This window comes from Lysinibacillus sp. NPDC094403, assembly GCF_050278745.1.
GTDB lineage: Bacteria > Bacillota > Bacilli > Bacillales_A > Planococcaceae > Lysinibacillus.
Genome location: NZ_JBNNTL010000001.1, coordinates 318,895 through 376,565 on the forward strand (window position 1 = coordinate 318,895; position 57,671 = coordinate 376,565).

Here is a 57,671-nt window from a genome sequence, read left to right on the forward strand (position 1 = left end):
TCAAAAAATTTCTATTTCCCCAATTATGCAAAAGATGATCATTGCTACAGTGCAAGGCGTATCTTATTTAGTAACCTATGATGCAAACACATCGAGATTTATTTATTGGACGAATCTTCTTCATGTTCATGGGCATACTTTTATAGGTAAAGTACAAGAATTAACTATTCACAAACAACATTTTCCCTTTTATGTGCCTATGTCAATTAAGAAAGAGGAATTTCATCTTTATTGGCAGCTTTATAAAAAGCAATGTAAGCAATTCGTATACCAACGATTATTCCGTAGTAAAAATGGGGTGCAAGATTCATTTTTACGAAGTAGTTATGAGTTAAGTTTTGCTTTAACTAATATGCCTGATTACGTAGGTGTACCGGTAAAAGATGCGGAAGCGATTCCGATGTTTTCTATTGAGTGGCAAACGATTTTGCTTTATTTTTGTCGACGTTTACAATTATTACCTCATGAACTAGACGAGAGAACGATTCGATCGTTTTTAATCCAACAAAATATAGAAGTTACAAATCAAGCAGTACAAGCCGTCAAAAATTACGGAATGGTACTGGCGAAAAGTGATCAAAAGAATGGTTGTTTTACGGATATTTGTGAGCAATTGTACGCACATTTATTTGCAATTGCCGCAATATACTGAGAAAATATGAGAGTATAGGAAAAACTCACATATAAAGGGGGCTGGCACATGGCTAGTAATAAAGTTTTAGTAAGAAATGAAGTTCCAGAAGAGTTAACTTGGCGCTTGGAGGATATATTTGCAACTGACGCCCTATGGGAAGAGGAGTATAAAGAAGTTGCAGAAATTGCAAAAAAGGCATCTAGTTATGTAGGTACTTTAAAAAATGGTGCAGATGCATTATTAGCTGTTCTAACTTATCATGATGATATTTATGAACGTACAATGAAGCTTTACACGTATGCTCATATGCGTAATGACCAAGATACGACAAATAGCTTCTACCAGGATATGAATAGTCGTATTCAAACATTAGCGACTAGTATCTCAGCTGCCCTATCATTTTTAACACCTGAGATTTTATCATTGAGTGAAGAAACGATAGAACGTTACTTAGCAGAAAACAAGGACTTACAATTGTATACGCAATCTTTAAAAGAAATAACGATGGCACGTCCGCACGTTTTACCAGCAGAACAAGAAGCATTACTTGCACAAATGTCTGAGGTAACAGGTACTGCTTCAAATACATTTAGTATGTTAAACAACGCCGATATGGTCTTCCCTAAAGTGAAGAATGAAGACGGGGAAGAAGTACAGCTAACACATGGTAACTATATTAAGTTTTTAGAAAGTAAAGATCGTACAGTTCGTGAAAATGCCTTTAAAGCAGTATACGAAACTTACGGAAACTTTAAAAATACGTTTTCGGCTACACTAACTGGCAATGTTAAAAAGCATAATGTCAGCGCACGTATCCGTAATTATGATTCTGCACGCCACGCAGCAATGTCTAACAACTTCATTCCAGAAAGTGTTTATGATCAATTAGTAGAAACAATCCATAAGCATTTACCAGCTATGCAGCGCTATATTTCATTACGTAAGAAGCTTTTAGGTGTGGACGAACTGCATATGTGGGATTTATTTGCCCCACTCGTTAAGGAAGTCGATATGAAAGTCACTTACGACGAAGCGAAGGATATTTTAGTAAAGGCTCTAGCGCCACTAGGTGAAGAATATCAAGGCATTGTTCAAGGTGGTCTTGATAACCGCTGGGTGGATGTCTTAGAAAACAAAGGGAAACGCAGTGGTGCGTACTCTTCAGGCGCTTATGGAACAAGTCCTTACATTTTAATGAACTGGCAAGACAATGTTAATAATTTGTTTACACTAGCTCATGAATTTGGCCATAGTGTACACAGTTATTATTCACGTAAAACTCAGCCGTTTGTTTATGGCGATTATTCTATTTTTGTGGCTGAAGTAGCTTCGACATGTAATGAAGAACTGTTAAATGATTATTTACTAAAAACAATTGAAGATCCACAACAGAAAATTTATTTATTAAATCATTGGTTAGATGGCTTCAGAAGTACTGTGTTCAGACAAACAATGTTTGCTGAATTTGAACACCTAATCCACCAAATGGATAAAAACGGTGAATCTTTAACAGCAGAGCGTTTAACAGAGGTTTACTATAATTTAAATAAACAATACTTCGGCGAGGATATTGTTGTAGATGAGGAAATTGGCTTAGAATGGGCTCGCATTCCACACTTCTACTATAATTACTATGTGTATCAATATGCTACAGGTAAATCAGCTGCAACAGCATTAAGTAAACAGATTTTAGAAGAGGGTACACCAGCTGTAGAACGTTATATTAATAACTTTTTAAAAGCAGGTTGTTCTGATTTCCCAATTGAGGTATTAAAGGCAGCAGGCGTTGATATGAACGTTGCAAAACCGATTGATGATGCATGTAAAGTATTTGAAGAACGTTTAAATGAGTTAGAAAAACTATTGTTGAATAATTAATTCGGAAGGCTGTAGGATTATTACTACAGCCTTTTTTCTATGATTAGTTGAACGAATGAAAATTAAGAATAATGATTTTTTTTGATTTCTAAATGTTTAAAAGTGCATATCTTGGAAAAATACTGTTTGTAATCGCTTTCTATTTGACAAATTTGTGAATCTACTATTGGAAATATTGCTATATTTACTATTCCGTGATAAAGTGAGTCATGTGAAATAAATCACAAAACAAACATACACCCCTTTGTTTGAACGTGAACATTTCTCCCATCCCCTTTGTGAAAAAGAGGCGTCACTATCTGTCGAGGATAGTGGCGCTTCTTTTATTTTGTTATAAATCTCGATCAAACCAGCGAAGTATTCCGATAAAACTCTAAATTGTTCCGATAAATCAATGGAAGGTTCCGACAAATTACTAAAATGTTCCGATAAATCACTAGAACATTCCGATAAAAATATCTAGAGCCTAATCGCTGATAAAATTTCGAGAACCGCCAATTTATACGAATAAAATGAATGCAACCAGTTGCATTCATTTTATTTTTTCTTTATAATGCAATCAAATGATTACATTTTGATGAAAAGAGGCTATAACGTGAAGAGTAAACCAAGTTATATTATGCCTGTGATTGCTGCGGCTTTAGGTTTTTTTATGGCTTTATTGGACACCACAATTGTGAATGTTTCTTTGCCAAAAATTACAGCATATTATGAAACTACAATTGATCAAATTTCTTGGGTTATTGATAGCTACAACATTGCATTTGGCGTTGTTTTGCTAACGGCGGTCAGATTTGCAGATCAATTTGGTAGGAAGAAAATATTTCAAATAGGGCTTATTTTGTTTGTATTTGCGTCAGTTCTATGTGGAATATCGCAATCTATTGAGTTATTAATATTATTTCGAGCGATACAAGGTTTGGCGGCAGCAATGATTGTTCCAGTATGTATTCCTTTAGTACTTGTTCATACTCCGCCTGAAAAGGTTGGTATTGTAACGGCACTATTTGGAATTATGGCTGGGATATCGACAGCATTGGGTCCGACAATTGGCGGAGTAATCTCAGAGAATTTTTCATGGCAGTGGATATTTTATATTAATTTGCCGATTGGAATTTTAGCGGTGAGTTTAATTCATTCCTTTGTAAATGAATCGTATGATCCTACTGCCTCTAAAAAGATAGACTGGATGGGTATGATAACAATTAGTATTTCATTGTTTGCACTCATATACGGGCTTTTACAAGTGAAGGAAGTTGGGTGGTCATCACCACTTGTTCTTAGTTGTTTAATTGGCAGTGTCATTGGCTTACTATTGTTTGTAAAGATTGAATCAAAAAATAAAGATCCAATGCTTCCAGTTCAGTTGTTTAAAAACTATCAATTTACATGTGGGAATATCGCACTGTTATGTTTAGGAATCGGTATGATGTGCGTCTACTTTTTAATGGCATTTTATTTAACAATAGTAAACGGAATTTCTCAGATACAGGCGGGCTTAATTCTTAGCTCATCATCTATAGCGACAATGCTCATTACACCTCTTGCAGCTAAAGCAAATAAATGGGGGACATTGTGGTTTGGTGTCATTGGTTATGTACTATTTAGTATAGGAACCTACTTGTTAGGTTTTACTTCACCAGATCAATCGGTTTGGGCTATTGTCGGAGTTTTAATGATTGTCGGTTTAGGATCGGGTTTAATCTTTAGCCCATTATCAATAGCACTCATTTTGCAGGTTCCCGAAGAAAAGGCTGGGATTGCATCAGGGTTATTTCAAGTAAGTCGTGTAATTGGGGCTGCAGTTGGCGTGGCAATTTTAGTAGTGATGCTACAGCATATGATGCAGAACCAAATGAAGATGGCAAAGGGTGAAATGATAGAGAAGGTTGAAATAAGTAAGCTTAGTAACAATACTAAGGAAAGGCTAGAACTTCAATTAGAAAATAATAAAGATAAAAATGAGTTATCTAATAAATCTTCATTACAGGATGTTTTAAATAAATTAACTGACGAAGAGGAAAAACTATTAAAATCTTCACCAGATAGTGCACATGCTGAAATTAAGAAGAGATTTGCCATTGAAAGAAAGGAAATAATAAATCTATATCCAGCTTTAGAAAAAATAATAAAGGATCATATTTCCTTAGCGTTTAAAGCAGTTTTTAAATTTGGAGCAATTGTCATGTTAATTGGTGCCGTTTTTGCTTATCTAAATGGCATAAATGCAAGAAGAATGAAGAAATATATAAGAGAACGAAACTTTGAGATTGCTATAAAACGTTAATTGAATGCAACTGATTGCTATCACTTTCTGATTCCGATATAATATTGAGCAAATTATGTTCGGAGGAGGGATGAGGGCATAATGGCAAAGTTGAAGACAAGAGAAAAAATTCTTAATGCTGCATTGACGCTTTTTGGTGAAAAGGGGTTTGCTGGAACTTCGACACGTGAAATTGCTGAACGTGCCGGTGTGAATCACATTACACTTTTTAGACACTTTGGAAATAAAGAGAATTTGTTTCGTGAGAGTGTTATTTCACATAAAACAGACAGAGATTATTTTCCTAAAATAGAAGAGGCGTTTACTGGTGATATAGAGCATGATCTTAAAATCCTGGCGCAAGCTTATTTTGAAGAAAATATTCCTGTGAAGGAAACTATTTGGGTACTTATGCGTGAGATTCAACAAGATAAAGAATTTGAAAAAATGTTTTTTGAATATCCAAATAAGTTATTTCACCATTTAGAGAATTATTTAATTAAATTACATGAGCAAGGGAAAATCCCAAAAGGGAACTTTAAATATACAGCGAATTTTTTCTATTCTTTGCTGTCGTCAATTTTAGTTTTCCAATTGACATTACCATATATAAATGAGCATATTAATCCGGATATTGATGAAATGATAGATGAGATTGTGCATTTATTTACATTAAGTTTGTATAATCCGAAAGAAAGTTAATAATGAGGCTATTAAAAGACAAATAAAAGCAAGTGAAGAAAACTTCACTTGCTTTTATTCTTGAAAGCTTAGAATAATAGTATAATTGCATTATTTTATACGCCATAGTGTAACGTTATCTGTCTGAATTCGTTCAATCTTTTGTTGCAGCATACGTTTCTTTAATTCACGTTCAGCTGTTTGTTCTGTTAATGAATAGATAAAAGCTACTTCATTTGTTGAAAGTGTATGGAATCTTGTAAATAGCTCTTCCATTGTTGGTAATGGTTGACGCACAAGCTGTTCATCCAACATCTCTTGTAAAATATGTTCATAAACTTCATAGGAATAGTTACCACTAACTTTAAGACCCTCATCTTCAATACATTCATTGAAAAATACAACGCTAGGTACTTCATCAACTTCCATTTCACGTTTAATATATAAATCGCATTGGAAGGCACGTGCTGCTTCCTTAGAACCGAAGTCTGCAGAAAATTCATTCATATCTAATTGAACATCTTCTGCAATTTTTAACAATGTAGCATAAGAATTGACGTCTTGACGGTTTAGTAATACATATTCTTGTAGTTTCGACAAATAGCGTGCTCCTGCACGTCTGCCCTGTAACTCGGCTGCTTTTATAGCGATAGATGGTAAAACAGGATGATTAATGTCGAGTTCAATACCTGATACACATCCCTTTACACGCTTACTTAAACAATTCAAAGAGGCAAGCTCTGTGCTTAGTACAAGACGCCATGTAAAGTAATGGTTGTACTCTAGCTGTAACCTACGAAGAATGGCTTGCATACTAAAAGCTTCAGGACAAAGTGGATCTACGAAAATATACAATTCAATAGGCTTATTGGCAGTAAAAATCTCGGGAGTTGGCTCTTGCAGCATTTGAATATTATTCACGTAACAATTCCCCCTCATCGTCATTTGGTGTATTAATCATGTGATGAGCTGTTAATACTAAACGTTGATAATAAGTTTCGCGGAATTTCCCTTCCAACCCAACTTCATCCATCGCTTCGGACATGCATTCAAGCCAAGCTTGAGCACGATCAGGTGTAATCGGAAAATTCATATGGCGTGCACGCATCATTGGATGTCCATGCTCCTCAGTAAAAAGATTTGGTCCACCTAAATACTGTGTTTGAAATTGAATTTGCTTGCGAGCTGTCTCTGTCAAATCTTTCGGAAAGATTGGAATAAGATCAGGATGCTGAGCAACTCTTTTATAGAACGCATGGATTAGCTCTGAAAGCTTTTCAGCTCCCAGCTCCTCATAAGGAACAGTGTATTTTCGACTCATATGTTAAATGCCCCTTTAATTCTTTATATCGTAAAGTATATGTTTATACTTGGCTATCTTTAAAATGTGAATTTCTTGTGACTACCTTCATTCTATCAACGTCTTTTCGTTAACACAAACAAAGCGCTCTTTTGAAATGTTTTTCGCAGAAAAGCACAAATTTCACCACGAGGGTGAAATTTGCCGAAATAGACGGTATTAACAGTGATTTTGCGATTAAACAGTGTAGTAATTCATCACTTTTTGGACATAATTCTGTGTTTCTTTGAAAGGAGGAACACCACCATATTTTGTAACGCGTGAAGCTCCAGCGTTATAAGCAGCTAACGCTAATGTAGGATCATTATCAAATTTATCTAGTAATTGGCGTAAATATTTGGCCCCTGCCATAATATTTTGCTCAGGATCAAAGGCGTTTGTAACCCCTAAATATTGCGCAGTTTTTGGCATTAATTGCATTAATCCTTGTGCTCCAGCATGACTAACCACATTTGAATTAAAATTAGACTCTTGCTTAATCACTGCCGCGATGAGTTTTTCAGGCACATTATATGTAGCTGCAGCCTTTTGAATAATCGAAGCGTATTGATTTGCACCTGCTAATGAATTGGCATATGCTGTTGAACCTATTACATTATCCGCAACATAGGAGTCGAGTTTTGTACTAGATTGTGTGTTTGCTATTGCTGCCTGTACAGCAGAAGGTATGAAGACGGAATTAGAACCATTATAAAGTAATGCTTGATAAGCATTATTTTGCATGTTTTCAGATAACCCATTTAAATTACTAAGCTGGTTCATGTATGACGAAGCGCTTGATACACCTCCAAGCAAACTAGATAATTTTGCCTTATTAGTAGTAGTTAAGTCGCCTAGCAATTCGCTTATCATGTTTGAAAACATAGAATTACTGTCTGTAAGATTGTTTGACGATGAATTTTCTGAAGATCCTAGTGTTTGTAATGCTTGAATGTCAAGTAAAGTTCTGAGTGATTGGATATCCAAGGAATTGTCATCCTTTCTTGTTATACTATTTAAATGATTTCAGCAACATCCGCTGGTATAGAGGAACTCAGTCTAAGAATGCATGTCCTGTGGCAAGGACTGAGTGATCAACATCACGTTGGCCTAATGCCTCCGGACGCAATTATGCCGAGGCATAATTGATCTATTAGATGGTGTTATTCTTTTGTAATGCTTTCATAAAACGTGCGATTTTTTTATCTGTAGCCCGTTTTTCGATACCATATTGCTGTAGAAATTCGTCGAAGATTGCATTTCCTTTTATTGCATCTTTTGATTCATATTCTACCTCATAATCGTCGCACTGCAAATAGAAAGAATGATCGAATACTAGAAGACCATCCTTATAAGGAATTTCGACACGATCAGTTGTCAGTGAACCGAATACTTCTAATTCTTCTAAAGGAATGTTATATAGAGCCAGTCTTTTAGCTACTTCTTGGGCATAGAATCCTTCTCCAACAAGCATTTTTTTAGCTTGCACAGCAGTTAATTCGTCAGTTGTCTCTAAATGTGCATGCTCTGCATTTTTTTCTTTTAAAGTACATTCAAAATATTTGTCGATTTGTCTAATACGAAGCCCACTTTGTAGTTTCCGAATAGCTTGAGAAGGTGTATCGAAATAATGATTTTTTTGACGATGAATAGCATTTTCGGGAATGTTGAATTCTTGCAATAAATATTCATATTGTTGTTTAGTTAAGAGATTTTTAAATTCTATTTCAAGTTGTTGTGCCATATGCTCACCTGTTTGTTTAATTTTTTAACGTTTGTTGCTTAAGAGAAAGAAAGGATTAAAATGATTTTTTACTTTTCGCAAAGTAACCAACGCTGTGTTACATCTTATAGAAAAAGTCAACCTAATTATTTTCTGAATAGTTAGTTAACGTACTTTTTAAATTAGCTCAAAATTGGTTGATTGTAGTGGAGACTGGACGCCCCCAGGAAAGCGCCCAGTCGGAACGGAAATCAACTACACGCTATGATAAAAAGTTTAGTTCGTTATTTCATTGATTTAGTATTTACACACTGCAACTATTTACCCTCTATGCTAAAATAAGAGGAAGAGTAAGACGAAAAGGGGAACCGCGTGTGCGTAAAATTTATACAATAGAAACATTGAATTTTGAAAACGAGCAACTTCATTTTAGTTTAAACGACATTGAAGTAAATTTACAGTTAAAACCTGCAGCACAATTAATTGCAGATTCTGATGACTTTGCATTTATTTATTTACTTGATGCCGGAGAGAATTATCATTACTTGCGTTTTCCACCGAGTAGTTGGGATCAACTTGTACATATTTTGCAAAGAAAGCAAAATCCAAAGCTACAGTTAGGTGAAGAAGTTATTGAGCTTACAAATTTTTACGATGAATTGGAAATGCTCGTGTATAATATTGAAGGAAATTACAATTATGGGGCGGAATTTGTCCAAGAGGTGGAACAACACTTCAAGCCAATTCTTGCTGAATAAAAAGACAAAACGAACAGACGGTGTTGGTTTTGTTCGATACCGAATGTCGGGAGGTTTTTGTGATGGGACAATGGGAAATATTTTTAAGTCCTTATAAACAAGCAGTAGATGAATTAAAAGTAAAATTAAAGGGTATGCGTTCGCAGTTTGGTATTGTTAATGCAAATTCACCAATTGAATTTGTTACGGGACGTGTAAAGCCTTTAGCAAGTATATATGACAAAACATTAGAAAAAGGACTCGCCTTTGAGCCATCTAAACAACTAGGTGATGAGCTAGGTGATATCGCTGGCCTACGTATTATGTGTCAATTTGTAGATGATATCTCAACAGTTACGGAGCTAATACGTCAACGTAAAGATATGCGTGTAGTTGAAGAGCGTGACTATATTGCAAATAATAAGCCAAGTGGATATCGCTCATATCATATGATTGTGGAATACCCTGTAGAGACGATACAAGGGAAAAAAATGGTATTAGCTGAAATTCAAATAAGAACATTAGCGATGAATTTCTGGGCATCTATTGAGCATTCACTAAATTATAAATATAAGGGAATGTTCCCCGAGGAAATAAAAAATCGCCTTCAAAGTGCAGCAGAAGCTGCCTTCCGGTTGGATGAGGAAATGTCGTCCATTCGCAGTGAGATTCAAGAAGCGCAAGCATATTTTAGTGAATACAAAGAAGCATCGAATCCTAATTTACTATCGGAGAAGGAGCGTGACACGCAATGAAATTTTCCATTCAATCACGTAGAGATGCACAGTCGAACGAATTAATGGAGCTAGCTAGAACATATTTACAGGATTTTGGGCTAACTTATGATGAAGAAGCGCCTGAAATCGTAGTCTCCATTGGAGGAGATGGCACATTATTACATGCCTTTCATCGATATTCTCATTTGCTAGATCAGGTTGCTTTTGTAGGTATCCATACAGGGCATTTAGGATTTTATGCAGATTGGAAGCCGTCTGAATTAGAAAAACTTGTTTTGTCTATTGCTAAGAAGGACTTTAACGTTGTGGAGTATCCACTACTAGAGGTAAAGGTGGAGCATTATAATGCAGAATCCAATACGTATTTAGCGTTAAATGAAGCAACTGTGAAATCACCAGATGTCACGCTTGTTATGGATGTGGAGTTAAATGGCAATCAGTTTGAACGTTTCCGTGGAGACGGTCTTTGTGTGTCAACTCCTTCTGGTAGTACAGCTTATAATAAAGCCCTCGGTGGAGCGATTATTCACCCAACTTTAGCAGCACTTCAAATTACTGAAATAGCATCTATCAATAACCGCGTCTTCCGTACAGTTGGTTCACCACTCATTTTACCAGCACACCATCACTGTGTTTTACGTCCAGTAAATGATCAAAACTTTAATATGACAGTTGATCATTTACAAGTTACGCAAGGCGATGTGAAGTCGATTGCTTTTAATGTAGCAAATGAAAGAGTACGTTTTGCACGTTTCCGTCCATTCCCATTCTGGGAACGAGTACATGAATCATTTGTGGCAAATGAGTAAAATGGATACAAGGTTTACACTGCACTTTAGAGCGGAAAAGGAAGGCCAATTACTGAGGGAGGCCTTAACTGAATGGCGTATCTCCAAGCGAGCTTTAACAGCTATTAAATTTGATGGAGGCTTACTGACAGTGAATGATGTCGAACGCAATGTTAGGCATCCTCTTCACGTTGGAGATCGTGTTGAAGTTAAATTCCCTCCTGAAGAAAAAAGTGAAGGGCTCGCTATTGAACATGGTGACCTTTCTATTATTTATGAGGATGAAGCTATTTTAGTGCTGAATAAGCCAGCGCATCAGAGTACGATCCCTTCTCGAGAGCATCCGACACATAGCGTAGCTAATCTAGTGTGCGGTCACTTTCAGCAGCAAGGTCTAGCATCAACTGCTCATATCGTAACGAGACTTGATCGTGATACTTCTGGCTTGTTATGCATTGCTAAACATTCTCATATTCATCATTTAACGGGACTTGCGCAGCGCAGTGGAGAGATTTCTCGACAATATGAAGCAATAGTACATGGACATGTGGCACAAGATATCCAATCTATTATTGCTCCTATTGGACGCAAAGAGACGAGTATCATTGAGCGAGAGGTGCGTGAGGATGGACAATTTGCGCATACAGACGTGACAATTTTAAGGCGCTTTTATTTACAAAATGAACCGATGACCCATATACAACTAAAGTTGCATACAGGGCGCACCCATCAAATTCGTGTGCATATGGCCTATGTGGGACATCCACTTGTTGGAGATGAACTTTATGGTGGAAGTCGCGAGTATATAAATAGACAAGCCTTACATTGTGTATCCTTAAAGATGCTTCATCCTTTGACAGATGAGAGTTTACAATTCACAAGTAACTTAAACATAGATATGCAACGATTATTAAATGACTCCTTAGTTTGAAGTTCGAGACTATCTAAACAGTCATTAGTTCACTAAGAATGAAAACTATTACTGAATCATGTTATAAATTTAAGGAGATGTTCGCACAAACGGGCATCTCTTTATCATTTTATTTTCTATAAAAGTAATAAGTTTTTCTTAACAACACGTTAACAGAACAAAAAGTGATTGTAGGATATAGTAAAGTATTGGATTTTTCAGGCTCATTACCACAATGTGGGGTTGATTTCCGTTCCAACTGGGCGCTTTGTTGCTGCCGCTACGTTAGCACTACGCTTTCGCACAGAGCAAAGCTTCCTGGGGGCGTCCGATGAGCCGCTTAGGCCAACACGATGTTGGTCACGAAGGCATTATCACAGGATGTGATGTTCTTAGCCTTCGTTCCTCTATTTGCTCGCTCCAGGGTCTCATCTGTGACGCTGATCCCCAAGGAGTCGCCCAGTCTCCACTCCAATCAACTAATATCCATTTCATACGTTATAATAAATGTCATCTCCAACTTTTGTTGATGATCCATTTTTTATTCAGCAAAGATGAAAAATAGAAAATATTCATCCACAGATATATCCAATTAGATTGCTAAGTAGTAAAAAAAGGGTTTGCAGAAAAGGCACAATACACTCTATTATATATAAGGTAGATTTACGGTATTGCCCGTACAAATGATTCAATGCTCGGAAGGAGGGGACAAGCATGATAGAGGAAAGAAATGAAAAGAATGATGTGCAATTCGACGAGGCACGTTTGCGAGAAATGCTCGAAACACATGATATTAACGCATTCCGTGATGAGTTTTTAGAGCTTCATCCATATGATCAGGCAACGTTTTATGAGAAGGTGGAGCCTGATATAAGGAAGATTATCTATTCGTTCTTGTCTCCGACGGAAATGGCTGATATTTTTGAGGCAATCGAAATAGATGATGATGAATACACAGCGTATCTAGCTGAGATGGATCCGTCTTATGGTGCAGAAATGCTTTCTCATATGTATGCAGATGATGCAGCAGACGTTTTAAATGAGTTAGATACGAAACAACGTGAAAGCTATTTGGGCATGATGGATGAGGAAACAGCTGAAGAGATTAATGAGTTATTAAGATATGACGAAGGTACAGCTGGTTCTATCATGACGACTGAATATGTAGCGATACCAGAAAATTCTACTGTTCGTTCAGCAATGGCGATTTTAAGGAAAGAAGCGCCAGATGCAGAAACCATTTATTATATATTTGTCGTTGATGAAGCACATCGATTAACAGGTGTTATTACGCTTCGCGATTTAATTATTGCTGATGAAGATACCCTTATACGTTCGATTATGAATGAACGTGTTGTGATGGTGCACGTAGGAGATGACCAAGAAGAGGTTGCTCAAATTATGAAGGACTATAACTTCTTAGCGACACCAGTTATTGACGATAAGGGAGAATTACTAGGGATTATTACAGTCGACGATATTATCGACGTTATTGATGAGGAAGCATCGGAAGATTACTCTAAATTAGCGGGTATTTCCGATATGGATAAATTTGATACAACCTCGTTTCAAGCTGCTAAAAAGCGTTTACCATGGCTTGTCATATTATTATTTTTAGGGATGTTGACAGCAAATTTAATTGGACATTTTGAGGCAACGTTAGAACATGTTGCATTACTCGCGGTGTTTATCCCTCTCATTTCAGGTACTTCTGGAAATAGTGGAACACAGGCACTGGCGGTAGCTATTCGGGGCATTACGACAGGAGATGTCGAAGAACATAGCAAGCTAAAATTACTACTACGTGAAGCAGGTACAGGCTTAATGTCTGGAATTGTTTGTGGACTGATTGTGATCGGTATCGTCTATATTTGGAAACAAGAGCTTATTCTTGGAATGCTAGTAGGAGCAGCGCTTTGTGGTTCTATTTTAGTAGCAACACTTGCAGGTTCTTTTATACCACTGCTAATGCACCGCATGAAAATCGATCCAGCTGTTGCGTCAGGTCCATTTATTACAACATTAAATGATATTACCAGTATTTTAATTTACTTAGGTTTGGCGACAGTGTTCTTAAGCCAAATAGGCTGAGAACCAAATTTCTTCCTTTTGCATATTGTATGAAAAAAGGGAAGTGAGTAATGTGGGTCGAGAGCCACGCTTGTTTATAAAATCACCATCATATTTTCTTAATATTTCTAAGGTGCTACATGAACTTGATCTGGAAGAAAGTACGTCAGTGTATATAAAGGACGGCAATTTCAATGAAACTATTGAAGAAAAAGAAGAAGTGATTGAAGAAGTACAAATAGATCCGTATTTACTAAAGCAACTTCAATTTTTAGAAAAGCCGTTTCGACAAAAAGCCTATCAACCGTTAGTTATATGTTTAAAGGATGGTAGAAGATTACGGGGTAGTGCATCTGATGTACAGACCGATTCATTGATGCTTACTTCTTTCGAATTGAAGACACAAGAGATTATATATTTTGAGGACATAGAACAAGTATTATGGCGAGGTAAACAATTACCTACCTTATGAAAAAAGTGTACAGCAGAGGATGCTGTACACTTTTTTTTATGTGTAGTGTGTCAAAGGAGAAAAGACTATTCACAAATCCCTAAGTCAACATCAGCAATACATTGTACAGCGCAGAAGCATGATAAATCTACAGTGATACAGCTCTCAGTTGAATTCCAATCATCTACTTTACATATTTTTTTCATGTTGACACAGCAGCCATCTCGACTTAATAGATCTACAGTACTTTCGCTGGAGTCAAATGAACATAAAGGCTCTAAAACACGCAAAGTAGCGCAGCACTCATCAAACATATCTTCTACACGGAAAAACACTGATGTACATATACATGGATCTGCTGTTGGGGAACTGAAAAATGCTTTAAAAGGAGTACCGTCTTTTGTAATTAACATGAATACACGTGTATCTGCTTGAGAGCGTGCAGGACTTACAATGCCTCCAAGTGGTTCTAAGAAACAGTTAGCTGTACATGGTTGACATTCTTCTCTCACCGCTTGATTCTGAATGTCTAAAATAGCGCGTACTACGTCACAAACGCAGCCTGCTGAATGGATTGGTTCAATAGGATTTGTTGGCTTGCCACAACCCATATCGTCACCTCCTTTCCTTGTTACTACTTCTACAATATGTGCTTATGAAAAATGGACTCGGGCTTTCGTATATATAGTCAAATGAATAGTTTTTTTATGTATGGAGAAACTTTAAAGAAAAGGAGGGGAAAACTTGAAGCTATCAGGAATGATGTTACCTCTATTAGTCAGTTTAACGCTTTTAAGCGGTTGCGGTGAAAAAGAAAAATTTATTGTCTATGGTTCACCGGAAAATGAAAAGGAAGTTGAAGCCATTTTAAAAGAAGAGGACTTTGTAGACAAAACAACGGTTATACAATATGACAATAGTATGCTTGTAGCGGTGCAAATTAAACCATGGGATAAGTGGAAAAAAGATAAATTAGAGAAAAAGTTGCAAAAGAAATTTGATGAAAAATATCCAAACAAAGATGTTTTTGTCTCGACTGATTATAAAATTTTTTATGAAGCCAATAAAATAAAAAAGGATCAAGTTGAAGATAATAAACTGAAAGATAAAATTAAGAAATTGAAAAAGCTTGCAAAGGAGGAAACGTAATGGAAAAAGAACAATACCAACAGTTAGAACAAAATGTCACGCCGAAACCGCCCTATTTTAAGAATGTTGCAAAGGCATTTCTAGTAGGTGGACTTATTTGTTTTATCGGGCAGGCCGTATCGCTTTTTTATATAATTTTCTTTGATTTTACCGAAGCAACAGCCGGAAATCCAACAGTTTCAACAATGATATTTTTCGCCATGATTTTAACGGGTTTTGGCTTATATAAGAAAATTGGTCAGTTTGCTGGAGCTGGATCGGCTGTGCCTGTTACAGGGTTTGGTAATGCTGTTATTTCTGCTGCTATTGAGCATAGATCTGAAGGATTAGTACTTGGTGTAGGTGGAAATTTATTTAAATTAGCTGGGTCAGTTGTATTATTTGGTGTTGTCTCCGCCTTTTTTATTGCACTTATTAAATTCATTCTTGTAACGATAGGAGTGGTTTCATGGTAATTGTCTTTCAATCGAAGCCTTCCTTAATAGCAGGTGGTGTGGTAGCTGGCCCACTAGAGAAACGTAGTATATTTAGTCAATATTTTGATGCGAATTACGATGATGAGCGTTGGCAAATGAAAACAAATGAACAAGGTCATCGAAAAATGGTGCAAGAGGCCTGTGAATTTGCCATGAAAAAAGCGGGTGTGGAAAATACTGCCATTGATTACTTTATGGGCGGCGATTTAGTTAATCAAATGACACCAACTAATTTTGCGGCCAGAGACTTAGACATTCCTTTTATCGGATTATTCTCAGCATGTGCCACCTCTATATCTTCAGTAATTGTTGCGAGCCTATTAACAGAAGTAGGTGCCTCCAATTTATCGCTAGCTGGTGCTTCTAGTCAGCACAATGCGGTTGAGCGACAATTCCGCTATCCAATCAATTATGGCTCACAAAAGCCCCAAACTGCTCAATGGACGGTAACGGCTGCTGGTTATGCTCTTATTGGTAAACATCAAGAGGAATATCCTTCTATTGAAGCAGCAACTGTTGGAAAATCCGTTGATTATGGTATGGATGATCCCTTTCACATGGGCGCAGCGATGGCACCAGCAGCTTTTCAGACGATTCAATCACATTTAGAGCAGCGTAATCAAAAAATTTACCACTATGATTTAATTTTAACAGGTGATTTAGGTCAACTTGGCTTAAAACTGCTAAAAGGAATGTTTGTTGAAAGTGGCATAAAGAGTGAGGAGTTAAAACCTTTACGTGATGCAGGCGCAGAGTTTTATGGACAGGATGAAACATTCCAATCCGGTGCGAGTGGTGCAGGTTGCTCGGCAGCTGTTTTTTTTAGTTATGTGATCCAACAGATGCGAGCAGGTACCTATAAACGAGTACTGCTTGTGGCGACAGGAGCATTGCTGTCTCCGCTTACATTTCAACAAGGCGAGACAATTCCATGTACGGCACATGCGATTGAAATTACAATGAAATGAGGCAAAATCTATGGTTATGACATTTGTATTTGCATTTTTTGTAGGAGGAATAATTTGCGCCATAGGTCAATTATTAATGGATTTTGGTAAACTAACACCTGGACATACATTGAGTACTCTAGTCGTAGCTGGTGCCATTCTTTCCGGGATGGGTTTGTATGAACCACTTATTAATTTTGCTGGTGCTGGTGCAACTGTTCCTATTACATCTTTTGGAAATTCCTTAACGCATGGTGCAATTGTTGAAGCGGAAAAACATGGGCTTGTAGGTGTATTAACCGGGATGTTTGAGGTGACAAGCTCTGGAATCAGTGCTGCCATTGTTTTTGGCTTTATAGGAGCATTAATATTTAAACCAAAAGGAAATGTCGATTAGACGAATACCCCACCCATTTTTACAACCGACACATATTATAGGTTGTAGAAGGGAGGGGTATTTTTATGGGATATCAAGGCTGGGGTGCTCATACGTATGGAGGGCATGCTGATTGTTGTTACGGAGGAGACTATGGCGGTTACTACGGTGGTCACCATGGCGGTTACTATGGCTACGGACATGGTCATAGTTCAACTTTTGTCTTAATTGTTGTCCTATTCATTCTTCTGATCATTGTCGGTGCTGCTTGCATATAATTTGATTAACTTCTTTCGGCAGAAGTCTCCCACCTTTATAGATGGTGAGAAGAATGCGGGTTTAGCTATTTTTCAGCGGATGTCCAAACATTTGCTGAAAGAAGTTAAAGCCTCCGGCGGATGTTACGGAATCGGATAGGAGTTCTTAGAGGATGTTAGCCTAAAATCATCGCATCCATGCGATAACGGCTAACTGACCTGCATCGTGCAGGCCTAAGCACAAAGCCGATTCTGAACGCAATTATGCCGAGGCATAATTGATTGTGACAGTAGATAGAGGCTTTAGCTTTTCTTCAGAGTGCACCATTATCTGAATAAAGTTTAAAGCCTTCACTAGTTGTCAAATGTTTCGTGAATGAAATAACAGTGAAAAATAAATTTAAATTTTAATTGATAGGAGGGGGAACATGAATCGCGGATTTTTTAATTCGATTGAACAAAAAACTGGAGTATCGATGGATGAAATTTTCGCATTAGCAAATGAAATTCAACATGCTGATTTTACAAATGAAAAACAAGTAAGAAAAATAGTACGGCGCGTAAGTAAAATGTCCAAGAGACAAATTACGCAAGAGCTTGAAGATCAGTTAGTACAATCTATTATTCAAGATGGTAGTTCACTAGATTTAGATAAAATTACTAAAATGATGAAATAACATGATATATCTACTATTTAAAGCAATATATCTATAAGGTTGGTTAAATGGATTTTCATTTACAAATCAACCTTTAAAGCATTGTAGAGAAATAAAAAGGGTGTTACGATATGCATTAGCATTTTCGTAACACCTTCTTGATCGATTATGCCTCGGCATAGTTGCGTCTAGAATCGGCTTTGTGATTAGGCCAACACGAAGTTGGTCACTCAGTCGTTGCCACAGGACGTGGCGTTCTTAGACTGAGTTCTTCTATTTCAGCGGATGTATGGACAACCACTGAAAGAAGTTAAATCGTTTTTTCCATAGCACGATGTGGGATACCAGCATCCATAAATTCAGGAGATGTGGCAGTATAGCCAAGCTTTTCATAAAACGGAATAGCATAGCTTTGTGCATTGAGTTTAAGTTTTTTCTTATTTATTGAAATGGCGTGATTTTCCATTTCCTTCATAATTAAAGCACCTAGTTTTTTACCTCGCTGATCTTGTAAAATACAGACACGTTCAATTTTTACAGCATCGTCCTCGATGCTACGTAAACGTGCAGCACCTACAGGATCATTGCCTTCGTACATAATGAAATGTGTTGCGGATGCATCCTCAGCATCACACTCAAGATGAAGAGGCACACCTTGCTCTTCAACAAAAACTTGTTTGCGGACTACAAACGCATCCTCATGTTCTTTTGTTGTTTCAACAATCTTAACTTTATACAAAGATTACTCAGCTCCAGTCAATCGGAAAGTTTCATACGTTGTCCACGAGCCGTCTTCCAATTGGTATAAAAGATGAATGCGATCAATTGTATCTTTTTCATCAACACCTGTCATACGTAATTGCCCAAAGATGTCATCGTGCTCGGAATCTGTCATTTTTTGAGCAATCGTAATATGTGGTACAAATACATGTTTTGTCTCACCAAAAGGTACTTTTTCTTCTAGAGTTTGGTGGATTGCTGTTAATTGTTCGGTTGATTCAATGCGGAAATAAATCGCATTTGTTGTAGGGAAAAATGAACTTATGCGTAATGCATGAATGTTTAAAGGTGCATATTTGGCAGCAAGTTCATCTAATTGCTTTACGATAGATTGAATATCTTCTTCCGTTGCATCGAAGCTGTCCTTTAATGTTATGTGCGGAGTAATTTTCGCATAATGAGGATCGTATCGTTTGCGATAAGTATTCGCTAAATCTTGCAATTTTTTTGATGGAAATGCCACAATACCGTATTTCATAGGCCATTACCTCCCGAAAATAAACAATTTTTTATTTAAGTATAACAGAAAATTTCGATTTCGTAATTTGAATCGTCTATATTAATTGAAATTTTCAATTAATGCACGACGTAAATCAGGTTTCCAATATTTCCATGTATGATTGCCATCAAATTCTTCATAAAATGTAGAAAATCCTTTGTTTAACATGAGATTATGCAGTTGACGATTTGGTGTTAAAAAATCTTTAATTGTTTTATCCATCGTGACAACTTTATCTTCCTCTTTCCCAACAATATGGTAAATAGAGATTGCACCTGGATCTTTAAAATTCTCTACAGTTTGTAGAACATCTTCGTCAACATATGGTGATTGTAAAATAACCTTGCCAAAAATACTTGGGTATTTTAATGCGGCCATTAAAGAAGCGGTTGCAGCCATTGAATCACCAATAACTCCACGACTCATTCCCATTTGATATGTTGCATATTCAGCGTCTAAATATGGCACAAGCTCATGTGCTAAAAAACGAAGGTATGCTTCATGTTGCTCTCCACTTGGAATATATTTATGACGTCGATCCTTAATGTCCTTATAAGGAACGAATGCAATGATTAAATTTTCGATTTCATAGTCATCAATAAGTTCATCAGCAAGTTTGGTAATACCCCCAAGCTGGAAATAATCTTTGCCATCTGATGCAATTAAAATATTATATTTATATAGTGGAGAATAATTTGCAGGAACATAAATATAGAGCTGTAATTCCTCCTGTAATGCTTCACTATAGAACTTTAAATCCTGTACAGTTCCCTTATCCAATGATGACACTCCTTCTCATGTTTGTAACAAAATTGTACCATATAGCTAAAGTAAAGGTATAATAGGTTGGGCTAGCACTATTCTAGCAATAAAATCGAAATGAGGGTTAGTTATGCATGATAAAAGTATTCGCATACACTCTGATGAAGTAGCGAAGGCAGCCCAAGCTGCACTCATTCGTCGTGGTGTATCGCTAGAGGATATTGCTAAAATCGTTTATGAAATGCAAAAATCCTATAATGAAGGTTTAACATTAGACCACTGTGTTCATTCTGTAGAGCGTGTATTACGTAAGCGTGAAGTTCAACATGCTTTATTAGTAGGAATAGAATTAGATGAACTTGCAGAGAAAAAGTTATTATCGGCACCATTACAGCAAATAATAGAATCCGATGAGGGTTTATTTGGTGTGGATGAAACAATCGCACTTGGATCTGTTTTTACATATGGTAGCATAGCGGTAACAACTTTCGGACATTTAGATAAGCAAAAAATCGGTATTATTAAGAAGTTGGATACAGAACCTGGCCATCATGTAAATACGTTTTTAGATGATTTAGTTGGCAGTATCGCTGCTTCTGCCGCGTCACGTATTGCACATCGTATGCGTGACTTGGAAGAAGAGGGCGAGACATTTGCTGATATCGAGCCAGAAGAGCTAGGGCCAAAAACAAAATCACATAATGAGATTTAACATAGTATTAATATATAACAGAGCCTTCGCTAAGCATGCGAGGGCTCTGTTTTTAGTGTTATTAGCGATTCGTGATGCTACCGGCGATTCTCCAAATGTTATCAGCGATTCTTGGCATTTTACCAGCGATTTTCATGATGTTATCAGCGATTCTTGGCATTTTACCGGCGATTCTCATGATGTTATCAGCGATTCTTGGTATTTTATCAGCGATTTTCATGATGTTATCAGCGATTCTCGGCATTTTACCAGCGATCGGCATTCATCGTAGTTTCCCCTGCTTTCTAGTATGCTTAGCCGATTGTTTTGTATACTCATACCGATGTATAAAATAGGACATACTATGAGATAGAAAATAGTCAGCTCGTTGAAGTATCTCAAAATCATTGGGGTGCTATTGCATCTACATAGCTTGAATGTAGTAGCCTGATATTTTACAATAGAAACATCGTGAAACTTTAAAGGGTTTTTGATGAGCTAAGTATTCTTTTAGAAGCTTCCTTAAAGTGTAATAAAGATGATTAATTGTGAGGGACCTACTACATGAAAATGCAAGATATAAAAACGTTAATTACGAGTGGTACAATCATTCTTGCTGTTGCATTGTATATGATTTTTGGCAGATCACCAGCCCAAGAAAAGGATGCAACATCGACTAACCAGCATGGTACTATTTCTATTGAACAGGTTGAAGGAAAAACAGGAAATAAACGCTTTGATGTAGATTATATTAAAGCCTATGATGGTGATACAATTCAGGCGACAATAAATGGCAAGAAACAAAAAATTCGCCTATTGATGGTAGATACACCTGAAATGAATTATAACAAAGGTGAAGCACAGCCTTATGCTAAAGAGGCGAGAGATTATACGATTAAATTGTTAGAACACGCCAAAAAGATTGAGGCGGTTTACGATGTTGGACCAGAAACAGATAACTATGATCGCTTATTAGCCTATGTCTTTGTTGATGATGTAATGTTGCAGGAATCATTACTAAAAGAAGGACTTGCAGCAGTACGTTTTATCCATAAACCAAACAATACGTTTGAAGATGAATTTAGAGACATCCAACAAGATGCAGAAAAAGCAAAATTAAATATTTGGTCACACCAAAATTACTTCCAAAAAGATGGTTTCCATCCGGAAGTATTAAAATAAAGGTTATCAATCAAGGGACGGTCCCAGAAGGCAATGAAAAATGCCTTTTGAGGGCGGTCCTTTCTTTATTCAAAATTTATAGTAGTAAATAAAGTGAAGTATGAAAATCATTAATTTAATTTTCTATGATTTTATAGTAATAAGCATTAATAAGTTTGAATTTGCTCAAAGTGTTAATCTACTTGTAAGTAATAGTAATCGAATAGGTAAATCAAGTTTAATAAAATCGCTTTTTTTTGCACTAATTGGTTTAGGTATTGAGTTAATTCGTTTAGCACATGAATACAATTAAAATTTTGCTATCTATGCCTGATGCCATGTTTGCCATTGTAACTGTTATTACAATTGAATTTATGTAACTGCCATGAAAATAAGTTTCTTCAGAAAAAGTAAAAAACAATACTTAATAAAAGCTTTGCTCTACTTTTAAAAATACTGAACTGATGCCTGTCTCTATTCACACGTGGCTCACGTCTCCCAAACTGCAACTTTAATTAGTTCCTCAAGAGATTTAGAACAATTTTTAAAATCACTTAATTTCCAATTCTTATTTCTAGCATGATTGTGGTAAAAATATTAACTAATACAGCTATATTTTCATATACTATTCCCTCCTTTAAATAATATTGGAATTATCACTTAAATAAGATTCTGAAGTACCTTCCAGAAACCGTTTATATTAAAAAGACAATTATATTCCTCAATTTGCTTAAATGTCTTCTACTGAGTTGGATAGTATTCCTACTAAAAAAACATTTACATTTCCTAATATTCAGAGTACTATAAAATTCAACTTACATTCAACCGACATGTAAGTTGAATGTAAGTTAGGGAGGGATTTTCTTTGAAAGGAACAACACTTCAAGAAACAGCGTATCATGAAATTAAAAACAAAATTATTAGAGGGGACTTTTTAGAAAGCGGTTTCACTTCCCAAAATCAGTTAGCGGCTGAACTTGGAATAAGTAGAACACCGATAATGACTGCTTTACAAAGGTTACAAAATGAAGGGTTTGTAAAAATTATTTCAAATCATGGCATTCAAATTTTAGGACTGAATGTTCATGAACTAGAAGAAATGTATGAACTGCGATTGGCGTTAGAAACTTTTGTCATACCAAAAATAGTTGAATTGGTGACTGAGGAACAAATTGAGATACTTGAGGAAATCATTCAAGAACAGAAAAAGTGTGTAGAACACAATGATATATTTCAATTTTTGAAATTGGACTCTGCTTTTCATCTTCAGCTTACTGAAGTTTATGGAAACTCCTTATTTATTCAAACACTTACTAATATTCGAGAAAGATTATTTAGTAACCCGTATTATTTTCGCAGAAAAGAATATCCAATTTCTAGATATATAAAGGAACATGAAAAAATAATAGAGGCAATTAAATCTAAAGACATTAGACAAGCGATTAAAGAGTTAGAAACACATATTGTAAATGGATAGATTTTGAATTTTTGGAGTTTTCATCGAAATTGTTAACCTAGGAGCGAATTATGAAGAATAAAACTTTAATGGACAGTATTATTATTGGATTTGCCACATTTGCAATATTTTTTGGAGCAGGAAATCTTATTTTCCCACCCTTTATTGGTTTTACATCGGGAACAGAATGGGTACCGGCGTTACTTGGTATGACACTTACAGGTGTAATTTTACCGGTATTAGGAATTGTAGCTGTATCAAACAGCGGAGGAACATTCGCTGACTTAACTAAGCCAATAGCACCTTGGTTTTATAAGGTGTTTTGTACACTCATCATGATAGTCATTGGAACTTTCATCAATGTTCCGCGAACTGCTGGAACTAGTTATGAAGTTGCTATTCAACCGTTTTTTCCTAATTTTTCTACAGTCTTGTTCAGCATCATTTTCTTTGCTATTGTGTTTTTAGTTTCTGCTAACAAAGCAAAGGTTATTGATACAATTGGGAAATTTTTCACACCTTTTAAATTTGGATTGCTGCTAGTTATCGTTGCTGTTGCCATTTTTTCTCCTATTGGGAATCCAATTTCAACAAATTTATCGCAACCATTTTTGAACGCCTTTGTTCAGTCCTATCAAACAGCCGATGTATTGACTGGGTTGCTCGTTTCAAATATTATCATCGCAGCAATCCGTGCCAAAGGATACGCTGGAAAAGAATTAAAGAAAGTTACAATATATGTTTCTGCCATTGCTGGTCTTGGGCTTTTCGTAATTTATGGAGGATTGCTCTACCTTGGAGCATCCGGTAGCCAAGTAATTTCAAACAATAATATTGAAAGAACTAGTTTGTTAGTAGAGTTGATGAAAAAATTGATGGGGCAAGGTGGCCTGACACTACTTGCACTATGTGTTTTACTAGCTTGCGTGGTTACAGCAATCGGATTAACAAGTGCAACTAGTGACTTCTTGACAGACCTAACAAAGAATAAAATTCCTTATACTGTTTGGGTGGCTATTAATACAATAATAAGTGCAATTTTTGCAAATGTTAAAGTGGATGCACTTATTTCAGCGGCTGCACCTATCTTCCTTGCTCTGTACCCAATTTCGATTATACTCGTTATTTTAGGATTGTGTAGAAAGTATATACCAAATAGAGGGTCTTATATTGGAACAGCATGTTTTACATTCATATTTAGTTTAAATGATGCATTTAATGCAATGGGTATTAAATCAGATGTCTTTAACTCATTTGTGGCAAACATACCATTCAGTTCGCAAGGTTTCACATGGTTGATACCAGCGATCGTAGGATTTATTGCGGGAACTATCATTTACAAAATATTCATTAAAAAGCCTAGCGATATTATTGCAGCATAATTTACATATCAAATTGAAAGAAGGAAGTTTTATGAAAAAACCTATTATCGGAATTTCTTGTAGCTTTAGTCCAAATGGACAGATTGGAGTTGTGTCTCACCTTGGTGCACCAAGCCAGGAATGGCAACTTCTTGCAGACGACTATATTCAAGCAATTGAGAAAGCTGGAGGGATTCCAGTGATTTTGCCAGTTGTTGAAAATCCAGAAACAATCCTTCCGATTCTTGGAAAGCTAGATGGAATTATTTTTACTGGCGGAAATGATGTGAGTCCACTTTGTTATAACGAAATGCCTTCAAGTGCAGTTGGAGAAGTCTCTGTGAAAAGGGACAATGTAGATTTGGCACTAATCAAATCTGCATTGGAGAACTATCAAATTCCGATATTAGGGATTTGCAGAGGTTGTCAAATGCTGAACGTGGCTCTTGGTGGCACATTACATCAAGATCTTGCTAAAGATGATGTTACTAAGAATGAGCACTTCTTATCGTCATACCCTATCGAAAATATTTCTCAAATAGCAAATATTGAGACAAACAGTAGACTTGCAAAAATTTTCGGAAGTAAAAGTATAGGAATCAATAGTTTCCATCATCAAGCAGTTAAAGATTTAGGGGAAAATTTAGTAGTAGCTGCAAAAGCCGATGATGGTGTCATTGAGGCTATTGAAATTCAAGGTGAGAGATTTATTGTTGGTGTTCAATGGCACCCTGAGATGATGCAGAGAAACAAAGTAAATCACTCTGTCTTTTTTGAGAGTTTTATTAAGGAGTGCTCCCTTAGAAATGATTAATCTAGCTCGCTAGGTTCTTAATGGGAATATTTATAGGTGGTTTTCTTCCGTCGGTAGTAAGTTTAATATGAAAAAATTCATCTGAAAAAATGGAAAGTTTAACATTTCCTATGTATCTTTACTTAAGAGGGTTATTTCCATCCGGAGATAATAACATAAAAAGCTCCATTTACTGATTGCTCAGTGAATGGAGCCTTTTCGTTAATTATGTGTATCGCAAGTGTACTCCAACTTTTTGCGTGAGCATTTGTACGACACTATATGTAGGGCCTGAAATTCATATATCAAAGTCGAATTGTTGGATAGAGTATATAAAAGCCTATCATTTGTCTTATTTTACATCTTCTGTCCACTTTGAAACTTTATCTTTATTGTCTTTAATCCATTTTTTTGCTGCCTCTTTAGGATCAGTGCCTTTCATAATATCAAACATAACACTTTCAATATCTTCCGGAGTCCAGTGGAAGTTTTTAAGAACACTATACGCTCCCGGATTATCTTCTTTCAATCCTTTACGTGCAAATGTGCCAATATATTCTTCAGCACCGTATATACCTTTAGGATCGTCTAAATATTTTAAATCAAAAGCGTTAAATTTCCAGTGTGGAGACCAACCTGTCACTATGATTTCTTCATTTTTCGCAATGGCTTGAGTAAGGGCTGCTGTCATTGCGCCCGCAGATGAGGTAACTACATTCCAGCCTTCAAGGTTACTATATTCTTTATAAGCATTATCCGTAGTTGCTGTCATATTTGCTCCTGGATCAATGCCAGTTATCGTTTTACCAGCTTCATCTGTTAAATCTTCGATAGAGTTTACATCCATATAACTTGGGACAACTAAGCCAATTTTTGCACCTGCAAGGTTTTCACCCAAATCTACTATTTTATCTTTGTACTTCTCAACTTGTGGGGCATGTGTTTGTGGTAACCAAGCTGACACCATACCATCAACCTCTCCTTTAGCAAGAGCTTCCCACATAATTCCATTATCTAGTGGTGTTAGTGTTACATCATATCCTAAGTCCTCTAGAACTTGTCCTACTACATTTGTAGAAGCAATTTCAGTATCCCATTCAACATAGGTTAAGTTCACTTCATTTTTTTCTTTATTTTTCGTGTCTTCACCACCTGAGCTACAAGCAGCTAATACGAACATTAATGCTAATGCCAATCCTATCTTCAATAATTTACTGAATCTCATAGAATCTCCCTCTCTTTATTATAGGATGAGGTATATCTAAATATTAACAAGTAACAACTTAAAGTTATCAAAAGGTTGTTACTTTTGTCAAATCGGCTTGTTTATAAAATTGTAAATCTTAAAGGGAGATTTGAGATAGGACAAGTAAAAAAGTTCATGTTTAAGAGCCGTTGAATCTTTAATTTAAGGCTGTCGTAAGACTTACTTTAGATTTGAGAAAGGTAAATTCATTAATGTTTGAGTTGAACAGAAATTAAAAGACTTGAACGGAGATGATTTTTCCTATGAATACTTCTGCTATTGTACAAACACAGAATCTTACTAAAAAGCATGGATCTATTAATTCAGTAAATAAAGTGGATCTTTATGTTCAGGAAGGAGAGATTTATGGGTTTTTGGGCCCGAATGGTGCTGGAAAAACAACTACGCTAAAAATGCTGCTCGGACTCATCAAGCCTTCTGAAGGGACAATCAATATATTTGGGGAAAGTTTAAGCAAACGTCGGTCACCCATTTTACAACGTACGGGATCCTTAATCGAATCACCTTCTTATTATGGGCATCTGACAGGACTCGAGAATATGAGGGTCATGCAACGACTAAGAAATGTACCAGATAAAAACATACATGAGGTACTTCGTATCGTACGTCTGGAGAATCAGAAGGACAAAAAAGCTGAACAATATTCTCTAGGAATGAAGCAACGATTAGGTATCGCAATGGCCTTGCTCGCCTTCCCGAAGCTACTGATTCTAGATGAACCAACGAACGGTCTTGATCCCGCAGGCATTGGTGAAATTCGAGAACTCATTAAATCATTGCCAGCACGCTATGGGATTACTGTATTGCTCTCTAGCCATATGCTCTCAGAGATTGACCAAATTGCTACTTCAGTAGGCATTATCAGCGATGGGAATCTACTGTTTCAAGGAAGTATGGAAAGTTTACAAAAAAAAGGTAGAAGCGCAATCCGTCTTAAAACCGGAGACAACACTAAAGCAGAGGAGTTGCTCCTCACGCAAGGCTATAGTCTAACAAAAGGCGGTAGCCGTCTTGAATTCGACAATCTTGCGGACAAAGAGGTTGCAGAAATAAATAGACTACTTGTAGAACATTACATTCCTGTCACTAGGATTGAAGAGCAAAAGAAAAGCTTGGAGGACATTTTCCTGGAGCTGACAGGGAAGGAGCGAAGCTTGTGATTAAAACATTAGGACTAGAATATTACAAAATACGCCGTAAAAAAGTATGGATCATGATTACATTATTTCTTGGCGTGGAGATGCTGTGGGCATTCATGTCTATTACCCGGTCCATAGCTAAAAATCCGGAACACGCTGTGTGGGAATCTATCATTTTCAATATATCCTCTATGAATGGGCTTTTTATGCCAATTATTTCTGCCATTGTTGTCTCTCGTATTTGTGATATGGAGCATAAAGGGAGGAAGAAATAAGAGGCAAATAAAATACTTAAGAGAGATTAAACGAGGCATTAGTTATAAAAACTAATGTCTTTTTTCATAGAATAATTTATCCCATATTATCTGTATGTAACCCACACTGGTTAATGTTGCACTTTATCTTTTGTAGAAGGCTGGATTTAAGGGGAAGGAATGAGCCGTGGTTGAAGTTATGGTGCTGATTTTGATGAAACTCAAAATTGCAAGAAAAAAGATTATCAAAATTTGCTCGAAAACTAACAAATTTTGATTTTTTTAATTTTATAGGTAATGCTATAGTTTCGAATGTTAAATATAAAAATTTTGATTTTCTTGATTGATACATTAAGGAGATTTTGTAGTAAATGAAAAAAGTTAGCTTACTATTGTCATACTTTTGATAGTTTCTTAACTATCACTGTAATCTATCTACTTATGAACTCAGTGATAGTGAAGGTGATTATATAATAGAGAGTTTGAGTGGCGGTGTTGCCATTGTACGATTAAGGATGAATTAAGGGATATCGTTATTCCTAATGAGATTAAAGGCAAGCCAATTTTAGAAATAGAGAACAGAGTGTTTAAGGGAGATGCTATCACAAACTTGAGTGTTATAAAGGTTGGAATCCACATCAAGCGTTAAGACAATTGAAGATTCTATATGAACATAACAAGCGCACAATTTACAGCGTACAATTACCGTGCGCTTGATTTATAAGTCTAACCATGAAGGGAGATGTTTCGTAATTTGATACATCTCTTTTTCTATTTAGATAAGAAAGAGGACATATTTATCACCGTTTGTATTTTATAAGGAGAATTTTTTTAAAAGTTCCTATAACAACATGTTCAATTTTACATATAGCCTTGTGGAAGTCTGTGGCGTTGAGAAACACTTCCTCACGATAGAAATGCTGTAGATGGCCCGGTTTTAAGATGAAAAATTAGAATTGAGAATCCCTAAAAGATAGATGTTTTGAATGGATTTTATAAGATTATCAACTTTTGCATGAAAACGAACAAAAACTGATTTTGTTTGTTTTAAAATGCCTGATATAGTGTAAATATCATTGGAAACAAGAGGATTTATTCACAGTTTTTTAAAATTAAGTGAATTTGGTGAGAATAAGCTGTATTTGTTGTTTAAAAGAGTAGTTAAATAATCTTAACATCTGTTTTATTGGCTACTTTTATTATCTAAAGTAGTTATAAAGTATTAAAAATATTACTTTTTAATGTTTAGTGTCATAAAAAACGGGGAATAGAATGTATTGATAAGAGATATATAAGCTTATCTAATTCAAACTGTTAGTATGACACAGCTGGAGTTTACCGGTGGAAGACATTGAGGTGTTTTTATGTATAATTTCTTGGATCGTTTATCTTTGCAAAAAGTGGGTGTATTACATCATATTTACAAAGAACAGAGGCTATATTCAAGTTTCGAGTTATCCCAAAGGATGGGTCTGTCTGAGAGAACAATTTTGAAAATAGTAGATGAGATAGCAATTGATTTAGAATTTATTACCGAATCTGCTGTTATCCAAAAAGAAGAGCTTAAGTATTTTCAATTAATTTATAAAGATAATTTTTCTATGAAGACTATAGAAAGATATTATTTACAAAACTCATTAACATATAAAGTTTTTGATGAGATGTTTTACAATAAATTTTTTGATATAAACATGTTTGTTTTGGATAATTTCACTAGCCCTGCATCCGTATATCGACGAATAAAAAAAGTTAAGCCTTTGTTAGATCAATTTCACTTGAAGTATACATCTTATGCGGAAGTCAGTCTTGACGGGACAGAAAAGCAATTTCGTTATTTTTATTTCTTGTTCTACTGGAATTCATCTTGGGGAGAGGAATGGCCATTTGTTCAAGTTTCTAGAGAAGAAATACTAGAATTAATGGAGGAAGTAGACATAGCCTATTCCGAACAACTTTTATATTGGCTGGCTATTTGCTTAACACGTGTAAAATTAGGTTGCTTAATCGAATATCATCCTATGTACGCTAACTTTACGAAACATCATCATAACTATGAGCAATTGTCAGGAAGAATTAAGTATATATTTAAAAAAATTACTGATTTATCAGATGAAGAAATCGAACTAGAAACAATGTTTACATTCTCCATCATTAGCTGTATGCGTCATTATCTGAAGAAAGATAATGCAGTAAGTTTATTGATTAACTTTGCACAACATCATAATCAGGAGTTATTTGTACAAACAACTTTATACTGGATGGAAGTATTCATTGAGTATTTTTCAGTTACTTTAGATGTAGAAGAATATGGGGCACTCTTTGTAAACTTACTGCATCTTCATTATTTTATTTTAACCTTTTCTGGTCCAGCTAGTTTATTTAAAGAAGATCTTTATAAAAAGCGATTAAACATGCATGAAACTGCTCAAATAGAAATCATGAATCAGTTTTATGATCGGCTATTGGAAAATAAGGCTTTCGACACCGTATTTAAACGAAGAGAAATATTAATTGGCCGATATCATAAATTACTAAAACAAACAATTGATTTTGTAAATAGGGATACGATTAAAATAAAAATATTTTCAATGATAAATGATGTTCCATATCTATTCAGTCAAATAAAACGTCTTTTTATCCATGTTGAGTTATGTTCTGAAGATGAAGAGGCGGAACTAATTATAACGGATCGCTTATACTTAAATATTAACAAAGACTTAGAAGATATATTTGTATGGAATACAGTTCCTCAAAGAAGCGATTATGAAAGGTTATCAAAAAAACTACAGGAAATCTATTTCAATAAGTATCAACAGCCGAATAAGCTACTATTGAAAACTTTATTAAGTGAAGTTTAAAGAAATAAGTCGATATTTTGGGGATGAGTTATGCTAATGAATTAAACAATTGATGAGGAGTCGGTTAAATGTGTAAAAATATACCGAAGGAATTAACATATTATTTAAAATTGGGTGATGCTGTTGTCATCGTTGATGAAAATCAATTCATTATTGATATAAACCAACAATACGAAACGATCACCGGCTATAAAAGAGAATTTCTAATAGGATTATCAATAGAATCTTTAAAATCGAGTGCAACACCATTTGTTATGTATAAATCGTTAAAACATACATTAAGAAAAGGACAGCCATGGTCTGGGACAATGGTTAATATCAACAAATCATTAGAGCTAAGGTATTCATTTATAACGATTACACCTATTGAAATAAAAGAAATTGTTTATTATGTAGGAGTAATGCGCATAGCAGAACAACTATTGATAGAAGAAGTGAATCAGAACAAGATAGATCAAAAAGAAGTATTTAAGCTGTTAGCTCTATCAACTGAAATGCGTGATGTAAATATAGCAGAACATCTTTTAAATGTGCAAAAGTTATCTGAGGAATTCTTGCTAATCCTCTTTGAAGATAGAACCTATAATTTATCGTTAGATTATGTAAGTAAAATTATAGATTTCAGTGTATTACATGACATTGGAAAAACGGGTATACCAGAATCGATACTGTATAAAACTGGTCCATTAACAGTCTATGAAAAGAAAATTATGAAGATGCATCCTCTTATGGGTGTAGATGTATTGAATAAACTGACTAATGAAATGGACAATAAAGTTTTTGATGATACAAAAATAGCTGAAAATATTATTAAATATCATCATGAGAATTGGGATGGAACAGGATATCCAAAGGGATTAAAAGGAGAAGAAATTCCTTTTGAAGCGAGAGTAATATCTATAGTAGATGTTTACGACGCTTTAGTTAGTAATAGAGCTTATAAAAAAGCTTGGACAAAAGAAGAAGCTCTTTCTTATTTAAAAGAACAGAAGGGTATTAAGTTTGACCCGAATTTAGTAGAAGTGTTTATAGAAAAAGTAGTAGGTAAGAATAGTATTATACTAAAATAAAGCAGAGTGTTCAGGTAAATAATATGTGTGATAGTGAAATTGTTTGTTACCTATACAGCTGCATAATAGACTGTTTAAGTATAATTACCAATTTTATTATAAATTTTAAAAAAATGTATTAAGGTGGAGGGGTAATGAAGTTTTACAAAAATGCATCTTTGGTTGGTAAGTTCGGAATATTTAATACCATTATCTTGATAGCTCTTGTAATGATAGGGTTTACGGGGATATTGGGCGTTAATGAAATGAATAATAGAGCACAGCATATTTATAAAGACAATTTAAAATCAGTATATTTTTTAAGTAATATTTACGTTAATCAACAAAAAATAACTAATTTAAAGTTTAAAATTTTTTTTAATTCAAAAGATATCGGTGAAAAAAATGAATATTATGAAGAAATAGTAGCTTTGGAAGAAGATAGTATTGTTAATTTTAATAAATTAGAGAAAACAAATATGAGTAGTGAAGAAAGTAAACTACTTAAGACTTTAAAACAAGTAGATATAGATTATGAAGAAACATTAGAATCTATGGTTCAACAGGTAATCTCTGATGCAGAAATAGAAGATGCTGATCTTTTTCTAAAGCCGCTGTTAGAAAAAGAGAAGCGAAGAGATGATCTTATGGAGCAAATTGAGCACATAAATATCGAAAGTGCTGATATAAAAAGCGATGAAAGTTATGTAACTTATAAAAATACATTGTATAGAAACATCATTATTATCACTATTTCTCTATTATTTAGTATAACTGCTCTAATCTTATTAAGTAGATATGTCAAAAAGGCAATCTCCAATATTCAAGATGTTGTATCAGGAGTTGAAAATGGCGATTTAACAAGACATGCTGAGGTGATATACCCTGATGATCTTGGGAAAATTACTGTAGGGTTGAACAATTCTGTTTCTCATATTAAGGAACTTGTTTCTAGTGTTAGTAGCACCTCAGCACAAATGCGTACTTTAAGTGAAGATTTAACTGGAACTATTGAGGAAATTACTGCTTCAATGGATGAAATTGATACAACTTCAAAAGATGTCGCTATGGGAAGTACTACACTAGGTGCAACAACCGAGCAATTAAACGCTACTGCAATTGAGGTGCTCGATAGTGCAAAAAAATTAAATGAGAAAACAGAACAAAGTCTTGATTTCTCGCAAGAAGTAAAAAATAGGGCCTTTGAAATTAAAGAAACAGCTATTGAAGCATATAGTACAGCCCGTAATCTATATGATGAAAAACAAAAACTAGTTTTAGAAGCAATTCAAGCTGGAAAAATCGTATCCGAAGTAAAAGTAATGTCTGAAACAATAGCAGATATTGCTGATCAAACCAATTTGTTAGCATTAAATGCAGCGATTGAGGCTGTAAGAGCAGGGGAGCAAGGGAAAGGTTTTGCTGTTGTAGCTGATGAAGTACGTAAATTAGCTGAACAATCATCCGAAACCGTTCAAAAAATACAAATTGTTACTAGTGAAGTAGAAGAAGCATTTAAGAATGTGTCTATCAATGCGCAAGAGCTATTAAACTTTATTGATAATAAAGTAACACCTGATTATGAGCTTTTCCAAAACAGTGGAATTCAATATGAAGAGGATGCTCAGCATTTTAATGTATTAATCACTGATGTGACAGCATTTGTAGAAACAATGAAATATTCCATGCTGGAAATACAAGAGGCGATTGAAAATGTATCAAATGTCGCTATAGAGTCATCTGATCAGTCAAATGATATAGCAAAGGGTATTTCAGAAACATTACAAGCAATACAGCATGTAGCAGAGTCATCCGTTGAAACGGCAAATATTGCTGAAAAGGTTTCTCAAGAATTAAATAAGTTCATATTATAGGAAAAATATACCAGATGTTAAAAGACGAAAAAATGAATTTCATTCAAGTCTTCCGCGGGTTAAATGCGTTGAAGTATGAGGAACTTAAGTACTTACGTGAAAAATTCATTGAATCGAGGGTAATCCCAATCTCTTCTCGATTAAATCCGTTCAAAACATCGATGAACAAAAATTCTTTCCCTTCATATCATATGTGAGAATGGATTTTACGTTATTGAGGAGGAAAGGAATGCATTGGATAGCCATCATACTTATTGGGATTGCTGCCAACTTAGATAATTTAGGAATTGGTCTCGCCTATGGTATTAAGCGAGTAAAAATACCCGTATTATCCAATGCGGTTATTGCCCTTATTTCAATGATCGTCACATACGCTGCAGTAACAGCTGGAAGCGTAGTTATTAATTATGTCTCTCCAGATTTCGCAAATTTAATAGGAAGTCTTTTGCTTTGTGCAATTGGGATATGGACTTTATTATCTAGTCGCTTTTCTAAACAAGGAATATTGGAACATCCTGAAGTATTTGATGAGGATAAAAATTATATCATTTCAATTCGAGAAGCAATGACGCTCGGCTTCGTCTTATCAGCCAACTGTTTAGCCGGAGGAATAGCACTAGGGGCCAATGGTATTTCTGCGATTTGGACAGTTATTTCTATCGGTGTCTTTTCGTTCATAACAGTAGGTGCTGGTGTGCATTTTGGAGTCTTACTTACAAAAACTTTTATTGGAAGATACTCAACTGCTATTTCAGGGTGGTTACTTATTCTTATAGGGATCATTGAAATAATTTCTTGAACACTACAAAATTTCAAAGCGAGAGAGTCCACCTTTTATCGTACACAATCTTCGAAAGGAAAATCTGGCATTATCGATTTAAAAAAGTTTTAAAGAAATAACTTGACGTAAGTAAATTATTAATATATAGTAAGTTACATAAAGTAATCAATTACTTTTCGTAACTGTTTTAACTAGGATGTATGAAAGAAGTAACTACAATATTTATCCCTTTTAATCTTAGGGAACATATTTAATGTAGTTACTTCATATTTTAAAATATATCTCGAAATCGAGATAAAATCAACTTAATTGGAGGAATTTATAATGGCAAAATGGAACATTGATTTAGGACACTCAGCAATTAACTTTCAAGTAAAACACATGATGGTATCAAAAGTAAAAGGTGTATTTGATACTTATTCAGCTGATATTGAAGCGGCAGATCTTGCCGATTTAACAACAGCAAACATTAGCTTTGCAATTGATGCAGCTAGCATTAATACACGTAGTGAAGATCGTGATAATCACTTAAAAGCAGCAGATTTCTTCGATGCTGAAAAATATCCAACAATTACATTCAAGTCAACAAACATTGCAAAAAAATCAGATGATGAATATGCGGTTACAGGTGATTTAACAATTAAAGACGTAACGAAATCAGTAACATTTGATACTGAATTTAATGGTAAAGGTACAAATCCATGGGGCCAAGAAGTTTATGGCTTTGAATCTACAACATCAATCAATCGTGAAGATTTTGGCTTAACTTGGAATGCGGCATTGGAAACTGGCGGTGTTCTAGTTGGGAAAGACATCAAAATTACAGTTGAACTGGAAGTAAACCCAGCTTAACTTCTTTCAGCTGAAATAGAGGAACTCAGTCTAATAACGCCACGTCCTGTGGCAATGACTGAGTGACCAACATCACGTTGGCCCAAAGCCTCCGGCGGATTTTTGTAAAATGTGCTCGATACATATCGGGCACATTTTTTTATGTAAATAAAAAACTTTGTCAAAAAATAACACAATAAATAAGTTACTTGCATAATTTTAGTAATTACAGCATATAAAACATCATATTGTTTTTGGGGGCGATGGGATGAATGTATTAGTGACAGGTGGCTATGGTTTTATTGGTAGTGCAGTGGCGAGGCGTTTTTTTAAAGAGGGTGCAAATGTTTATATTATTGATAATTTAAGTACAGGTCATTTACGCAATGTCGATTTTGAGCATAAATCTTACCTTTTGAATATAGAAGATGAAGTTTGTGAGCATCTCTTTAAAGAAACATCATTCGATGTGGTCATCCATTGTGCAGCGCAAACGAGTGTCCAAAAATCGGTGCAAGAGCCAGTGAAGGATGTTTTAACGAATATTGTAGGGCTTAGTCAGATGCTCTTTTTATCGTCAAAATATAAGGTAAAGCATTTCGTGTTTGCCTCGTCAGCAGCTGTTTATGGAGATAGTCACTATCCTCCACTAGAAGAAACCGATGTTAGTGAACCGATTTCGATGTATGGATTAAACAAAAGTATTGGTGAGACATATTGTGAAAAATGGCAAAAGGATTATCATTTACCAACATTAATTTACAGATTTGCTAATGTATTCGGTCCTAGGCAATGTATGCGTGGGGAAGCGGCGGTTATTCCTAGCATGCTAAAAAGCAGTATTGATGGAAAGCCCTTTACGATTTATGGAGATGGAGAACAAACACGAGATTTCATATATGTAGATGACATTGCAGATGCTATTTATGCTGGAGTGCAGGCTAGATTACAGGGCATTTATAATGTATCAACGAATGAGGCATGGTCGATTCATCAAGTCGTTTTATTATTACAGCATTTAAATCATCCTTTAGAAATTCAATATGCTCCTGCAAGAGAGGGTGATATTGAGCATTCGTTTTTAAATAATGAAAAGTTGGCAAAGGCAATAGGATGGAGACCAAAAACTTCTTTTGCGGAAGGCATAGAGCGGACATTACAAGCATTACAAAATGAAAAGATAGTGGAAATTTAAGGGCATTGTAAAAGTATGTCAATGTGATGAATTCATTTTTATATGAATACTTTGAAGAATTAGCGGAACAAAACCTCATTTTATCGGAACAATTTCATTTTTTGGAGCGACTCTAGGAAAGTGCCCAGTCGGAACTGAAATCAACTTCGCGTTAAGGTGAGAATATGTAGATGATTATATGTAATCTTTGACGATTTACCCTACTATAAAGGGGGAAATCGTCTTTTTATATGTTCAATCATTCATCAGTACATAATTGTGCATCGCATTATTAGTATTACGAGGAGTAATAGGTGTTTTTTTACGCCTATAGTATAATTAAAGAATGTTGCGGAATTGAACGGGGGCTTATACATGCTAGTAGATTTTAGAGTGAAAAATTGCTTAAGTTATAAGGATGAAACACTATTTTCAATGGTGGCGGGCAGCCGCATTCGTAAATTAAAGGACACACATACGATGAAATTTGACTCGTTTCGCCTTGTAAAAAGTGCTTTTATTTTCGGACCAAATGGAAGTGGAAAATCAAACTTATTCACGGCCATTAAAATTTTACGTTCTTTATTGTTTAACTTTGAAAATCTTAATAATGTCAAACAGCTGCGCCTACCCTACCAGCCATTTAAGTTAGGGGATCAGCAAGGGCAACCGACAGAATTTATGATTTCATTAATAATAGATGAGGTACTGTACGATTATGAGGTACAGTATAATGCATCGCAGGTCCTTTATGAATGCCTAACTAAAACGACAAAATCCATGAAAGAACAGCTCTTTAATAGACAATGGGATGGGACAGAATATTTGTATGAAACTGCCCAAAGCACAGCGCTAGAATTGACAAAATATACACGTGATAATACAGCTTTCTTATCAGTATTAAATGTCTTTAATGACCCAGATGCTACGAAAATATTTGATTGGTTTTTACATAAAATACTGTTTTTAGATGAAGCAAATCGGTTATCAAGTCATCCACTTATTCGTAAACTTGAAGAGGAGCCCTTTAAAAAAGAGGTTATTAAGTTACTTAAGATTGCAGACTTCTCTATTCAAGATGTAACGGCAAGACGCGTTGAGCGTAGAGAGAAAAATACTATTGGCTATGATTTTGACACTTCAGAGGTTATTCAAGAGGTGGATATCGATTTACACTATTTATCGTTCAATGAAGCAGGTGCGCCGATAGGGACAGAGACGATCAATTGGACGATGGATTCAAAGGGGACAGTCCGTATGCTGCATTTAGCATGTGTCATGGTAGATGCATACAATAAAGGAAAGACTATCTTTATAGATGAATTTGATACAGCTTTTCATGTGTCCATCTGCGAATTTTTAATGGCCATTATGAACAGCAAACGTAACGTTACTAATCAATTTGTGGTCACAACTCATGAAATTGATTTATTAGATCAGCCACTACGTTCCGATCAAATATGGTTTGTGAATAAAAGCTTTAAAAATGAATCCGAGTTATATTCTTTATTTGATTTTGCAGATTTACAGAAGAAACGTGGAGATATTTCCTATGCCAAGCGTTACTTAAAGGGAGAATTTGGGGCTACACCGGTTATTAATGAATATTTATCAGACCAGTATTTAACTTCTTTTAGCGGGTATCCAAACACCCGCTGAAATAGAGGAACTCAGGCTAGGAACTTCACATCCTGTGAAAACCCATAATTGATAGGAAGTGGAGGTATCAGAACAGTGAGAGTACGTCAACAAGGGAATCGAACACTGCGTAAAACAATTTTAGTTTATTGTGAAGGTGAAACCGAACGTATTTATTTTGAGCAAATGCGTATTTTAAAGCGTTCCAAAATGGTAAGTGTCAAAATAAAAAACGTTAAGCGTTCAGCTATTAAGCTAGCCCAGCATGCCTATCGAGATTCGAGCTATCAATATTCTGATGAGGTTTGGATTGTTTTTGATAAAGATGATTTGACCGAAAAGCAATTAGACGAAGTTAATGCTTTTTGTGAGGAGAAAAGTATTCATATTGCCTATACAAACGAAGCATTTGAATTATGGCTACTATTGCATTTTGAAGAGGTCGATATTTCTGAAAAGTATCCTCGTGCTGTATTAAATGACAAGATGGAGCAGCATCTTGGGGTAACACGTTACTTCCGTCATAAAGCGGATGAGTCAGTCATTGCACCTATCGCACTTCGACATGAGGTTGCTATTAAAAATTGCACAGATATGATGGCACTTCGCGAGACGGAAAGCCGTGACAATCCTTATTGCAACATACATGAAATGATACAATACATATTTTAACTTCTTTCAGCGGGTGTCTTTTGTACCTGTCGCTACGCTTTCTGTACAAAAGACACCTGCTGAAATAGAGAGAGGAACTCAGTCTAAGAACGCCACGTCCTGTGGTAATTTATCTGTGCGAAAGCGAAGCGACAGCAGCACTGCCGCTACGTTAGCACTACGCTTTCGCACAAAAAAACATCTGCAGGGCTAAGCACAAAGCCGATTCCGGGCGCAATTATGCCGAGGCATAATTGATTGCTAAACAGCAGGTTTTCCATCACTTAATGGAGAACCTGCTGTTTTTATATTTCACTAGAACAAGGTGGGTATTTCCGGACGCAATCACACTAAGTCGAAATTGATTTCCACTAACTAATGTGAATAAATAAATTTTTTGTATTGGGAAATAAATAATATCAGAAGCTATGATAATTGAACTGTACATATGACACGACTCAAACCTATAAATGATTGAAAAGTGTATTTTGTCTTCGTTATTTTTAAAAATTAGCTAACTTGCCTTTTCTCTCTAAACACATTACAATGAAATTAAGTTAATATACAAGGTTTGAGCGATTGAGAGACCATTAAAAACATATGTACATTTTGTACATGTGCTTTTAATGGTCTCTTTTTTTCGTTCTTAATAAGGAGGAGTTTCATTATGAGCACAGCTTCAGCAATTCAACGTCAACAAACGATTGAAGAATTACAAAGTAAAGAATACGATTTATTGGTTATCGGTGGTGGTATTACAGGTTGTGGTATTGCACTTGATGCAATTGCTCGTGGATTATCTGTAGCGTTAGTTGAAATGCAAGACTTCGCCTCTGGTACTTCTAGTCGTTCGACAAAATTAGTGCATGGTGGACTTCGTTATTTAAAACAATTTGAAATAAAAGAGGTTGCAGATTTAGGAAAAGAGCGTGCAATCGTTTATGAAAATGGACCGCATGTAACAACACCTGTATGGATGCTACTGCCATTCCATAAAGGTGGCACATTCGGGAAATTCTCAACGAATATTGGCTTACGTGTCTATGATTTTTTAGCAGGGGTTAAACGTTCTGAGCGTCGATATATGTTAAATGCTGCAAAAACAATGGAAAAAGAACCTTTGGTCAAAGGTGAGGAATTACTCGGCGGTGGTGTTTATGTAGAATATCGTACAGATGATGCACGTCTGACAGTCGAAGTTGCCAAAGCTGCCATCGAAAAAGGCGCAACACTTATTAATTATACAAAGGCAGAAAACTTTTTATACAATGACCAAAAGAAAATTAAGGGTATCGTCGCACAAGATTTAATTGCCCATAACGCTTTTAATATTCGTGCAAAAAAAGTTGTGAATGCTGCGGGTCCATGGGTAGATGAAGTTCGTACTATCGAAGGGAAACAAAATGGTAAGCATTTAATTTTATCAAAAGGTGTGCACATCGTTTTTGATGAATCCAAGTTCCCACTACGTCAAGCTGTCTATTTTGATACACCTGATGGTCGTATGGTGTTTGCAATTCCTCGTGATGGGAAAACATATGTTGGAACAACAGATACATTTTACAAAGGCGATGCCCGAGAAATGAATATCCATCAAGAAGATCGTGATTATATTATGAAGGCAATACATTACATGTTTCCAAAAGTTAAAGTCACTGATGAAGATATCGAATCCAGCTGGGCAGGAGTTCGCCCATTAATTCATGAGGAAGGTAAAAATCCATCTGAAATTTCTCGTAAGGATGAAGTATGGGAATCTCCTTCAGGTCTTGTGACAATTGCTGGCGGTAAATTAACAGGTTATCGTAAAATGGCTGAAACAGTTTTAAATATGATTGCGCAAGATTTAGAACAGCGATTCGGCATTACATCAAAACCATGTCATACAAAGAATATTCATATATCTGGTGGAGATGTTGGGGGCTCTCAAAACTTACATGCCTTCGTGTCAAAACGTGTAAAAATGGGTGTCGAAATTGGATTACCAGAAGAGGAAGCAAAACATTTAGCACATCATTATGGTTCTAATGTAGACGTTGTTTTTGAATATGCCAAAGAAAAGCATCCTACTTTACCACAAGGGCTATATGCTCAGCTACTATATGGTATTCGTCATGAAATGGTTGTTCATCCGAATGACTTTATGATTCGCCGTACAGCTTATATGTTCTTTAATATCGCACTTGTGAAACAATATAAAGAGGCGGTATTAGATGAAATGGCAAAACAATTAAACTGGTCTACTGAACAACGTACACAATATGAAAAAGATTTAAATATAGAAATAACTAGAGCTACAACTGCATTATAATAAAAATGAAGGCCGTCTTAATGGCGACCTGACTTTTTAACTTATTTCAGCGGGTGTCCAAACATCTGCTGCTGACGCTACGCTGTCGCGCAAAAAACATCTGTACCTGTCGCTACGCTTTCGGTACAAAAAACATCGGCTGAAATATAAGAACTCAGTCAAAGACAGGTTGCTGCCGCTGCGTTAGCACTACGCTTTCACACAAAAAACATTTGCAGGCATAAGCACAAAGCCGATTCCGGACACAATTATGCCGAGGCATAAATTGATATAAAGGGGAAATCAAATGAATTTCAATAATCAACAAATTATTCCCGCTGCACGTACAGTAAAGCAATTTGATGAAGTATTAAATAGTCGATTCGAATACATTGTTCTATTAGAAGTGCATATTAGTGTGCTCATGTCAATAAAACGAGAAGCAGATCGTAATGGTAAAAAATTAATTATTCATGCAGATTTAATTCATGGCTTAAAAACGGATAATTTTGCAGCTGATTTTTTATGCAATGATATCCGGCCGGCAGGTATAATCTCCACTCGATCGAATATGTTAATAAAAGCAAAATCTCGTGGGATTATCGCTATTCAGCGTGTCTTTTTAATTGATACTATTGCGCTTGAAAAAAGCTTTTCAATGATTGAATCAGCAAAGCCCGATTATATTGAATTATTACCAGGTATCATTCCTTCAATGATTTCAGAAGTACACCAGCGAACAAAAATCCCTGTTATTACAGGTGGACTAGTCCGCACTGGTGAAAGTATAGATGAAGCGTTATCAGCTGGGGCAGTAGCTATTACGACATCAAATAAAAACTTGTGGGAAAATTTCGAAAAATAGGTTGACTATGTATATTATTTTCTCTACAATGTACATAAGTTAAAAAGCACGTGGTTAGGAAAAGGAACCCACATTTATTCATCTGCATTACAACGTGCAGATTGTTTAAGTGTGGGTTTATTTTTTACTATAAACAAAGGGGGAGCTTCTTGTATGTCAACATTTACAGCTGAACTGGTCGGTACGATGATTCTGATTTTATTCGGTGGTGGTGTTGTTGCAGGTGTGTCACTGCACAAATCGAAAGGTTTTGGCGGTGGATGGGTAGTGATTACATTCGCTTGGGGTCTAGCTGTGGCTATGGCTGCATATGCTGTTGGTGGTATTAGTGGGGCTCATTTAAATCCTGCTTTAACAATCGCGCTTGCTACAATCGGTAATTTTCCGTGGGCAGACGTACCTACTTACATTGCTGGACAATTGATTGGTGCATTTTTAGGCGCGGTACTCGTTTATTTTATGTATTTACCACATTGGAAAGGCACGAAAGATTCAGATGCGAAACTGGCTGTATTTTCAACAATGCCTGCTATTAAACATCCATTATCAAATTTAATTTCAGAAATGATTGGTACATTTATACTTGTTTTAGGTATTCTAGCATTAGGAACAAATACAATTACTGATGGTTTAAATCCATTTCTAGTTGGTATGCTTATTGTAGTCATTGGGATGGCATTAGGGGGTCCTACTGGATATGCAATTAACCCTGCACGTGACTTAGGTCCACGTATTGCTCACTTTTTCTTACCAATCCCAGGTAAACGTGACTCAGGATGGTCATATGCATGGATTCCAGTTGTAGGTCCAATTATCGGTGGTACATTTGGTGCCCTATTTTTCCAACAAATTTTTGAAGGGAAAAATAGTATCGCATTTTGGGTGTTTGCTATTATCGTAGTTATTATTTTTATCAGTGCTCAAATGACAGTGAAAAATGTTAAAAGTGAAGAGTAAATCAATTATGCCTCGGCATAATTGCGTCTGGAATCGGCTTTGTGCTTAGGCCTGCACGAGGGCCGACACGATGTCGGTCATTTCGTAATGCCACAGGATGTGGCGTTTTTACCGATGCAGGTCAGTTAGCCGTTATCGCATGGATGCGATGATTTTAGGCTAACATCCTCTAAGAGCTCCTTTCCGATTCCGTGACATCCGCCGGAGGCTTAACTTTTTTCAGCAGGTATCTATTGTGCCGAAAGCGTAGCGACAGGTACAGGTGTTTGGACACCCGCTGAAAAGAGCTTAAATCCGCATTCATCTCACTACCTATAGAGGTAGGGGACTTTTGTTAGCTGACGCTTCGCTTTCGCTACAGAAAATAATTGCTGAAAGAAATTAAAATTTTTGGAGGTATGTCCGATGTCAGAAAAAAAATATATTTTAGCTTTGGACCAAGGTACAACAAGCTCACGTGCTATTTTGTTTGATGAAAATGGGAGCATTCTCCATGTCGCACAACAAGAATTCCCACAATATTTCCCGCAATCGGGATGGGTTGAACATCACGCAGAAGAAATTTGGTCTTCTATTCTTTCTTGTATCGCTACAGTGCTTTCTGCAAAAAATATTGATTCAAATCAAATTGCTGGGATCGGTATTACAAACCAACGCGAAACAACTGTTGTTTGGGATAAACATTCAGGGAAACCAATTTATAATGCGATTGTATGGCAATCACGCCAAACAAACGCAATTTGTGAGGAATTGAAAGAAAATGGTTACAATGACTTATTCCGTGATAAAACAGGTTTATTGATCGATGCATACTTCTCAGGTACAAAAGTAAAATGGATTTTAGACAATGTTGAAGGTGCTCGCGAAAAAGCAGAAGCGGGCGATTTATTATTCGGTACAATTGATACGTGGTTAATATGGAAGTTAACAGGTGGTAAAGTCCATGTTACAGATTATTCAAATGCTTCTCGTACATTAATGTATAACATTTATGATTTAAAATGGGATGAGGAAATATTAGATATTTTAGGCGTCCCTGCTTCTATGCTTCCTGAGGTTCGTCCTTCTTCAGAAGTGTATGGATATACGGAGGAAGCTCTGTTCTTTGGTTCAGCTGTTCCAATTGCAGGGGCTGCGGGTGATCAGCAAGCTGCTCTATTCGGTCAGGCTTGCTTCGAAGAAGGTATGGTTAAAAACACTTACGGTACGGGTTGCTTTATGTTGATGAACACTGGTGAAAAGGCAGTAAAATCAGAGAATGGCTTATTAACTACGCTTGCATGGGGCTTAAATGGTAAGGTTACTTACGCTTTAGAAGGAAGTATTTTCGTAGCTGGCTCTGCTATTCAATGGTTACGCGATGGCTTACGAATGTTCCGTTCTGCTTCTGAGTCTGAGCAATATGCTGCACGTGTAGAGTCGGCTGATGGTGTTTATGTAGTTCCTGCATTCGTTGGTCTAGGTACACCTTATTGGGATTCTGATGTACGAGGTGCAGTCTTCGGCTTAACGCGCGGTACTTCTAAAGAACATTTTGTACGTGCGACACTAGAATCGTTAGCTTATCAAACAAAAGACGTACTTGGTGCAATGGAAGCGGATGCCAATATTCCACTAACGAAATTACGTGTAGATGGTGGTGCTGTAGCAAACAATTTCTTAATGCAATTCCAATCAGATTTATTAAATGTCCCTGTTGATCGTCCGGTCATTAACGAAACAACAGCTTTAGGCGCTGCGTATTTAGCAGGTTTAGCAGTTGGCTTCTGGAAATCAACTGATGAAATCGGTGAGTATTGGAATTTAGATCGTCAATTCACACCTAATATGGATGATTCACATCGTGAAGAAATCTATGCAGGATGGAAAAAAGCTGTGGCAGCTGCTCAAGCATTTAAATAAAAAGATAGCTGAATAGTGATGAAAAAACCTTGATAGGCTAATTTGAAGCGGATCCAAGTTGTTAGACAAAAATCTAACTGGGGTCACTTCACTTGCCAATCAAGGTTTTGTTTTAGGTAAACGATATAGGGTAGTATTATGAAATTAATTTGCAATATCGAGGATCCTGTCGTAATTTAAAAACAAAATATTTATCAGATTTGAAGGAGTATTTAGTATCCATTAACTAATAGATATCCCATTAGCATATCCTATTTCAGACTTCATATTTTTCTCTCCTCTTTTAAATAAAATGCTAGATTACTTTCACTGCCTTTACAATGTTAACCTCAAATCATTTTTTGATAAAGTTCTTCTATAGCAACGCCTCGAAGCATGTTTATTCCCAAAAAACATATAGTGTATATTGAGATTCATGAGTATTGGAACGAAAGGGGATTGCGTGGATAAATCTAAGTCGAATCAGCGCAAAAATTTAGACGAAAATGCGAAGGATCAGCAGCTAGAGCCGTTTCGTGTCGATAATGAAGGAAAAAAGATGACGACGAATCAGGGGCTAAAAGTTTCGAATGATGAGGATTCGTTGAAGGCTGGAGTTCGTGGGCCAACTATTATGGAGGATTTTCACTTTCGAGAAAAACTAACGCATTTTGATCATGAACGTATTCCAGAACGCGTTGTACATGCGAGGGGCTTTGCAGCACATGGAGAATTTGAGTTATATGAATCGATGGGGGAATATACAAAAGCAAGCTTTTTACAGGACCCTAATAAGAAAACGCCTGTATTTGTTAGATTTTCAACTGTAGTTGGAAGCTTAGGATCGATGGATACTGCACGTGATGTTCGTGGCTTTGCGACGAAATTTTACACAGATGAAGGCAATTATGATTTAGTTGGAAATAATATACCTGTCTTTTTTATTCAGGATGCTATTAAGTTTCCTGATTTAATTCATGCGGTAAAGCCTGAGCCTCACAATGAAATGCCACAAGCAGCCTCAGCTCACGATACATTTTGGGATTTTGTAGCGAACAATCAGGAAATTGCGCATATGATTATGTGGCATATGTCGGATCGAGCAATACCTAGAAGTTTTCGAATGATGGAGGGTTTCGGTGTTCATGCATTCCGTTTCGTCAATGACAAAGGAAAATCGAGATTTGTAAAATTTCATTGGAAGCCTGTGTTAGGTGTTCATTCACTCGTTTGGGATGAAGCACAAATTATTGCTGGAAAGGATCCGGATTTTCAACGCCGTGATTTATGGGAATCAATTGAGATTGGTGATTATCCAGAATATGAGCTTGGTGTACAAATGCTTGAGCCAGAGGACGAATTTAAATTTGATTTTGATATTTTGGATGCAACTAAGCTCTGGCCAGAAGAGATAGTGCCAGTTAAAAAGATTGGGAAAATGACCTTAAATCGCAATGTAGATAATGTTTTCGCTGAAACAGAGCAAGTCGCCTTCCATCCTGGAAATGTTGTACCAGGCATAGATTTTACAAATGATCCACTTTTACAGGGGCGGCTATTTTCTTATTTAGATACACAGCTAATACGTCTGGGAGGGCCAAACTTTGCAGAAATACCGATAAATCGACCTGTTTGCCCGATTCATAACAATCAGCGCAATGGCTTTAGTCGACAGACTATTAATGTAGGAAAAGTGAGCTATCATAAAAATTCCTTGGCCAATAATTCCCCGTCAACATCTACTGCAAGGGAAGGTGGCTTTGTTCATTATGAAGAAAAGGTTGAAGGACGTATCACACGAGCACGTAGTAAATCGTTTGAAAATCATTTCTCACAGGCAAGGCTGTTTTGGAATAGTATGTCATCTCCGGAAAAACAGCATATTATTGATGCCTTTAGCTTTGAGGTAGGGAAGGTAAAAAGTAAGTCCGTTCGCCAACAGGTTGTCGATATGTTTGTCCGTGTTGATAAAGCAATGGCAACGACTGTGGCCGAAAATATTGGTGTTAATCGTCCAAAAGGAGAGCAAATAAATGTCACGCTATCATCACCTGCACTTAGCCAGGCTAATACAATAAAAATGCCACAAACACTTAAAGTAGGCGTGCTAATAGGTAATGGATTTGATGCAAATGAAGTTGGAGAAATGCTGAAATATTTAACAAGACAGGGTGTTCGATACAGTATTATTTCCGACAGATTAGGGGTTGTTACTAGTAATGATGGCGTACAGTTAACAGCAAGTGACACATTTATTACTACTGATGCGGTACTATTTGACTCGTTATACGTTGTAGGCGTAAAAGCAAAAAATCAGGCAAAGTTTAATTCGCATATTGTAAATTATATCAATGAAGCGTATAGACATTACAAACCGATTGGTATAGCTACATCTGGAACGACATTTTTTAATATGTCTAATGCCAATGTAGGGCCAGGAATTGTATTGGCAACTGGCGACAAAGATTTCGCTAAAAAATTTGTAAATGCCATTGCCCAACAACGCTTTTGGGAGCGAAATATTTATTAACGTGAATACCCGAGTGCAGAGTAAATACCCGCGGAAGCAAAGCGAATACCCGCGCGAAGCAGGCGAATATCCGCGGAAGCAGAGCGAATACCCGAGTGCAGAGTAAATACCCGCGCGAAGCCGGAGAATACCCGCGGAAGCAGAGTGAATACCCGCGCGAAGCGAAGAGAATACCCGCGCGAAGCCGGAGAATACCCGAGTGCAGAGTGAATACCTGCGGAAGCAGAGCGAATACCCGCGTGCAGAGTAAATACCCGCGGAAGCAGAGCGAATACCCACGTGCAGAGCAAATACCCGCGGAAGCAAAGTGAATACCCACGTGCAGAGTGAATACCCGCGGAAGCAGGCGAATATCCGCGGAAGCAGAGTGAATACCCGCGCGAAGCAAAGTGAATACCCGCGTGCAGAGTGAATACCCGCGGAAGCAGAGCGAATACCCGCGTGCAGAGTAAATACCCGCAGAAGCAGAGCGAATACCCACGTGCAGAGCAAATACCCGCGGAAGCAAAGTGAATACCCGCGTGCAGAGTGAATACCCGCGGAAGCGAAGAGAATACCCGCGCGAAGCCGGAGAATACCCGAGTGCAGAGTGAATACCCGCGGAAGCAGAGTAAATACCCGCGGAAGCAAAGTGAATACCCGCGCGAAGCAGAGCGAATACCCGAGTGCAGAGTAAATACCCGCGGAAGCAGAGCGAATACCCGAGTGCAGAGTAAATACCCGCGGAAGCAGAGCGAACACCCGCGTGCAAAGCGAATACCCGCGCGAAGCCGGAGAATACCCGCGGAAGCAGAGTGAATACCCGCGCGAAGCCGGAGAATACCCGCGGAAGCGAAGCAAATACCCGCGGAAGCAGAGCGAACACCCGCGTGCAAAGCGAACACCCGCGTGCAAAGCGAATACCCGCGTGCAGAGTGAATACCCGCGCGAAGCAAGAGAAAATACTTATAATTAAAGTCTCTCATTGTTCTATTAAGAATAGTGAGAGATTTTTTTATCTCATAAAGAAATTCCCTATGTTGCGCAGTTACAGTTTGTAAATACTTTTCAATAGATGGAGGTTTCACGGCTTGCTTTTCCTGACAGCTAGCACCACAAATACTAACAATAATAATGTTTTTGGCATACTATCCTCCTTTTATGGCTGAAGATGTAGGGGGAGATGGAATGTTTTTTTGAATTCCCTATAAATTACATGGCATTGCATTCAAATTTTGTAAATGCTATGGTGGTAAATGAGGTGAATTTCGTGGAAAAATTTGATATTGCAATTATTGGTGCAGGTCCTGGAGGATATGTAGCAGCTATTCATGCAGCGAAAAATGGTAAGAAGGTCGCTTTAGTAGAGCGCGATAAAGTAGGAGGGGCCTGCTATAATGTTGGCTGTATTCCTTCGAAAATTTTATTGGAGCATAGTAAGCTCATTCAAGAGATAAAACGTGGTAATGATTGGGGTATTGAAACTCCTACAGTAAATGTGAGTTTTCAACGATTGATGAAACGTAAGGATGCCGTTATTGATGAGCTTTTATCGAATATTGAGGGCTATATTTTAAGCAATCAAATTACCTTTTATCGAGGAGAAGCGGCAGTAGCTAAGGATTTAACTGTAACTGTTGGTAGTGAGACCTTTACTGCAACGGATATCATTTTGGCAACCGGAAGTAAACCATTTGTACCACCATTTAAAGGCTTAGAGACGTCTTCCTATTATACAACGGATACTTTTTTTGATATCAAAGAGTTACCAAAGCAGTTAACAATTATCGGTGGAGGCGTTATTGCAGTAGAGATGGCATTTAGTTTAGCGCCACTTGGAACAAAGGTGACGGTGCTGAATCATAGTGAGGATATTTTACAGACAGAAGAGCCTGATGCACGCCCACTTATTCGCGAAAAGATGAAAAAGCTTGGTATTGAGCTTGTGATGGATTTCCAATTTGAGCATTTTAATGGCAATGAAATTCATACATCTAAAGGAATTTATACATATGAAAATCTTTTATTTGCAACAGGTCGACGCCCGAATACAGAAATAGCTCAGCAACTTGGTCTAGCATTCGATGGTCGATTGATTGCTGTCAATGAGCGTCTTGAAACAAGTCAGAAACATATTTATGCTATAGGCGACTTAGTTGGTGGTTACCAGCTTGCTCATTCGGCGAGCGCTGAGGGAATTTATGTTGTAGATCATATTTTAGGAAATAAACCAGCACAAATTGATCAAACATCGATTCCACGCTGTGTTTATACACATCCTGAAATTGCTACATTTGGTTTACTAGAAGAGCAGGTAAAAGAACCTTATACGGTGACTCAAATGCCTTTACATACAAATCCCAAGGCATTAATGGAAGGAAATACAATGGGATTTATAAAACTTATTGCGACGAAAAAGGAAGGACGTATTTTAGGAGCTTGTGTTGTTGCTGATGGGGCAACAGAAATGTTAAATGCTATTTTAGCTACTAAAAATGCTGGTGGTACTGTCCATACTCTCGCAAATATGATTTTCCCACATCCTACAGTATCAGAGCATATTGGGGATGCTGCAAAAGGTATCTTTAATAAAGCCATTCACCAATAACTATCAAAATCTACATTCTTTAACGGAAACGGAAGGTTAACCCTCTCGTTAGTGGAATGTAGATTTTTTAAAACCTATTGACTTTGTATGTTATTATGTTAAATTAAATTTATAAAATTACTTGGTATTAAAAAGTTGACTAGACATCTAGAGGCTTCTAATTTACGTAACAGATATCCATCCGACGTAAATATAGGAGCCCTTTTCTATCTCCATTAACAGGCAGTAATTTATCTGTACCGATAGAAAAAGTTTGGTGGAAGATAAACTTCCTGTAAAAACGAAATTGGTAAAGATCCAAATCAGTGATCTCTACTGACTAAAGGTTCTCTTTATGCGGAAAGAATTGGCAAATATATAGCTTAAAGGAGTGGCTAATATGATAAAAGCAGTTATTATTAATGGCAGTAATTCGAGAAATTCACGCGTAACGGCGATTCATGAAAAGGTGGAAAACTACTTACAAGCGCAAGGAATAGCGGTACACACAAATTATGTACATGAACTACCTGCTAAGGACTTAATTACGGCAAATTTTTCAAGTGAGGCCGTCATTTCAGAAAATAAACAGGTTGAAGAAGCAGATATTATCGTAATTTTGACGCCCATTTATAAAGCTTCATATACAGGAATATTGAAAACTTATTTAGATTTGTTGCCGCAGAAAGCATTGCTTGGAAAGATCATCTTACCAATTGCTGTAGGTGGCTCTATTGGACATTTACTCGCATTAGAATATGCATTAAAACCAGTTTTAGCTGTATTAGGAGCTACAACTATTGCACATTCTGTTTATATTGTTGATAAACAGATTATTCGGCTTGAAGATGGAAGCTTTGCCATCGAAGAAGAAGCTATCAACCGACTTGATGTAGAATTAAAACAATTACAGCAAATTGTATTTGTAAACTGAAAAATCATTAAGTATGAAGTTAGCCATTACCATAATCCCCAAGGAGTCGCCTAGTCTCCAATCAACTTATATAAACGGCATAAGTTTAAACAAATGACATCCACAATTTTTGGTGATGAGATATGAAGTACAAAAAATAGCGCATTATAGGAAAGGCCCCCCTATAACGCGCTATGATTAATATACTTCAGGTTCTTCTTTTTCTTCACCCGGTATTGTAGTGAGATATAAGAAAGCCTCATCTTGCAATAGCAGTAATTTTTCTTCACAAATACCGTGCGCCAATGGTCCAGAAAAAATAGACTCCCACCAAGTTCCTGTTGTTGTTGTCATTCATCTACGCCCCCGTTTCAATTTTTCAATATGTAGTTGTAAAATTCTCATAATCACAAAACCATCAACAGTTCTTCTAACTTTTTTTACATACTTTCATCCCACCGATTTAAGAAAGAGGAAATTTGGTTGTCAATGTTGTATCGTATAGACAAAGATAGTTTGTTTCGAAATGAAAAAACTATGTATGCCATTTTAAAAAAGGGGTGCTTTTATTATGAATTTTACGTCACAAGATGTAGAAAATATGATTACAGAACAACGTCAATTTTATTTTTCACGAGCGACGAAGAGTACAAAATTTCGAAAAGAACAATTAATAAAATTGAAGAAAGCCATTTTAAAATATGAAAAAGAAATTTTGAATGCTCTATATTTAGATTTACGAAAAAATGAGTTTGAGGCATATGCAACAGAAATTGGCATTGTTCTAGATAGTATTTCTTATTTGGTAAAGCATGTTGAAGAATGGATGGAACCAAAAGCTGTAAAAACACCGATTCAATACCAGATGGGAAAAAGCTTTATTGTAAGAGAACCATATGGAGTAACATTAATCATTGGTCCTTTCAATTATCCATTCCAGCTTGTAATGGAGCCCTTAATTGGTGCAATTGTTGGTGGTAATACGGCTATTGTAAAACCATCAGAAACATCTGTGCATACAGCAGCAATCGTTAAAAAAATTATTGAAGAAACGTTTAATCCTTCCTATGTGCGAGTTGTAGAAGGTGAAAAAGAAGAAGTGACGGCACTTATTCATGCATCCTTTGACTATATATTTTTTACAGGGAGTGTAGCAGTCGGTAAAGTTGTTGCAAAGGCAGCAGCGGAACGATTAACACCAATTGCCCTAGAACTTGGTGGGAAAAGTCCCGCAATTGTCGATCAAACAGCCAATTTAGAAGTAGCAGCGAAAAGAATTGCGTGGGGTAAATTCGCAAATACTGGACAAACTTGTGTGGCACCAGATTATGTCTTTGTCCATAAAGATGTCTATGAACGATTTATGAAAATATTGAAAGAGACTATTCGTTCCTTCTATGGCAAAAATGCATTAAAAAGTCCTGACTACGGCCGTATTGTGAATCTAAAACAGTTTGATCGCTTACAGCAAATTATAGTAGAAGAACGTGATGCAATTACATTTGGTGGTAGAACAGATCGTGATGATTTGTATATTGAGCCTACAATTGTTGAATATGTAAAATGGTCAAGTCCTTCGATGCAGGATGAACTATTTGGTCCGATTTTACCTGTGATGATGTACGATGATTTACCGCTTGCCATTCATCAAATTCGTCAGTTACCAAAACCTTTAGCGGCATATTTTTTCTCAGAGCATGAGAAAGCTATCCAGTACTTTTTAGAGGAATTACCATTTGGTGGCGGATGTATTAATGATACGATTACACATGTAGGAAATTTACATTTACCATTTGGCGGTGTCGGGCCATCAGGAGTAAAAGCATACCATGGGAAGGCAAGCTTTGAAAACTTTACCCATCCAAAATCTATATTAAAAAAATCTTCGAAGCTAGAGACGAATGTCCTCTTTCCCCCTTATAAACAAAAGGTTAAGCTTGTGCGAACTATTATGAAATAGTGAAAAGGAGGCGTCGGATCACTAAAAGATCTTTGACGCTTCACTTTTTTAGTAGTCACATTAACCAAGCTTCATACATGAATCAGTTACAATTGTCGATAAATGTTGATTTTTGATAAGTCAGGTAAATTTCGGCTCTTAGATTAATAATTGGAGATGCTATTTATATAAGTTGATTTCCGTTCCAGCTGGACGCCCCCAGAAAAGCGCCCTGCCGGAACGGAAATCAACCCCACGTGATGGTGATAAGCTAAATTTCAGTGAAATATTAAAGATATATCAAAATGATAGCGTTTTCATTTAAAAAACATCTTAAGAGACATTTTATTTATGAGCGAATAAGTAGTAAAATAAATTCAATAGAATGTGGGGGTATTCATATTGTCATTTTTTGTCGAATAAACAACAAATGATGAAATGAATGTAAGAGATTGATTGGAGGACTATGAAATGTATGCAGAGGAATTGTTGAATGCATTACCTTTGAAAAAAATAATTGGAGTGTTACCTGACCAAGTAAGTGATATTGTAATTGATTCGCGAAGTGTGCAACCAAATAGTATGTTTGTTTGTATAAAAGGTTATACAGTAGATGGTCATGACTATGCACAGAAAGCAGTTGATGGTGGCGCAACAATTGTTGTGACTGAACGACATTTACCATTAGGTGAAAATATTGCGCAGGTCATTGTGAAAGATACGGATCGAGCAGTTGGCTTGTTAGCTGCAAAGTTTTTTGACTATCCATCGAAAGATATGACAATGATTGGCGTAACAGGGACAAATGGAAAAACATCAGTATCGGGTATTATTCAAAATATAATGCATGGTATGGGCGAGAAATCTGCACAATCAGGAACAATTGGCTTTAATTTAAATGGTATTTTATATGAGTCAGCAAATACTACAAGCGATGCATTATCGACTCAACAAATGATTTTCCGTGCAAAAATGGAAGGCTGCCGATTAATGACTATGGAGGTTTCTTCACACGGTTTAGCTCTAGGACGTCTAGCTGGCGTAGATTATGATGTAGCCATTTTTACAAATCTTACACATGATCATCTTGATTTCCATGGGACGATGGAGGAATATGGCCATGCGAAGGGCTTATTATTCTCTCAACTTGGACAAGACTTAGAAAAGAATAAAATGGTAGTGTTAAATGCTGATGATGTTTGGTCAGAGCGCTATGCAGCGATGACACCATTTCCAGTATGGACATATGGCTTAAAAAATGAAACAGCTGATTTCCGAGCTATTAACTGTGAATATCATGATTTCATGACATCTTTTGACGTTGATATGCCAGAGGGAATATACCATGTGAAAATGCCTTTACTTGGGGAATTTAATATATACAATGTGCTGGCTGCTATGGTTGCTTTTTATGGTCGTGGTTATTCAATGGAATCAATCATTGAGCAAATTGAGCAATTGCCACCAGTAAAGGGACGCATGGAGAAAGTTTGTTCAGATTTACCTGTGCAGATTTTTATTGATTATGCACATACACCTGACGCAATTGAAAAAGCGATTTCATCAGCCCAACCATATAAAAAAGGCAAGCTTATTTTCCTAGTTGGTACAGGTGGCAATCGTGATAAATCGAAACGTCCAGCGATGGCAGAAAAGGCGTCAGCCGCTGATTACGTTATTTTAACAACAGATGACCCACGCTATGAAGATTACGATAGTATTACAGGTGATCTTGCCAAAGGGATGCTACATGAGCATTATGCATGTATAGGAGACCGTGCTGAGGCAGTGCGTCATGCAATCGAGATTGCTGAACCAGGGGATATGATTATTTTTGCTGGTAAAGGCCATGAAGATTACCAAATTATTGAGAATACTAAATATCCGCATAGTGATGCAGATATTGCAATAGAAGCTGGCCACTTAAAATTTGTATAATATATGATCTCCAATGAGGATATTAGAGCGTACTTGATAGTGTGAACACAATGCATGCAATAATGCGGCAAGTTCCCCATACTTAGAGAACCCTTTTAGTTAGTACTAAAGGGTTTTCTTTTTGGGTACTTTTGGTGAATGTCACGATGTTTACAATCGAGTGCAGCCATCGAGATTTTTGAGGAAGCTATACATTATGCCTCGCCAAGATCGAAACCTCTTTTTTGGGGAATTCATGTAAAAAGGTTGTAAGAGAGGCAAGTCTTCTTTTATTATTATTAAGTATGAAAAAAGGAGAATGACGAGATGAATTTAAATTTAGAAAAAGATATATTATCGCGTCGAACTTTTGCCATTATCAGTCACCCTGATGCTGGTAAAACGACGATTACAGAAAAGCTTTTACTATTTGGTGGTGCGATTCGTGATGCCGGTACGGTAAAAGGAAAGAAATCAGGTAAGTTTGCAACATCTGACTGGATGGAAATTGAAAAGCAACGTGGGATTTCTGTAACCTCTTCAGTTATGCAATTCGATTATAGTGGTTCACGTGTCAATATTTTGGATACACCGGGTCACCAAGATTTCTCGGAGGATACGTATCGTACATTAATGGCGGTGGATAGTGCTGTCATGGTTGTAGATGCTGCCAAAGGTATTGAAGCACAAACTTTAAAGCTATTCAAAGTTTGTAAAATGCGTGGTATTCCGATTTTTACTTTTATCAATAAACTAGACCGTCAAGGGAAGGAGCCACTTGAGCTAATTGAAGAGCTTGAGGAAGTACTTGGCATTAACGCTTACCCAATGAACTGGCCAATCGGTATGGGTAAAGAGTTTTTAGGTATTTATGATCGTTACAATAAACGTATCGAGCAATTCCGTACTGAAGAAGAAGAACGTTTCTTGCCAATTGATGATAATGGGGAACTTGCAATCGAGCACCCAATGAAGGTGACTTCTTATTATTCACAAGCGATGGACGACATAATGTTGCTCGATGAAGCGGGTAATGCGTATTCTGAAGAAAAAATTCGTCGTGGTGAATTAACACCTGTTTTCTTCGGTTCAGCTTTAACAAACTTTGGTGTGCAAACATTCCTTGAAACTTATTTACAATTTGCACCAACACCACAGCCTCGTATTACTGAGGATGAACAATTTATTGATCCAGTTGAGCATGGAGAGTTTTCAGGCTTCATCTTTAAAATTCAGGCGAATATGAATCCTGCTCACCGTGACCGTATTGCCTTTGTACGTATCGTATCTGGTAAATTTGAGCGTGGCATGAACATGACTTTATCCCGTACAGGTAAATCATTCAAAGTGACACAATCTACACAATTCCTTGCTGATGACCGTGAAACTGTAGATGAAGCTGTTGCTGGTGATATTATTGGTTTATATGACACAGGTACTTATCAGATTGGTGACACAGTTGTAGGTGGTAAAAAGACATTCCAATTTGAAAAATTGCCGCAGTTCACACCAGAGCTATTCGTTCGAGTAACTGCTAAAAACGTAATGAAATCTAAGCAATTCCATAAAGGGATTTTACAATTAGTGCAAGAAGGCGCCATTCAATATTATAAAACATTGCATACAGAAGAAGTTATTCTGGGAGCAGTTGGTCAATTACAATTTGAAGTTTTTGAGCATCGTATGAAAAACGAATATAATGTTGAAGTGAAGATGGAGCCAATTGGTTCGAAAATTGCAAGATGGATTGAAAACGAAGAAGATGTTAAAGAATCGATGTCTTCAGGTCGTTCAATGCTTGTAAAAGACCGTTTTGATAATCTTGTTTTCCTATTTGAAAATGAGTTTGCTATGCGTTGGTTCGCTGATAAAAACGAAAACATTAAACTGTATAGCCTTTTATAATAAAAAACACGAATCGACATGTTGCGATTCGTGTTTTTTTACAAGGAAAATTGGAGCTATATGTAGAATATATACAGTATTAGGAAATTTAAGACTGAATGAAAAGTCTCTAGGGAAGAATGTATAAATATATAAGTTGATTGGAGTGGAGACTGGGCGACTCCTTGGGGATTAGCGATAGAGGAACGAAGGCTAAAAGCATCACATCCTGTGATAACGCCTTCGTGACCAACAACGAAGCGGCTCATCGGACGCCCCCAGGAAGCTTTGCTCTGTGCGAAAGCGTAGTGCTAACGTAGCGGCAGCAACAAATGTTTTCTGCGCGAAAGCGAAGCGACAGCGATAAAAGCGCCCAGTCGGAACGGAAATCAACCCCACGTGATGGCGACGACCAAATTTATAAAACATTCTGCTTTTCGGGTATTATAGAAAGGAAGAGATAGAAAAGGAGCTTGTAACAGTGAACATTAGTAATTTTTCTATTAAAAGGCCTGTTTTTACATTAGTTACGATGATATTAGTCATTATATTAGGTGGCGTTTCATTATTAAAAATACCTATTACGCTTATTCCAGAATTACGTCCACCAATAGGCATCGTTGTTACCAATTATCCTGGTGCAAGTCCAACAGAGGTTAATGAGAAAATAACGAAGCCTTTAGAAACAACGCTTGCCACCTTACCAGGGATAAAAAAACTACAGTCTACCTCTCAAGAAGGATCCAATTTAATTATTCTCGAGTTTGATTGGTCGACCAATATTGAAGATGCTCAGCTCGATATTTTACAACGAATCGATATGACTCCTTTACCG

Annotated in this window: 52 protein-coding genes and 1 pseudogene (2 of these 53 only partly in view); 43 read left to right on the top strand and 10 right to left on the bottom strand. The window is 36.5% G+C overall.

Annotation, left to right across the window (positions count from 1 at the left end; translation table 11 throughout):
• From ACQKMV_RS01385 to ACQKMV_RS01400, 4 genes are all read left to right on the top strand, one after another.
• Nucleotides 1-652, top strand: the 3' portion of a protein-coding gene (locus ACQKMV_RS01385; protein WP_427502054.1) for a competence protein CoiA. Its footprint begins 470 nt before the window's first position; only the last 652 of its 1,122 coding nucleotides appear in the window; its start codon lies off the left edge, out of view; the stop codon is at nucleotides 650-652.
• 48 nt (nucleotides 653-700) lie between these two features.
• Nucleotides 701-2,512 carry an oligoendopeptidase F gene (gene pepF, locus ACQKMV_RS01390; RefSeq protein WP_427502055.1) on the top strand — a complete coding sequence of 604 codons (1,812 nt, stop codon included), beginning with the start codon at nucleotides 701-703 and terminating at the stop codon, nucleotides 2,510-2,512.
• A gap of 595 nt (nucleotides 2,513-3,107) precedes the next feature.
• Nucleotides 3,108-4,799, top strand: a complete 1,692-nt coding sequence (locus ACQKMV_RS01395; protein ID WP_427502056.1) for a DHA2 family efflux MFS transporter permease subunit — start codon at nucleotides 3,108-3,110, stop codon at nucleotides 4,797-4,799.
• Between the two features lie 81 nt (nucleotides 4,800-4,880).
• Nucleotides 4,881-5,480 carry a TetR/AcrR family transcriptional regulator gene (locus ACQKMV_RS01400; protein ID WP_427502057.1) on the top strand — a complete coding sequence of 200 codons (600 nt, stop codon included), beginning with the start codon at nucleotides 4,881-4,883 and terminating at the stop codon, nucleotides 5,478-5,480.
• 90 nt (nucleotides 5,481-5,570) lie between these two features.
• Here the strand turns inward: ACQKMV_RS01400 and ACQKMV_RS01405 are convergent, their stop codons facing one another.
• The 4 genes from ACQKMV_RS01405 to ACQKMV_RS01420 form a co-directional block, all read right to left on the bottom strand.
• Nucleotides 5,571-6,380 (bottom strand): DsbA family protein, encoded by an 810-nt coding sequence (locus tag ACQKMV_RS01405; RefSeq protein WP_427502058.1) that lies wholly within the window; start codon nucleotides 6,378-6,380, stop codon nucleotides 5,571-5,573.
• Nucleotides 6,373-6,780 carry a globin gene (locus ACQKMV_RS01410; RefSeq protein WP_049668151.1) on the bottom strand — a complete coding sequence of 136 codons (408 nt, stop codon included), beginning with the start codon at nucleotides 6,778-6,780 and terminating at the stop codon, nucleotides 6,373-6,375. The genes ACQKMV_RS01405 and ACQKMV_RS01410 overlap by 8 nt, the downstream gene beginning before the upstream one ends.
• Before the next feature lie 216 nt (nucleotides 6,781-6,996).
• A complete protein-coding gene (locus ACQKMV_RS01415; RefSeq protein ID WP_427502059.1) occupies nucleotides 6,997-7,785 on the bottom strand; it encodes a lytic transglycosylase domain-containing protein in 789 nt (262 codons plus the stop codon).
• A 166-nt stretch (nucleotides 7,786-7,951) separates the two neighbouring features.
• Nucleotides 7,952-8,542, bottom strand: a complete 591-nt coding sequence (locus ACQKMV_RS01420) for a CYTH domain-containing protein (RefSeq protein WP_427502060.1) — start codon at nucleotides 8,540-8,542, stop codon at nucleotides 7,952-7,954.
• Between the two features lie 353 nt (nucleotides 8,543-8,895).
• Here ACQKMV_RS01420 and ACQKMV_RS01425 point away from each other — a divergent pair, with 353 nt between their 5' ends.
• The 6 genes from ACQKMV_RS01425 to ACQKMV_RS01450 all read left to right on the top strand — a co-directional run bounded on the left by ACQKMV_RS01425 (nucleotide 8,896) and on the right by ACQKMV_RS01450 (nucleotide 14,235).
• The gene (locus ACQKMV_RS01425; RefSeq protein ID WP_427502061.1) at nucleotides 8,896-9,279 is read left to right on the top strand and encodes a hypothetical protein; all 384 of its coding nucleotides are present in this window, start codon (nucleotides 8,896-8,898) and stop codon (nucleotides 9,277-9,279) included.
• 62 nt (nucleotides 9,280-9,341) lie between these two features.
• Nucleotides 9,342-10,013, top strand: a complete 672-nt coding sequence (locus tag ACQKMV_RS01430) for a GTP pyrophosphokinase (RefSeq protein WP_427502062.1) — start codon at nucleotides 9,342-9,344, stop codon at nucleotides 10,011-10,013.
• Complete coding sequence (locus ACQKMV_RS01435) at nucleotides 10,010-10,804, top strand: NAD kinase (RefSeq protein ID WP_427502063.1); 795 nt, start codon at nucleotides 10,010-10,012, stop codon at nucleotides 10,802-10,804. Before ACQKMV_RS01430 ends, ACQKMV_RS01435 begins: the two co-directional genes overlap by 4 nt.
• Before the next feature lies 1 nt (nucleotide 10,805).
• Entirely contained in the window at nucleotides 10,806-11,714 is a 909-nt protein-coding gene (locus tag ACQKMV_RS01440) for an RluA family pseudouridine synthase (RefSeq protein WP_427502492.1), read from the top strand.
• 693 nt (nucleotides 11,715-12,407) lie between these two features.
• Nucleotides 12,408-13,784, top strand: coding sequence for a magnesium transporter (gene mgtE, locus ACQKMV_RS01445; RefSeq protein ID WP_427502064.1), 1,377 nt, complete (start codon nucleotides 12,408-12,410; stop codon nucleotides 13,782-13,784).
• Between the two features lie 52 nt (nucleotides 13,785-13,836).
• Nucleotides 13,837-14,235 (top strand): hypothetical protein, encoded by a 399-nt coding sequence (locus ACQKMV_RS01450; RefSeq protein ID WP_427502065.1) that lies wholly within the window; start codon nucleotides 13,837-13,839, stop codon nucleotides 14,233-14,235.
• A 65-nt stretch (nucleotides 14,236-14,300) separates the two neighbouring features.
• Here the strand turns inward: ACQKMV_RS01450 and ACQKMV_RS01455 are convergent, their stop codons facing one another.
• On the bottom strand, nucleotides 14,301-14,825 hold the full coding sequence (locus ACQKMV_RS01455) for a CotY/CotZ family spore coat protein (RefSeq protein ID WP_427502066.1): 525 nt from the start codon (nucleotides 14,823-14,825) through the stop codon (nucleotides 14,301-14,303).
• A 133-nt stretch (nucleotides 14,826-14,958) separates the two neighbouring features.
• Here ACQKMV_RS01455 and ACQKMV_RS01460 point away from each other — a divergent pair, with 133 nt between their 5' ends.
• From ACQKMV_RS01460 to ACQKMV_RS01485, 6 genes are all read left to right on the top strand, one after another.
• Entirely contained in the window at nucleotides 14,959-15,363 is a 405-nt protein-coding gene (locus tag ACQKMV_RS01460) for a YhcN/YlaJ family sporulation lipoprotein (RefSeq protein WP_427502067.1), read from the top strand.
• Nucleotides 15,363-15,818 (top strand): stage V sporulation protein AC, encoded by a 456-nt coding sequence (gene spoVAC / locus ACQKMV_RS01465; RefSeq protein ID WP_427502068.1) that lies wholly within the window; start codon nucleotides 15,363-15,365, stop codon nucleotides 15,816-15,818. Before ACQKMV_RS01460 ends, spoVAC begins: the two co-directional genes overlap by 1 nt.
• On the top strand, nucleotides 15,812-16,807 hold the full coding sequence (locus ACQKMV_RS01470) for a stage V sporulation protein AD (RefSeq protein ID WP_427502069.1): 996 nt from the start codon (nucleotides 15,812-15,814) through the stop codon (nucleotides 16,805-16,807). The genes spoVAC and ACQKMV_RS01470 overlap by 7 nt, the downstream gene beginning before the upstream one ends.
• Nucleotides 16,808-16,823: 16 nt before the next feature.
• A complete protein-coding gene (gene spoVAE / locus ACQKMV_RS01475; protein ID WP_427423924.1) occupies nucleotides 16,824-17,183 on the top strand; it encodes a stage V sporulation protein AE in 360 nt (119 codons plus the stop codon).
• Between the two features lie 65 nt (nucleotides 17,184-17,248).
• Nucleotides 17,249-17,440, top strand: a complete 192-nt coding sequence (locus ACQKMV_RS01480) for a YjcZ family sporulation protein (protein ID WP_427502070.1) — start codon at nucleotides 17,249-17,251, stop codon at nucleotides 17,438-17,440.
• A gap of 407 nt (nucleotides 17,441-17,847) precedes the next feature.
• Entirely contained in the window at nucleotides 17,848-18,096 is a 249-nt protein-coding gene (locus ACQKMV_RS01485) for a stage VI sporulation protein F (RefSeq protein WP_337991518.1), read from the top strand.
• 289 nt (nucleotides 18,097-18,385) lie between these two features.
• Here the strand turns inward: ACQKMV_RS01485 and ACQKMV_RS01490 are convergent, their stop codons facing one another.
• The 3 genes from ACQKMV_RS01490 to ACQKMV_RS01500 all read right to left on the bottom strand — a co-directional run bounded on the left by ACQKMV_RS01490 (nucleotide 18,386) and on the right by ACQKMV_RS01500 (nucleotide 20,134).
• The gene (locus ACQKMV_RS01490; RefSeq protein WP_427502071.1) at nucleotides 18,386-18,814 is read right to left on the bottom strand and encodes a GNAT family N-acetyltransferase; all 429 of its coding nucleotides are present in this window, start codon (nucleotides 18,812-18,814) and stop codon (nucleotides 18,386-18,388) included.
• Nucleotides 18,815-18,817: 3 nt separating this feature from the next.
• A complete protein-coding gene (locus ACQKMV_RS01495) occupies nucleotides 18,818-19,333 on the bottom strand; it encodes a YjcG family protein (RefSeq protein ID WP_427502072.1) in 516 nt (171 codons plus the stop codon).
• 81 nt (nucleotides 19,334-19,414) lie between these two features.
• Nucleotides 19,415-20,134, bottom strand: coding sequence for an alpha/beta hydrolase (locus ACQKMV_RS01500; protein ID WP_427502073.1), 720 nt, complete (start codon nucleotides 20,132-20,134; stop codon nucleotides 19,415-19,417).
• 112 nt (nucleotides 20,135-20,246) lie between these two features.
• Here ACQKMV_RS01500 and ACQKMV_RS01505 point away from each other — a divergent pair, with 112 nt between their 5' ends.
• The 6 genes from ACQKMV_RS01505 (at nucleotide 20,247) to ACQKMV_RS01530 (ending at nucleotide 25,599) form a co-directional block, all read left to right on the top strand.
• A complete protein-coding gene (locus tag ACQKMV_RS01505; RefSeq protein WP_427423552.1) occupies nucleotides 20,247-20,828 on the top strand; it encodes a phosphatidylglycerophosphatase A family protein in 582 nt (193 codons plus the stop codon).
• 95 nt (nucleotides 20,829-20,923) lie between these two features.
• Nucleotides 20,924-21,163, top strand: coding sequence for a hypothetical protein (locus ACQKMV_RS01510; RefSeq protein WP_427502074.1), 240 nt, complete (start codon nucleotides 20,924-20,926; stop codon nucleotides 21,161-21,163).
• A 208-nt stretch (nucleotides 21,164-21,371) separates the two neighbouring features.
• Nucleotides 21,372-21,989, top strand: a complete 618-nt coding sequence (locus tag ACQKMV_RS01515) for a thermonuclease family protein (RefSeq protein WP_427502075.1) — start codon at nucleotides 21,372-21,374, stop codon at nucleotides 21,987-21,989.
• Between the two features lie 844 nt (nucleotides 21,990-22,833).
• Nucleotides 22,834-23,445: a GntR family transcriptional regulator gene (locus ACQKMV_RS01520; protein WP_427502076.1), complete on the top strand. Its 612-nt coding sequence runs from the start codon at nucleotides 22,834-22,836 to the stop codon at nucleotides 23,443-23,445.
• Nucleotides 23,446-23,495: 50 nt separating this feature from the next.
• Nucleotides 23,496-24,806, top strand: coding sequence for a branched-chain amino acid transport system II carrier protein (brnQ, locus tag ACQKMV_RS01525; RefSeq protein ID WP_427502077.1), 1,311 nt, complete (start codon nucleotides 23,496-23,498; stop codon nucleotides 24,804-24,806).
• Between the two features lie 31 nt (nucleotides 24,807-24,837).
• A complete protein-coding gene (locus ACQKMV_RS01530; RefSeq protein WP_427502078.1) occupies nucleotides 24,838-25,599 on the top strand; it encodes a gamma-glutamyl-gamma-aminobutyrate hydrolase family protein in 762 nt (253 codons plus the stop codon).
• A gap of 331 nt (nucleotides 25,600-25,930) precedes the next feature.
• Here the strand turns inward: ACQKMV_RS01530 and ACQKMV_RS01535 are convergent, their stop codons facing one another.
• Entirely contained in the window at nucleotides 25,931-26,803 is an 873-nt protein-coding gene (locus ACQKMV_RS01535; RefSeq protein WP_427502079.1) for a glycine betaine ABC transporter substrate-binding protein, read from the bottom strand.
• Nucleotides 26,804-27,087: 284 nt separating this feature from the next.
• Here ACQKMV_RS01535 and ACQKMV_RS01540 point away from each other — a divergent pair, with 284 nt between their 5' ends.
• The 17 genes and pseudogenes from ACQKMV_RS01540 (at nucleotide 27,088) to ssuE (ending at nucleotide 51,117) form a co-directional block, all read left to right on the top strand.
• On the top strand, nucleotides 27,088-28,005 hold the full coding sequence (locus ACQKMV_RS01540) for an ATP-binding cassette domain-containing protein (protein WP_427502080.1): 918 nt from the start codon (nucleotides 27,088-27,090) through the stop codon (nucleotides 28,003-28,005).
• Nucleotides 28,002-28,247: pseudogene (locus tag ACQKMV_RS01545) on the top strand (ABC transporter permease); the annotation flags it as partial. The gene ACQKMV_RS01540 and the pseudogene ACQKMV_RS01545, both read left to right, overlap by 4 nt.
• Nucleotides 28,248-29,602: 1,355 nt before the next feature.
• Nucleotides 29,603-31,096: a helix-turn-helix domain-containing protein gene (locus ACQKMV_RS01550; protein ID WP_427502081.1), complete on the top strand. Its 1,494-nt coding sequence runs from the start codon at nucleotides 29,603-29,605 to the stop codon at nucleotides 31,094-31,096.
• 68 nt (nucleotides 31,097-31,164) lie between these two features.
• On the top strand, nucleotides 31,165-32,166 hold the full coding sequence (locus tag ACQKMV_RS01555; RefSeq protein WP_427502082.1) for an HD domain-containing phosphohydrolase: 1,002 nt from the start codon (nucleotides 31,165-31,167) through the stop codon (nucleotides 32,164-32,166).
• Nucleotides 32,167-32,300: 134 nt separating this feature from the next.
• The gene (locus tag ACQKMV_RS01560) at nucleotides 32,301-34,019 is read left to right on the top strand and encodes a methyl-accepting chemotaxis protein (RefSeq protein WP_427502083.1); all 1,719 of its coding nucleotides are present in this window, start codon (nucleotides 32,301-32,303) and stop codon (nucleotides 34,017-34,019) included.
• Nucleotides 34,020-34,248: 229 nt separating this feature from the next.
• Nucleotides 34,249-34,818: a manganese efflux pump gene (locus ACQKMV_RS01565; protein WP_427423560.1), complete on the top strand. Its 570-nt coding sequence runs from the start codon at nucleotides 34,249-34,251 to the stop codon at nucleotides 34,816-34,818.
• Between the two features lie 306 nt (nucleotides 34,819-35,124).
• Entirely contained in the window at nucleotides 35,125-35,652 is a 528-nt protein-coding gene (locus ACQKMV_RS01570; RefSeq protein ID WP_427502084.1) for a YceI family protein, read from the top strand.
• 247 nt (nucleotides 35,653-35,899) lie between these two features.
• Complete coding sequence (locus tag ACQKMV_RS01575; RefSeq protein ID WP_427502085.1) at nucleotides 35,900-36,826, top strand: NAD-dependent epimerase/dehydratase family protein; 927 nt, start codon at nucleotides 35,900-35,902, stop codon at nucleotides 36,824-36,826.
• Between the two features lie 354 nt (nucleotides 36,827-37,180).
• A complete protein-coding gene (locus ACQKMV_RS01580) occupies nucleotides 37,181-38,464 on the top strand; it encodes an AAA family ATPase (protein ID WP_427502086.1) in 1,284 nt (427 codons plus the stop codon).
• A 75-nt stretch (nucleotides 38,465-38,539) separates the two neighbouring features.
• Nucleotides 38,540-39,115 carry an RloB family protein gene (locus ACQKMV_RS01585; RefSeq protein ID WP_427502087.1) on the top strand — a complete coding sequence of 192 codons (576 nt, stop codon included), beginning with the start codon at nucleotides 38,540-38,542 and terminating at the stop codon, nucleotides 39,113-39,115.
• 646 nt (nucleotides 39,116-39,761) lie between these two features.
• Entirely contained in the window at nucleotides 39,762-41,405 is a 1,644-nt protein-coding gene (locus ACQKMV_RS01590; RefSeq protein WP_427502088.1) for a glycerol-3-phosphate dehydrogenase/oxidase, read from the top strand.
• Nucleotides 41,406-41,691: 286 nt separating this feature from the next.
• Nucleotides 41,692-42,249, top strand: a complete 558-nt coding sequence (locus ACQKMV_RS01595; protein ID WP_427502089.1) for a glycerol-3-phosphate responsive antiterminator — start codon at nucleotides 41,692-41,694, stop codon at nucleotides 42,247-42,249.
• 153 nt (nucleotides 42,250-42,402) lie between these two features.
• Entirely contained in the window at nucleotides 42,403-43,206 is an 804-nt protein-coding gene (locus tag ACQKMV_RS01600) for an MIP/aquaporin family protein (RefSeq protein WP_427502090.1), read from the top strand.
• A gap of 405 nt (nucleotides 43,207-43,611) precedes the next feature.
• Nucleotides 43,612-45,108, top strand: coding sequence for a glycerol kinase GlpK (gene glpK / locus ACQKMV_RS01605; RefSeq protein WP_427502091.1), 1,497 nt, complete (start codon nucleotides 43,612-43,614; stop codon nucleotides 45,106-45,108).
• Between the two features lie 415 nt (nucleotides 45,109-45,523).
• Nucleotides 45,524-47,617: a catalase gene (locus tag ACQKMV_RS01610; RefSeq protein WP_427502092.1), complete on the top strand. Its 2,094-nt coding sequence runs from the start codon at nucleotides 45,524-45,526 to the stop codon at nucleotides 47,615-47,617.
• Nucleotides 47,618-48,866: 1,249 nt separating this feature from the next.
• Nucleotides 48,867-50,204, top strand: coding sequence for a dihydrolipoyl dehydrogenase (gene lpdA, locus ACQKMV_RS01615; protein WP_427502093.1), 1,338 nt, complete (start codon nucleotides 48,867-48,869; stop codon nucleotides 50,202-50,204).
• A 379-nt stretch (nucleotides 50,205-50,583) separates the two neighbouring features.
• Nucleotides 50,584-51,117, top strand: coding sequence for an NADPH-dependent FMN reductase (gene ssuE / locus ACQKMV_RS01620; protein WP_427502094.1), 534 nt, complete (start codon nucleotides 50,584-50,586; stop codon nucleotides 51,115-51,117).
• A 177-nt stretch (nucleotides 51,118-51,294) separates the two neighbouring features.
• Here ssuE and ACQKMV_RS01625 read toward each other — a convergent pair whose 3' ends face one another.
• Nucleotides 51,295-51,450 carry a hypothetical protein gene (locus tag ACQKMV_RS01625; protein WP_427502095.1) on the bottom strand — a complete coding sequence of 52 codons (156 nt, stop codon included), beginning with the start codon at nucleotides 51,448-51,450 and terminating at the stop codon, nucleotides 51,295-51,297.
• A 217-nt stretch (nucleotides 51,451-51,667) separates the two neighbouring features.
• On the opposite strand from ACQKMV_RS01625, the gene ACQKMV_RS01630 reads away from it, so the two are divergent.
• The 4 genes from ACQKMV_RS01630 to ACQKMV_RS01645 form a co-directional block, all read left to right on the top strand.
• On the top strand, nucleotides 51,668-53,056 hold the full coding sequence (locus ACQKMV_RS01630) for an aldehyde dehydrogenase (protein WP_427502096.1): 1,389 nt from the start codon (nucleotides 51,668-51,670) through the stop codon (nucleotides 53,054-53,056).
• Between the two features lie 450 nt (nucleotides 53,057-53,506).
• Complete coding sequence (locus tag ACQKMV_RS01635) at nucleotides 53,507-54,973, top strand: UDP-N-acetylmuramoyl-L-alanyl-D-glutamate--2,6-diaminopimelate ligase (protein WP_427502097.1); 1,467 nt, start codon at nucleotides 53,507-53,509, stop codon at nucleotides 54,971-54,973.
• A 306-nt stretch (nucleotides 54,974-55,279) separates the two neighbouring features.
• Nucleotides 55,280-56,857, top strand: coding sequence for a peptide chain release factor 3 (locus ACQKMV_RS01640; RefSeq protein WP_427502098.1), 1,578 nt, complete (start codon nucleotides 55,280-55,282; stop codon nucleotides 56,855-56,857).
• Between the two features lie 460 nt (nucleotides 56,858-57,317).
• Nucleotides 57,318-57,671, top strand: the 5' portion of a protein-coding gene (locus tag ACQKMV_RS01645) for an efflux RND transporter permease subunit (RefSeq protein ID WP_427502099.1). The gene runs 2,700 nt beyond the window's last position; 354 of the gene's 3,054 nt are visible here — the first part of the coding sequence; the start codon lies at nucleotides 57,318-57,320; its stop codon lies beyond the right edge, outside the window.

What these genes read in the sequence shown, in the direction of transcription:
- ACQKMV_RS01435 (WP_427502063.1), top strand. Translation starts at nt 10,010, where the DNA reads ATGAAATTTTCCATTCAATCACGTAGAGATGCACAGTCGAACGAATTA.
- ACQKMV_RS01600 (WP_427502090.1), top strand. Translation starts at nt 42,403, where the DNA reads ATGTCAACATTTACAGCTGAACTGGTCGGTACGATGATTCTGATTTTA.
- ACQKMV_RS01595 (WP_427502089.1), top strand. Translation starts at nt 41,692, where the DNA reads ATGAATTTCAATAATCAACAAATTATTCCCGCTGCACGTACAGTAAAG.
- ACQKMV_RS01570 (WP_427502084.1), top strand. Translation starts at nt 35,125, where the DNA reads ATGGCAAAATGGAACATTGATTTAGGACACTCAGCAATTAACTTTCAA.
- ACQKMV_RS01440 (WP_427502492.1), top strand. Translation starts at nt 10,806, where the DNA reads ATGGATACAAGGTTTACACTGCACTTTAGAGCGGAAAAGGAAGGCCAA.
- ACQKMV_RS01635 (WP_427502097.1), top strand. Translation starts at nt 53,507, where the DNA reads ATGTATGCAGAGGAATTGTTGAATGCATTACCTTTGAAAAAAATAATT.
- ACQKMV_RS01510 (WP_427502074.1), top strand. Translation starts at nt 20,924, where the DNA reads ATGTTATCAGCGATTCTTGGCATTTTACCAGCGATTTTCATGATGTTA.
- mgtE (WP_427502064.1), top strand. Translation starts at nt 12,408, where the DNA reads ATGATAGAGGAAAGAAATGAAAAGAATGATGTGCAATTCGACGAGGCA.
- ACQKMV_RS01640 (WP_427502098.1), top strand. Translation starts at nt 55,280, where the DNA reads ATGAATTTAAATTTAGAAAAAGATATATTATCGCGTCGAACTTTTGCC.
- ACQKMV_RS01555 (WP_427502082.1), top strand. Translation starts at nt 31,165, where the DNA reads ATGTGTAAAAATATACCGAAGGAATTAACATATTATTTAAAATTGGGT.
- ACQKMV_RS01470 (WP_427502069.1), top strand. Translation starts at nt 15,812, where the DNA reads ATGGTAATTGTCTTTCAATCGAAGCCTTCCTTAATAGCAGGTGGTGTG.
- ACQKMV_RS01590 (WP_427502088.1), top strand. Translation starts at nt 39,762, where the DNA reads ATGAGCACAGCTTCAGCAATTCAACGTCAACAAACGATTGAAGAATTA.
- ACQKMV_RS01530 (WP_427502078.1), top strand. Translation starts at nt 24,838, where the DNA reads ATGAAAAAACCTATTATCGGAATTTCTTGTAGCTTTAGTCCAAATGGA.
- ACQKMV_RS01535 (WP_427502079.1), bottom strand. Translation starts at nt 26,803, where the DNA reads ATGAGATTCAGTAAATTATTGAAGATAGGATTGGCATTAGCATTAATG.
- ACQKMV_RS01515 (WP_427502075.1), top strand. Translation starts at nt 21,372, where the DNA reads ATGAAAATGCAAGATATAAAAACGTTAATTACGAGTGGTACAATCATT.
- pepF (WP_427502055.1), top strand. Translation starts at nt 701, where the DNA reads ATGGCTAGTAATAAAGTTTTAGTAAGAAATGAAGTTCCAGAAGAGTTA.
- spoVAC (WP_427502068.1), top strand. Translation starts at nt 15,363, where the DNA reads ATGGAAAAAGAACAATACCAACAGTTAGAACAAAATGTCACGCCGAAA.
- ssuE (WP_427502094.1), top strand. Translation starts at nt 50,584, where the DNA reads ATGATAAAAGCAGTTATTATTAATGGCAGTAATTCGAGAAATTCACGC.
- ACQKMV_RS01430 (WP_427502062.1), top strand. Translation starts at nt 9,342, where the DNA reads ATGGGACAATGGGAAATATTTTTAAGTCCTTATAAACAAGCAGTAGAT.
- ACQKMV_RS01630 (WP_427502096.1), top strand. Translation starts at nt 51,668, where the DNA reads ATGAATTTTACGTCACAAGATGTAGAAAATATGATTACAGAACAACGT.
- ACQKMV_RS01560 (WP_427502083.1), top strand. Translation starts at nt 32,301, where the DNA reads ATGAAGTTTTACAAAAATGCATCTTTGGTTGGTAAGTTCGGAATATTT.
- ACQKMV_RS01485 (WP_337991518.1), top strand. Translation starts at nt 17,848, where the DNA reads ATGAATCGCGGATTTTTTAATTCGATTGAACAAAAAACTGGAGTATCG.
- ACQKMV_RS01580 (WP_427502086.1), top strand. Translation starts at nt 37,181, where the DNA reads ATGCTAGTAGATTTTAGAGTGAAAAATTGCTTAAGTTATAAGGATGAA.
- ACQKMV_RS01410 (WP_049668151.1), bottom strand. Translation starts at nt 6,780, where the DNA reads ATGAGTCGAAAATACACTGTTCCTTATGAGGAGCTGGGAGCTGAAAAG.
- ACQKMV_RS01505 (WP_427423552.1), top strand. Translation starts at nt 20,247, where the DNA reads ATGCATGATAAAAGTATTCGCATACACTCTGATGAAGTAGCGAAGGCA.
- ACQKMV_RS01480 (WP_427502070.1), top strand. Translation starts at nt 17,249, where the DNA reads ATGGGATATCAAGGCTGGGGTGCTCATACGTATGGAGGGCATGCTGAT.
- ACQKMV_RS01400 (WP_427502057.1), top strand. Translation starts at nt 4,881, where the DNA reads ATGGCAAAGTTGAAGACAAGAGAAAAAATTCTTAATGCTGCATTGACG.
- spoVAE (WP_427423924.1), top strand. Translation starts at nt 16,824, where the DNA reads ATGACATTTGTATTTGCATTTTTTGTAGGAGGAATAATTTGCGCCATA.
- glpK (WP_427502091.1), top strand. Translation starts at nt 43,612, where the DNA reads ATGTCAGAAAAAAAATATATTTTAGCTTTGGACCAAGGTACAACAAGC.
- brnQ (WP_427502077.1), top strand. Translation starts at nt 23,496, where the DNA reads ATGAAGAATAAAACTTTAATGGACAGTATTATTATTGGATTTGCCACA.
- ACQKMV_RS01540 (WP_427502080.1), top strand. Translation starts at nt 27,088, where the DNA reads ATGAATACTTCTGCTATTGTACAAACACAGAATCTTACTAAAAAGCAT.
- ACQKMV_RS01565 (WP_427423560.1), top strand. Translation starts at nt 34,249, where the DNA reads ATGCATTGGATAGCCATCATACTTATTGGGATTGCTGCCAACTTAGAT.
- ACQKMV_RS01455 (WP_427502066.1), bottom strand. Translation starts at nt 14,825, where the DNA reads ATGGGTTGTGGCAAGCCAACAAATCCTATTGAACCAATCCATTCAGCA.
- ACQKMV_RS01610 (WP_427502092.1), top strand. Translation starts at nt 45,524, where the DNA reads ATGAGTATTGGAACGAAAGGGGATTGCGTGGATAAATCTAAGTCGAAT.
- ACQKMV_RS01495 (WP_427502072.1), bottom strand. Translation starts at nt 19,333, where the DNA reads ATGAAATACGGTATTGTGGCATTTCCATCAAAAAAATTGCAAGATTTA.
- ACQKMV_RS01575 (WP_427502085.1), top strand. Translation starts at nt 35,900, where the DNA reads ATGAATGTATTAGTGACAGGTGGCTATGGTTTTATTGGTAGTGCAGTG.
- ACQKMV_RS01420 (WP_427502060.1), bottom strand. Translation starts at nt 8,542, where the DNA reads ATGGCACAACAACTTGAAATAGAATTTAAAAATCTCTTAACTAAACAA.
- ACQKMV_RS01550 (WP_427502081.1), top strand. Translation starts at nt 29,603, where the DNA reads ATGTATAATTTCTTGGATCGTTTATCTTTGCAAAAAGTGGGTGTATTA.
- ACQKMV_RS01625 (WP_427502095.1), bottom strand. Translation starts at nt 51,450, where the DNA reads ATGACAACAACAACAGGAACTTGGTGGGAGTCTATTTTTTCTGGACCA.